Here is a 42,291-nt window from a genome sequence, read left to right as displayed (position 1 = left end):
CCGAGCTTGGCGATGATCGCGTCCGTCTCACCACCGATGATCACGTCGACGCCGCGGTCTACTGCGTCGTGGAGCCGGTCGTACAACGCCTCCGTCAGAAGTTCCTCCTCGACGACCAGCAGGACGATCTCCGATTCGGCGTCCGCCAGCAGATTGTGTGTCCGGGCCTCGATGCCATCATGGCCGGACAGCGTCCATACCTCCTGCATTCGGTCACTGTCGTCATTCTCCGGCTGAAGATCGAGCGCTTCGAGGTGTGACTGAAGGGTGTCGATCCGCGCGTCGTACTGCTGACGCAAGATCGCGGTTGCCTCCTCGATGCTGACCGCGCGAAACTGCTGGGGGTTCGAGTGCTGCACTTCGACCAGCCCTTTTGACTCCAGCACTCGGACAGCGTCGTACACCCGGGTCCGAGGTACCTCTGAGATCGCGCTGATTTCCTTGGCGGTCCCCGTCGAGAGTTGGGTCAATGCCAGGAAACTCCGCGCCTCGTACTCCTTCAGCCCGAGGTCCTGTAACAGACTCACCGCCTCGGCTTTACGTTGCTGAGATGTCATTAGGTGGTCCTGTCATGTCCGACTGGTTGAGCGGGCTAATTCACGCTCGGTCGGGATTTGGGTGACTGACTCTCCACACTTCGAGCAGGCAGCCATCTCCTCGCTGATGTACGTCGTCTCACAGGCAGGGCACGAATACAGAGCCGACGTGGCCTTATTCTCGGAATCGTGACGAGAGGCCAGTGACTCGGCCTGTGTGCGCCCACCGAGTCGGGAGAGCAACGTGCGGAGACGCCGGCTCATTGGGTTATGGCTACACCGCGGCCAGTTCGTTTTCGTGGTCTGCCACCAACTGAAGTAACGGCGCGTTCTCGTCGAAGTTGGGTCCCCGCCGAATCGTGTGGGTGTCCGCATCCCACTCGATATAGCCTGCCTCGGTGAGTTTGGGTAGGTGTACATGATACAGGGCCGTGCGTATCTCGGAGAGGGTGGCGTCGTCGACGGTGTCCGGGTCGCTGTCGGTGTGCCAAGCGGCAACCCGAGTGGCGAGGCGGTCGAATGAGACTGGAGTCTCCTGCTCGTCGAGGTAGTACAGGACGTACCGGCGAACGGAATCTGCCAATATGCTGAACGTATTGGTTACCGCCTCGGTTGATTCGTCCATACCGTGGCAAGGACGTGCTAACGGATAAGGTCTGTCACCCAGATAATTGTTACATTTGTAAAATCCAACCTAAGCCGATTATCGGTGGATATATTGAAACCCGAGTATGGATCGAGGGCCTATAGAAGCAGGATAGATTTGAAAATTTCAAGCGGTTCCCCGACTATCCTTGATCGGTGACTGACCCGTCGTCGGTGTCGTTGTCCTGATCCGCGTCGGGGCCGGTCCGTGGATAGAAGTGGTCCCATGACTGGACCTGTGTCTCGGAGATAATTTCGGAGCTGTTGATCGTCATGCCCAAGCCCACCAGTTCGTTGCGGATCTCTTCGATCTCCCTAACCGTGCCGGCGACGACCTCGATGTGGACATTCCGTTCGCCCCCAAGCAAATCGCGGGTGGTCACCACACCACGAACGTCGAGGATCTGTTCGGCCATCGATTCCAGCTCATTCGGATTGACCGTGCAAACGAACATGACGTGGAGGGGGTAGCCCGCTTCCTCGTAGTTGATCTCGGGGTGGTAGCCTCGGATCACGCCCGTACCTTCGAGTTTGTCGAGGCGATTCCGGACCGTCGTGGAGGTCACATCCACCTTCTCGGCGATCTCCGTATCGGTCTGGCGGGCGTTGAGCTGGAGTTGGTGCAGGATGCTCCGGTCCACGTCGTCGAGTGGGTTGTCGTCCATACGGTGTCCTTGGACGGCGCGACTGAAAGTCCGCACGGGCCCTTCAGATTGAAGCAGTCTGTCCGCTAACTCCGCAGGTCTATTGACCGGCTGATTCAACAGAGGATGTCCACAACAGACAAAGCCAGCTTGCTGTATCCACTCTCTGTATGCAGCAGCCTCAAGCTGCCAGAAAAACGATAGTCTGCTGAGTTGGTGCTGCATACACAGCGCGAATGTTGCACGGGCTGAGGAAGGATCAACGCGGAAGGTCGAACGCTCAGTATAGATAATAGACGTTACGCCAGTTCAGAAGAATAGAGAGTCTGTCTTGTAACCCAGATAATCACACCAAGGATAAGTCACTGTAGCCTGTAGTGAAACCATGAACTATTCTGTAGAACCTGAGTATCCGTTTCTATCCCCTCAAGCAACTATCGAATGTACCGACTGTCAAAGTGAGGATGGGAAAGTGACTAAAGTAACTTATGAGAGTGGGAAGATCGATTGGGCATTCGTTTGCGAGGACTGTATCAGAGAGTACGTTATGAATTCGAATATTGCTGAAATCGACCGTGTACGGCTATTGTGAGATTTGTCTGTAAGCGTTCGTATGTAGCGATTGGTCTCTTTCTGAAACGGCGAAATAAATGGGCTGGCCGTACTGCATACACCCTCTGTGCGGATTGACGGAGTCCTTCGTCCCCTCCACATTGTTCCATGGAAGAGTTTTACAATCAGTACGACATCGTTCGAGTCATGGCGACTGAGGCGACCTTTACTGTGCCATCCGATCAGTTCCCCCTCGGCACCGTCTTCACCCAACTTCCGGACGTGACGGTCGAACTGGAGCGACTGATCCCGTCACAGGACGTGGTGATCCCCTACTTCTGGGTCCGAGGAACGGAAGTTGACGACATCGAGGCGGCGTTTGCTGCCCACCCGGGTGTGAGGGATATCCAACTCGTCGATTCCGTCGAGGACGAGTATCTCCTGCGCGTCGAGTGGTCGCTCGAGTACGACGACGTGCTGAGCGTGCTAACCGAAACCGGCGTTCCGCTCATCAAAGCAACCGGCACGAGCCGTCGGTGGACGTTCGACATTCGCGGGGACACGCGAAGCGATCTTGCAACCTTTCAATCTCGCTGCCGAGAGTTAGAGATCCCGGTCACACTGACGGAACTGCACGCCCTGACGCCGGTTGAGACCGGAACCGAGGCAGCACTCACTGACAAGCAACAAGACACACTGGTGTTCGCCCACGAGCGTGGGTACTTCGAATCCCCGCGCGAGGTGACGATGGAAGAACTCGGCGACGAACTCGGCATTTCCCAGCAGGCCATCGCGTCTCGACTCCGCCGGGGGATCAAACACACCCTCGGGAGTACCCTCCCCGAAACAGTGGAGTCGAAATGAGAAGGTGCTTAAAAACCCATTGGATACCCAAAAATAGCGCTGACGGAAGTACCCGTTGAAGGGATAATCATGCCCAATGGAGAGAGCACACGGACAATTGCCACATGTGTCGATTGCGGAGTTGCCTATGCAGCGGAGCAATGGCCTGACGGCACGGCACAACCGATTGGGGCGAGAAACGGGTGTCAATGCGGATCAACCGAGTTTCAGGCCGTCAAAAAGACGAGTACTACGGGTTTCCGTGACGACTGAGTTGACAAACGAGTGGGCTACTGAGCAGACCGAGGAAATACGCCACACTATCGTGGTGAACTTATTCTCTGTATTCAGCAGCCCCGAACTGACAGTGTCACGATAGCCTGCTAGGCTGGTGCTGCATACACAGCGCGAACCTTACACAGTTGAACGGTTTGTACACGGTGATAGCGGGGTACGCTATGTAACAGCCTTTGGGGGTACCACCAGTCTCGCTTTCTACGCTCCAGTTCTCGTGTAGGTTACGTCGAAATCTACCTCCCAGTCAACCCCGTCATCCGAGTATTCCCACGTACCCTCGATCACGTTGGCGTCGTCGTCGAAGTTGCTCGTGAAGCGTTGTGAAAACTCAGGTGCATCCCTCCACAGTCTCCAGACCTCATCGCTCAAACTCATCTTGTACATCCGGAAGACGTCGCGTGAATCGGCGTAGAGCATCCGAAACTGCTCGCTCGTATCGTCCAAACCGATGACCGAGACGGTAGAGCGCGGCGCGTTCTCGACCCACTCAGGAGGCAATGTCGAAAGATCGCTTACCTCCGAACGTTGTACGAGGAAAGCTCCGTCTTCTAGCCATTTGAATGTCACGTGTCCGCCCCTGTACGTTTGCCCATCCAGAGACACCTCAAGTTCCCATTCTCCGATGAGCCGGTTGAGTCGTTCGAGGTCCGGATTTCGACTCGGCGTTCGACCGTTCGCTTCTTCGTTCGACATGGTACTCGTAGTTCGCGAGCGATTTACCTAACTATTGTCCGCGATGGACGATTAGGGAAATTGATCTCACCAGTAGGGTATTCCGCAGTATTGCACTCATCTTCTGTATCCAGCGGGTACCTCCTATCAATGTCCACGGGCTTCAACAGAGCCACTCTAACCACAAAGCAGAGACAACGAAAGTATATCGTGAAACGAAGAATCTCAGCAAATCGCTTTGCTTTATCTATGCGAGACATGATAACTATCGAGTCCAATCTGGATTGAAGCATAGAATTTTAAGCATTGGTACTAGGATGGAAGCATATGGCTGATTCAAATCCAACAGACGAGGTGGGGGCAAGCGGCCGAAACCCTCCATCGGCAGGGCCAATTGAATTTTCGACGTATAATATTCCGACAGACCTCACCGCCTTCCAGACCCATCTCCTCTGTCTCATCCATCGATTCGGCCCCGTCGAAGGAGTAACCCTCCAGAACGCACTCGAAGACCTCTATCCGGAAGACATCAATCATGGACGGTTGTACCCGAGCCTCGACCGGATGGTCGACTCTGGACTGATCACCAAGCAGACGAAGGAAAAAGACAAGCGCCGGAAGGAGTACGCTCTCACTGGCCGAGGCGAATGGGTTGCAGAGGAGTATCACCAGTTCGTACGGGAGATGATTGCTCCTCCTGCAGAATAAGCAACCTAAATCCAATTTGTATGGAGACGCGATAGTCGAGGCATTATTTTCGAGCGCTATTCTTCATGCATAAGATCGGGAGTTTCTGGTCGCCAGCCGTGATGAACCTGTTCGCACTTCGGAGCCCCAACCCCGACGCCCTTCGTGAGACCGCCGATCCCGTGGGCCCGAAGAACGATGATCACATTCAGGCCGTCTGTGAGGAAGCCGAAATGGTCGTCACCGCCTGGAGTGCAAATGGCTCGCTCCAGGGGCGGGCCAGCGAGGTCGCCGGGCTCCTCGCGGGCGATTTCCACGCGCTCGATACGACGAAAGCCGACCATCCAGTGCATCCGTTGTACCAGCCGGCCGATGCTGATCTGATCCCGTGGAGTGCGGACGATCTCGAATCGTGAACCGCCCCAGTATCCACGCTGGTACTCGACTGCAAGTTCTCAATGGCGACCTCGACGCGTCGGCTCGAGCGCCGATCGTCGGCCACGGTTGGCCTTATGAAACAAGAACTGGCGGCGCGAATGTCGAACTCAATTCGATCCAGTTTGCGTAGGATGGTGACCGGTCAGTACAGATGATCTCGTTATTGGATCAGGAATTTAGAATCGACACAAACGGTATTTGTGAGGTCGTGGTTACAATTACATGGATGAGTGATAGGCGAATTGGTGAAGAGATAGTCGCTATGTGTGCTAACTGTGAAGCCGTCTATCCAGCTATCCGGTTCCCCGAGGGGGAAATAAAACGCGTCGGGAGTTATCCTCACTGTCGATGCGGAAGCCAATCGTTTGTCGAACTCGAGAACAGACAGTAAGCAGTATTGTGATGGAATTATTTTGAAAGCGGGAGGCTCACCAGAGTCATAACGGATTCATATTTACACCGTTCTCTGATGGGGGTGTAGATGACCGACACTGAAGCACACGACCGGTACTACCCAGAGGATGATCAAGCCCTGAGTGACGCAATTCTTCAGGTTATCGATGTGCAGAAAGACGAGAGCCTCACGGAGGCCGAGTTCAGACTGTACGATGATATTGACCCAGACGCGCTCAATAATCGCTTTCAGGAGGACGCTCACGGGGAGACGAAAGTCGAGTTTTACACTGGTGGTTTCAAGGTAACACTGTGGGGAGATGCCGTGATCGACATTCATGTTACACCCCAACAAGGCGAGGGGCAAGCCGCAAACGCCTGATCAATTCGTGCGTGAACTGAGACATTGGTTTCATTGATTTCGTTCGAGAAGATGTGGACCTCGAATGGTCAGATGATCAGCACAGATAAAGAAGTCATCTCGCCAATGGTTGTCTACCCGACACTGGCTTCAGAGCGTGTTCTGGACCAGCTCCGGCTACTTATTCGACTGGTCGGTCCGTGACGCGAATCTCGACCCCATCATCCCCCCAGAGTTCGACCTCGATCCCGTCTGTCTCGAACGTCACGGTTGTTCTCGGCTGTGCATCGTGGCGAAAGAGGGAATTGAGGGCGTCAGGGTTTATGTCCTCGTAGAGGACGAAATCTGTTCGCAGGAGGGCTTTCCCTTTACAGTCCTCGATGGCATCGAGTATCGTCTCGGTCAACGAGCGGTCTTGATCAGGCGTGTACGATTCTCGCACCATAGTTGTTTGCTCAGGCTTGTCTTGCATCATGTGCTACTCACACCGCCACAATATTCCGGAGCCATATTCGATGAGGGACTCCTCTGCGTGTTCGAGTTGCGAGTGACCGTAATATCGGATCGTTCTAGTCCGCGCGTCGTAGTCAACGAGTCCAACGTCGTTCAGTTTGGGAAGTGCAATGTGGTGAAGTCGTATCGTAATCCGCGTCTCGTCTGCGTGGTCACGTCGGGCGAGTGCGGTTACAACGTCATCAACAGAGGCGTGATCTTCGGACGCGTTTCTGAAGTATGCAACAACGGACCGACAGTGCTGATTGGCGAGCGCGGACAGAAGAGCGTTTTTTCCTTGGTTCATTGGTAGCGGGTTGATTTTCGGAACACCGGTATATCCGACTCTGAAGAGACCGCTCCACGTGAGACTTCATTTTGTCTATACAACTTCTATTTATGGATTTGAGTTCAGGCCTCCAGCACAGTGAGAGTATTGCCGAGGATTCTACGCGTCCCTCACCGGAGTCGAGTGGCAATTGCCTGCTATGAGATGCCTAGTTCTTCCATTGCCACCTCACTTTGCGAGTTGAAGTCTCACCGGTCGTACGCGATAACCAACGCCTCCTGTTGCTCGCCAGTGAGTGTCGCCTCAGTCGCAGTCTCGACCGGCGTCAGAGCGTGAAACGCCCTGAGCGTGATCGGAATATCCTGTTCACGACAGCAATGTTGGAACTCGGCAATCTCGATTCGTTCGTCACCATGGATATCGACCGTCCACTCCGTATCCGTCCTCTCGCTACGATCAACAGGACTTTTGTCTCGCTCAGCGTATTGAACATGGATGTTTTTACAGCCAGCGCGACATCGTTCGAATCATGGCGACTGAGGCGACCTTCACCGTTCCATCCGATCAGTTCCCCCTCGGCACCGTCTTCACCCAACTCCCGGACGTGACGATCGAACTGGAGCGACTGATTCCTTCACAGGACGTGGTGATTCCCTACTTCTGGGTTCGCGGAACGGAAGTTGACGACATTGAAGCGGCGTTTACCGGTCATCTAGGCGTGAGGGACATCCAACTCGTCGATTCCGTCGAGAACGAGTATCTCCTGCGCGTCGAGTGGTCGCTCGAGTACGACGACGTGCTGAGCGTGCTAACCGAAACCGGCGTTCCGCTCATCGAAGCGACCGTCGCCGCCCCTGCCGCCTACAACGCCTACGCCAACAACAAGGCTGACACGCCCGAACACACGCACAGCCGAGCAAAAATCGTTAGCACCGATGAGTACCACCGTTTCGCTCCGGCTTGTGATCGGTGTAAAGGTGCTACTCGGAATCCCGCGGGTTTCGAGCTCCACCGATCCACGTCTCCCGAACATCATCCAGCGACTCGCCAATTTTCTGTCCTCGATACCCGAAGATGTCATCGTACCCCTCCGCGGACAGCATGATTGGCCAGAACACCTCGTCAGCGGTCAGTTCCCGTCCGTCCACGCTCGCGTAGACGGCCCCTCTGGGAACGCGTTCGAAGTTTTCGACATGTACCTCGTAGGAGGACCCATCAGGCTTCGGAACGGGCTCACTCATGTGGAAGTGTTCCGAATCCACATTGGGTGGGTCGCCGGGAAGCGCGTCCACTCGCTTGAGGAACGAACGGGCCTGATGTTCGGCTGCTTCAGCTATCTCATCAGTGTTTGTTGCGGCGAGTTCGATTTCGACGGTGAACCCACACGCCGTGATCGTCTCTTCGTTTATCCCCCAGTGATCGACGATACGCGGCACGGGTAGTTGCGAGGCCAATGTAAACTCACGCTCCTGAGCACTGTGTATCAGTGCGAACGGCGTCGGTTCCGCAGCAGTGCCGTGTAATGAAAGCGTCGTCCGTCCCTCGACAAACTCGCAGAGTCGGGCTGCGATCCGTTCTTCTCGGTCGCCGTCCGGATCGCCGGGAAAGACTCGGTTGAGGTCTGAATCGAGGTAGCGTTCGCCGGCCTCGATCGCCTCTGGGTTGGCAAGGACGAACGCAACGCCTCGTTGCAAGTCGAGGTCGGCCTCGCGCAGGCGGTTCACCGCACGGATACCGCTCCGCTCGTCGCCATGAACGCCGGCAACGACGACCACCTCGGGCTCTCCTGGTCCCCGAACAGTTACATCGAGCGGACCAAAGTCTCCTTCCATGTTCCTGCGGAAATTATCCCGAACACGGGTTTGGCTCATCTGCTGGCATATACCGGCCCGAACGGTTTCAATTGAGTTCGCACCGTAGGTTAGCCGCTTTCAGTCGAATGTCTAATCAGCATCTATACGAACTCAATTCACGTCACCAGCACGAAACAAACAGTGTTGTCGTGCTAAACTCCTCCTCTGAATCTCACCCAACCTCTGACAGCAGTTCGATAGTTCGTTACGACTCTACGAGATAAGGCGCAAATATCGCATGGAAGGGTTCTCCGAATCTCTCCAATATACGACGCTTCCTCCAACAGCGGGAAATTTATCCGCTGGTTTGTAATGAACTGAAGTAATGGCCGACTCACAGTTGACGGGCGTACTTCAAGAGACCCTTGCTCTCTTCGAAGTGGGAGGAGCGCCCAGGACGACGGCCGAGGTAGCCGACCAAATCAACCTCGACCGCCGGAGGGCCTACGACCGCCTCGAACGCCTCGTTGATCACGGCCGACTCGAAACCAAGAAAGTCGGCGACAATGGACGCGTCTGGTGGCAACCAGCCACCGAGCTCGAGGGGCTTATCACCGACGTCACCGACCGCAGGGAACGCGAACGCGAACTCGAACGCCGCGCCAATCAGCAACAGGTCGTGGCCGATCTCGGGCAATTTGCACTTGAAAACGACGACCTGGATAAACTCATGGACCGAGCGTCACGCCAGGTGGCAAACGTCCTCGACAATGAGTACTGCAAGGTGCTCGACCTCGACCCGGACGCTGAGGAACTCTTGCTCCGCCAGGGTGTCGGTTGGCGAGACGGGATCGTCGGCGAGGCGACCGTCTCCTCGGTCGAAGCGGACTCCCAGGCTGCGTACACGCTGGCGAATAATCACCCGATCATTGTCGAAGACCTTGAGACGGAATCACGCTTTGGCGGTCCCGAGTTGTTGACGAGCCACGACGTCAAGAGCGGTCTTAGCACCATCATCGGACCGTTCGACGACCCGTGGGGCATCCTCGGCACCCACGACATCGAACAGCGGGAGTACTCCGAAGAGGATGTGATCTTTGTCCAGAGTGTTGCGAACATTCTCGCGGACGCAATCGAACTGCATCAGTACCAGCAGGAACTCGAACAGTTAGTTGCCGACCTCGAGGAGTCCAACGAGCGGTTAGAACAGTTCGCGTACGCAGCCTCTCACGATCTCCAGGAACCACTCCGGATGGTATCGAGTTACCTGCAATTGCTCGAGCATCGCTATGGTGATACGTTCGACGAAGACGCCGAGGAGTTCCTCGCATTCGCCGTCAATGGAGCCGACCGGATGCGGAGGATGATCGACGGACTGCTTCAGTACTCACGGATCGAGACTGAGGGCGAGCCGCTCGAACCGACCGATCTCGATTCGATTCTTGACGAGGTCCTCAAAGACCTGCAATTACGGATCGAAGAAAGTGACGCTGATGTGACGTCCGATTCGCTCCCGCAAGTCGAGGGTGACGCTAACCAGCTCCGCCAAGTGTTCCAGAATCTGCTGGACAACGCAATCGAATACAGCGGCGATGATCCCCCATGCGTTCACATCTCGGCTGAGAGTACGAGAGACGAGTGGCTCATCTCGGTGCACGACGAAGGCATCGGTATTGATCCCGGCGACACGAATCGCGTCTTCGAGGTCTTCAATCGACTTCATAGCCACGAGGAGTACGATGGAACTGGCGTCGGACTGGCGGTGTGTGAGCGGATCATCGAACGGCATGGCGGTGAGATCTGGGTTGACTCGGACCCTGGCGAGAGTACGACGTTCTCGTTCACGCTCCCCGACGCGTAGTACGGATTCGGCAGCTCGTCCAGTATCTGCTGAATTCAGAGCACGAACGTCGCACGAAGTGAGAACCAATCTATGTGGGGGTGGTCGATCGGTACAGGTGATATGGTGACCACCGAATGAGAAAAAGATCCATCCGACCATCCCGACGGGTGCAGGCACCATCGTTTTCCGCATATGGGGGATACGAGCGGCGAGGTAAATCATGAGTAATACACCGACCGACACCGGAACGGACTCCGACGCTGGGTCAGCCCGGAACAGAGAGACGCTGAACACGGACGTGATGCAGTGGTTGAGCGCCCTTGTCGCCCTGATCGGGTTATACCTCGTCGCCTCGCCGTTTATCTTTGAGTCGACAGACGCAGCGACGTGGAACGATACGCTCGTCGGAACAGGTATCTTTCTGCTTGCCGGGTACAACTTCTACCGACTGTCGAAGGATCGATTGGCAAGTGTCGCCGTTGCATCGCTGACTATCTTGCTCGGCCTTTGGACAGCGATCGTACCATACGTCATGGAGATGGGGAGCAACGAACTTGCAATCGGGACCACACTCTCCGGCCTGGCTGTCGCTGCCCTTTCGGCCTACAACGCATACGCGAACGGGAAAGCCGACGCACCAGACCACGTCCGCACTCGCGCCTAATTCACCTCTTGTTGGCTCTTTTCGAGTTCCTGGCGCGCATCGTAGCCTGAGTACGATCCGGACCAGACAGTTCTCCTTCTGACAGGGAGAGCTGAGTGTTCCATACGCATGTATTCATAGCCCTTCTAATCGAGGTCTGGTTCGAATTAAAGAATTTCGAACCCAATCGTGACTGATCCAAATCGGTACTCGGCATCGTACTCACCTCCTGGGAATAGTGTCTACCAAATAGGGACATTTCCTTCTAAAGAACTTTCGGGGTATGCAGGAACGGGCTTGAATATGCATGGTCGAGTGGTACTCCTATGTCTCGAGAGACAGGTGGTGAGAACCGTGTGGTCGCTATCTGTACTGAGTGCGGAACAGCCCACGCAGCAGTAGTCTGTGCAAACAATAGAATTCGACCGATCGGTACAGACGACTGTCCCTGCGGCAGCCAGAATTTTAAAATAATGGATTGATCAGTACCGCCCATACAGTGAGCACTATAGCTTAGACTTAGAGCGTGTTGCCATTCACGCGAAGCCACCCACGCCTGTCTTTCCAATCAAGAATTGAGAATTATTCGTGCTCATTCTCGGAGGTCGTAATCTTTTGCGTTCGGCAAGAGATGATATTTTAGGCCGTACAGTGGACATTGAGGATAGTTTGTGTGGCTGTATCAACGAGCGCAGTCAGTTAGTCAATCTTAGTCGATCCTCGACCCGCCGAAACGCCAGATCACGAAGGCGCTCGAAACTCACGAACGCGAATTTCGTGGCGAACCAGTCAATTCATTAGGCAAAACTACGAACGCTCAGACGGTTTTGTCCGAACAAGACACACTGCCGTCAGTGGCACCATCGACCTCCCGTATCGATTCGCTTGACTCGGGAATCCTCGTCCTTCAGGGCAGAGAGGATGTCAAACCGTAGATCTGATTCCATCGCTGGAATCCAAGACTCATCAATTGTTGATCCGATTGATGAACGACTACGAGTCAGACCGGTAGAGAACAAAACACCAATTAGACGGCGGCGCGAAGCCAAACGGACCTAAACGAGCAAGTCCATACCCATTTAGTCCACCGCTGGATCATCGATATCTCTTTCGTGGACCCATACCGTCGAAATTCGGGCCCCCTCGATGCTCGTTACCTCAACGACGTGACCGGCGACCTCGACGCGGTCGCCAGGTTCTGGTGCGCGGTTGAGTTGTTCGAGTACCAGTCCACCGATCGTTTCGACCGCCTCGCTTTCGAAGTTCCCAGCGAGGGCCTCATTCACTTTCGACAATTGGACTCCGCCGTCAATGTCGTACCCCTCATCGTCGCGCCGCCGTATCGACGGTTCGCGCTTATCGAGATCAAACCCGTCTCGAAGGTCTCCAACGAGGGCCTCAACGACGTCTTCAACCGTTGCAATCCCCTCGAATGCTCCCCACTCGTCGATGACTGCGGCCATCTGCTGTCGATCCTCCCTGAACTGTAACAGGAGATCGCTAATTGCCATCGTCTCCGGGACGATGCGAATCTCGCGGACGAGGTCACCAACTCTCTCGGCATCCCCATCGGTCACCTCTGCTCGCAGCACGTCCTTGACATCGACGAATCCAACTACTTGATTACCGTCGTTGGCCTCGAGAACCGGATAGCGCGTGTGTCCGGCCTCTAAGACGATCGAATGCAGTTCGGATAGTGTGGCATCCGCCGGAACGCTCACCACGTCCGGTCGTGGGACCATGACCTCCCGCACCACGATATCGTCAAGGTCGAAGACGCGCTCGATCATCGTCACTTCTGCCACGTCAATGCCCCCTCCCTCACCGGATTGTGTTAGTACCCGAAGGAGCTCCCGCTCACCGAGTGTCTCATCCGTTTCGGATGCGGGCGGCACACCGAGCGACCGCGTGAACGCGTTGGCCGCCCCGTTGAAGACGACAATGCCCGGATAGAGTAGGTAATAGAAGGCCTTCATTGGTGGGGCGAGGAACAGCGAGAGTCGCTCGGTCTGGGCGATTGCGAGCGTCTTCGGTGCGAGTTCACCGAAGACGACGTGGAGAAACGTGATGATACTAAAGCCGATTGCGAACGCGACGACATGGATGAGAGTCGCCGGGAGAATCGATTCCAGGATGGGCTCGATGAGCGCCGCCACTGCGGGTTCGCCGACCCATCCCAATCCGAGCGAGGCAATGGTGATGCCGAGTTGTGTCGTGGCGAGGTAGTTGTCGAGATTCGTCATCACCTCCTGGAGCGTCCCCGAGCCGGGCCGCCCCTCCTCGACGAGTTGGTCGACCGATGTCCCCCGAATTCGAACGAAGGCGAACTCTGCAGCGACAAAAAAGCCGTTTAAGACCACGAGAATCAGCGCTAAGACGAGTTGTGCCGCCGAGAGCGCAACGTCTACCATCGATACTCCCAGAAAGTACTGCCGTTCGATTGTGGTGTGCCCATAGCTATACATCTCGCCCCAATGACTAAAATCCTCTAAGTGGTTCGCGGGTGACCGCTGGTATCAACGTATTTATCGGTCTGTCTCTTTCCAGTCGTCCGGGTCCCCTTCGCGGAATTCACCCTTGGCATGGCGCTCGCGGGGCCAGAAGGTGACGCCCAGCAGTACGACGTAGAACACGCCCACAACGGCAACCACAGCAATCCCGGGGATACGGGCGATTCCAGCGGTTGTCAGCCAGTCCTGGCGCGGCGCGAACGCTGTAATCCTGATGACCCACGCGACCAATAAGACACTGAGTAGAGCAAGATACACACGCCGGAGCCGGTTTGCGAGTGCTTCGTAGAACGAGACTTTCAGCGTCGGCCTGCGATAGTCCTTGCTCAGTTCCGCTCGCCAGTCTGGCTTTCAGTGCCCTGGGACGGATCGAGGGCGTTTGCGAACAGGTTCTCCTGGATGACTCGAGTGCGAGAGCGAAAGACGTCGTAGTCCCGGTACCGCCGGGCTTCGATGCCCAGAAAGACGGTGACGACAACGATACCGATCAGCACGATATAGTGTGGGTTATCGGTACTCGAAAACGCCCACGTCAAGATTGCTGCCATCAGCGTTACCGCCCACGTCGTCGTCTCGTCGAGGCGCTGGCGCCACGTCCCCACTCGGTCGATCTCTCCGCGGTAGGCGTGGGCCATCACCGAACCGAGTCCCGTGCTGTCGTCAACCATTTCGCGGCCGACCTCCCGTTGGTCTGGTGCTGTTGGGTCGAACTCGTCTCTACTCGAATCGGTCATAGAGGAGAGACACCTCCTCGTTCCATAAGCAGTTATGGTGACTGCGTAATCTGAGTGTCATGTACTAGAGGACATCGAAAAGTACGCAGTTGCATGTAACGGTTGGTTTCGGCCTGAACGTGTGGACTAAACGAGAGTGCCGTGCTGAACTCATTCTCTGTATCTCGCACGACGGTCCTGACTGTATTCTGGTAAGACGTTTAGACAATGCTGAATACACAGCGCGAATATCGCATGAGATTTGACTCAATTTGTGATGGTCATGGTCGCTCAATACAGGGAGAAGACTTATCGCTTCAGTTGAGTGATTGGAAATAATGACTGGGTTGACAGTAGCGACTCTTGTTGCAAAGTATTCAGAAGGGGGAACGCTTGGTAGTCTATTTATCGCATATGGTCTAAGAGAGTTTCTGCGGGCGACTGGTGGTGGATTCTATTGTTGCCGTCACGGATTCTATCAAAGTCAAGGGATTATCCTTACATTCATCGGGTGGGTAATACTTTTCATTACAATCATCAACTTATATGGGTCATTGAACGAGCAGTAAGCAGTCACATGTACTGGTTGGTTTCGGCCTGAACGTGTGGAATAAACGAAAGTACCGTGCTGAACTCATCCTCTGTATCTTGCACACCACTTCTGACAACAGTTCGGTAGTTCGGTGAGTCTCTGCGAGATACAAGGCACGAATGTGGCACATACTGAGAGCTGATCTGTGATGGGGAGTCATCGGTCAGTACAGGAAAAGCGTGTATCACTCGGGTCCAAAGATGATCCGGTATACCCCGATCGAGCACGTCGAGAGGGTGCTCCGATCCGTCACCGAAGAACTGGAATAGAAACTCAAAACGGCGGGGGTCTTTTTGTTCTCTCCGAGACAATTGTTACCATGGTGAGTTTTGAGGAGGAGCAGGCCGAAGCCGAGGCGCTCGACCGGTTGCAAGACCTTGGATTGTCCAAGTACGAATCTCAAACGCTGATCAATCTCATACGGCTCGGGACAGGAACCACACAGGACATTACCCGCGTCAACGGGGTGCCACGCACTCGCGTGTACGAAGCGGCTGATCGGCTCCACGAACTGGGCTTCATCGATATCCAGCACACGACGCCACGGAAATTCACCGTGATCTCAGAGGAGACGATCATTCGCATGCTCAATAGTAGACGTGAAAACACGATTACCGAACTCGCGGAGTGTCTAAAGGAAATCGGCCCTGCCCAGCCACAACGCGAACAGTTCGGCGTCTGGACGGTCACTGGGTGGGAGGCGGTGTCATCCCGCGTTGAGGAGTTCATCGCCGACGCCGACGAGCAAATTGTCTACATGACTATCGATGAATTGCTCACCGACCAACAGCTCGACAGGCTTCAGGCTGCTGCTGAGCGTGGTGTCGAGATCTACTTGGCGGGGATTTCCGAAGAAGTGCAGGAACGTATCCAGGAATCGGTACCGGAAGCCGAACTGTTTGAAACCCTCTGGGAGTGGGAGGAGACGCCCGCTGGAAGCCTGCTGATCACGGACGAAGAGACGGCGCTCGTAAGCGCGCTCGTGAACGATACCTCCACTACCGAAGAGATCGAGGAGACGGCGATCTGGGGTGCCGGCGATCGAAACAGTCTCGTTGTCGTTCTACGGGCGATTTTCACCTGGCGACTCAAAAGTAACCAGCCGTCGTAAGGTCATCCGAGTGTTCACTCGGAAAATCACACTGCACTTTTGCTTCTTGACTCCGTGTGAAGAGTATGGTTGCAGAGCGAGAAGGTGTCGATAGATAGGAGGAATCGATATAAACATTACATCTCATCTGAGCCCTCTAAGAAAGTCGGGGAGTGTCTCGGCGAGTTCAATTACTTGCTCATCGGAGTTACGGACCGTGAATCTGACGATGATCATGCCCTCCTCATCCGTGTGCGGAACACTCTCGAGGGTTTTGGTCCCCTTCCAAATCCCGGAGACTTCGACCAGTCCATGCCCTGTGTGAGCATAGGTTTCTCCCCACTCAATTTCCCGACTAGAAACGGCTACCTCATCGGATTCGGCTAGAGAATTAGTACTATCCACCGCTGCCTTTTGATTTGTCCCGTCCATGGATTGTCCGCTTTCGGTCAGTCGAGTAGGATATCGTGAATTACTCATTACTGGGCGCTACTTCGAATCCACATTTAAACCCCCAGAGCGATAGCACAGAATTGCACCGTCTCACGCTACGTTTCGCCCAATGAGACGGTTTTAGGGAGGTGGCAGAATCAATCCGAAAAATCCGAACCAATAGTAGCGGATGTCATAGAACGCTTCATTACTGATTCTTCCATCTTAACCGATAGTGCGACTGGTGGGACACGATTTGAGCTTACAGATGTTACCGACATTGCTCGCGATTGAATAGTTGGACTGCGAATACCGACTGTTCGAGCGTATCCGGTGCGTGAGAGTGGCCACCTCGAGGGGGATGAGGTGGCTAACTGTCAACTGAATCGGGCTTAAGTCCAAACGGTCTGTCTCCTCGCCTGTCAAGAGGATCAGACCAGATTTAAGATCAATATTACGTACAAAGAGTGTTGACCTGTCATATTCAAGGCCGGTGTGAAAAAGCGGCGCTCTACAAACCAGTGCCCACAGGCACAGATACGGAGATCACTGAGCAACAGCCGATCTAAAAGGTATTCGCTCTTATAAAGTACATTGTTAGTGGAGAGCCGGTTGGTTTTCTTGACCACAGTGACCGCGAGCTGGTCGAGGTCAGTACGACGCGTTCACCGTTGAGCAAGCGGATCTACTCTTCCAAAACACGTGTTACTGTCGCGCTCACCACCCTCCGTCACAAGAGCGTACTACTAATATGTGGTCCTCGAATTCGAGGTACCGCTTAACATGACCTCAGACATGTACTCTGTGATCAGCCTAGATGAAGCTGAAGAACACACGACCCATGGTTCGATTCCAGTTGTGAAGGCCCTCGGGTATGAACTGCGCGCTCGTAATGATCCACGTCCGCGCGAATCGCGCTTCAACTATTTCTACTACGACGAAGGACAGGCTATTCCACGACATAGACAGCGTGAGCAGGAGGAACTGTTCTTCGTTGTTACAGGTCGGTGTCGAATTGAAATTGATGGAGACGAATTCGAGGTTGAAGCGAACGACTTCGTCGTTATCGACCCCGGCCCATGGCGACAGATTACTGCTCTTGAGCCATCAGAAATTTTTGCTGTCGGCGCACCGAATGTCCGTGATGATGCCGTCTTTGAGGGTAAGAATCCATTCGACTGATTTCATCACCCAACGGAGAATCAGAGGGAGTACATGGAGATTTTGTTTTGCGCTCTTGCGAAGTCGATTGTTGGTCGGGTAGAGCTGTCGCTGTGAACACCTGCGAGAGCTACGCGTCGCTGGCGCAACGGTGGCTCTCGCCGTACCGAGGTGTCTCATAGAATAAGCTCACGCCGTATCTTAGAGCGTTCGAGCTTCGGCGTCGAACCCTTCGCAAATCCGGACGAGAAGCACTCAATGAAATTGTTCGAATCGTCCACTGACTCACCAATAACGTACTTCACAAGGGCAAAGGTATTTTATCTCAGCCCCGACACGTACTCTGGTTCTGGATTAGTGGGGTGTCGCCGGCGCTTCGTGGATCTGTCCGATCTGCTCCCTGCAATTCACTAGCTGGTGCAAGCTAGGCGACTTCTCATGGGAACAGATCAATTGGATATGTGCATGTGCCAAACAAGCGTATTTCCCTTGCAATATCAGGTTATTTGAATAATCATCTGGATTCAGTCAATCGTTTAGATACACTCAAGGGCCAGGTATAGGATTCGGCAGACAGCGGACACCTAGGGTAGGTGGCCGGATGAAAGTGTGATTCGCTGCTACCCTGCGTAACGTATTGATCTGAATCCTCAAGTGCGATGAGGTCAGACCACCTCTCACTCCACCGGTTACGCCGAAGACCGTTAGCCCGTCGTCTTATAGGGTGGTTCGAGACTTCGTGACGTGATGGGCCGAGGTCGAGGCTATCGTGCGGATTCTACGAGAATTCCATGATTTTATCACCTAGTATTGCTAACCAGATGTTGAATGGGAGAACCGCCCTCTGACCAGTCACAGCCGTCAAACAGTTCCACACTGTCCTCCGAATCCCGTCTTCCGAGTGACGCACTTCTCAACACTGTCCCGTACGGGATTTGCCAACTCGACCGTGACGGCTATCTCGTGGCAGTGAATGACGCAATAACCAACCTCACCGAGTATAATCGGGACGATCTACTCGGACAGCACGTTTCGACGTTTCTCGACGCCGAAGAGGTTGTCCACGCCGAAGCCGCCATTCGTGACCAGATACTCAATGGCAACCAAGAACTCGTTCACCTCTCCCTCCCACTCTCTACGATGACTGACGACACGATTCCCTGTGAGGTCTGTCTCACTACCATCACAGAGGACGGTATGTTCCGTGGGACTGTCGGGGTCGTTCGCGAGGTTGAGGATGCCGACGCTGCCACGGAGATTCAAGACGCGGGGAAACGGCGCCACGCGTTCGATGCGCTCGCCGAGGCGTCCGCCGACGGCATCATCCTACTCGACGATGACAGCGTCATCCGGTATGTCAATCCCGCCGTCGAGCGTATCCTCGGTTATACTCCCAAGGAACTTGTGGATGGGTCGAAGATGACGATTATTCCGCCTCGACTCCGCGAGGTCCACGCCGAAGCCCTCCAACGCTACCTCGAAACCGGCGAGAAACATATCGATTGGACGTACGTCGAACTCTCCGGCCAACACAAGGATGGCCACGAGGTGCCGCTCGCCATCTCGATCAACGAGTTCACCCTCGGCGATGACCACTACTTCGTGGGGACGTTTCGCGACATCTCAAAACGCAAGGAAGTCGAGAAGGAACTCGAACAGCAGAACCAACGGCTTGAACGGTTTGCCAGCATGCTTGCCCACGAACTCCGGAATCCGTTACAGGTCGCCCAAATCTACCTCGATTTCATCGACGGCGAAGACAATAAGGCGACCATCGACCAGATTGCGAATGCTCTCAAACGGATTGACGAAATCATCGAGGTGTTGTTGATGCTCGCCCGAGGGCGTGACGACATTAGCGATCGAGAGGTGGTTGACCTGAGCGAGGCTGTCGCGGAAGCTTGGGGGAATACAGACACGGGGACGGCAGAGGTTAAAGGCACAACCAACCAGCTTTTGCAGGTGAATCGAACCCACCTCCAGCAATTACTTGAGAATTTGTTTCGGAACGCTATCGAGCACACCAAAGGGGAAGTCACGGTGCGCGTTGGAGGACTTGATGACGGGTTCTACGTCGAAGACACAGGACCGGGGATCCCTGAAGATGAACGTGAAAGGGTGGTGGAAGCAGGTTACACAACCGATGACGAAGGGATTGGATTGGGGCTGACGATCGTGTCGCAATTGGCGGACGCCTACGGATGGGAATATACGATTACGGATAGCGAGGAGGGAGGCGCGCGCTTCGAGTTCACAGGCGTTGAAACCCTCAATGACGAACGAGAAGGTGTCCGGTAGCGAAGATGACGGCGAAATGTTTAGTTCGCATCTGTATATATCGGATCGACTGATTCGGAGCCACGATCGAACAAAGAAACTGTAGTACCAACTACTGGTAGATCATCTATATGTACTGGCGCCGCTATTCCATCTTCTCGTGTTCTGAGTGCTGGTCGTAGATGTCGGTCGTTTCATACGCCTTCCCTTGTTGTTATAACTCTTTGAACATTCGTCCGGTTAGACTCCTCCGGTTGACACCCGCGCATACGGCACTCAGAAATGGTATCCACACGGCGATGTGTATCCACAGAGTCCAAACACGCCCATTTCAGTCGGGCCAGAAGAGAGAAGAGTCGTTGTCCGCTGGGGAAGAGGCTCAAGGGGAGCGACATTGCGAGAGGAAAACGTGAAAACGACTCCCTGATACCGAATTCGATACAGGCTTATCTCGCCCAGTGAGACAGTATGCGAGAAACCGAGTTAGTCGCCGAAGTCAGCGTAAACGCGAACCACCCCATCACCGAAGACGACGATTTCGAATCCGGCGTATTGAAATTGAACCTGATCGAGTGCTGAGGATGATTGCGACGTAAACAGGGCGTTCAGCGCGTCGGGGTCGATTGCTGTCTGGAGTGGCGGCAAGTCGATCGGATCCGTGCCAGTGGCCTCTGCAACCGCAGAGACGACAGCATAGACTGGTGTGTTTGTACTGTCCTCTCCCCACGTTGTACTGGTTGAGACTCTCAGATTTGATGAAGACTCGCTCATGGTTACGTGTGTGCCATCAGTTGACACACCCCCTCGTATACCAGTTTGTTATAAAAGGTTTGCCAAAGGAGGTTGAGTTGTACACAATCAATTGTTCGTACCCTTGGTAGAGACCCAGACAGTGTAGCCATTCAACGGTTCGATAACCCAGTCGGGAGGTCACAGCCCGTACCCGGATAGCTGGGCCATCATAGCACTTACTCAGTCGCCGGCAGCGTAAATCGGAAAGTCGTCCCCTCGCCGGACTCGGAGTCGACCCAGATCTCGCCGCCGTGACGCTCGACGATCCGCTGGCACAGGGCGAGTCCGATCCCCGTCCCCGCGTGCTCGTCGCGACTGTGAAGACGCTGGAACACCTCGAAGATACGGTCGGTCTCCTCGGAGTCGATGCCGATGCCCTCGTCGCGAACGGAGATTATCCACTCTTGACCGGCCTCGTCGGCGTCGACATGGATTCGCGGGGGTTCGTCGCCGCTGTACTCGATCGCGTTGCTCAGGAGGTTCTGGAAGACTTGCTGGAGCTGGCGTTCGTCACCCCGCACACGAGGGAGAGAGGCAACTGTGAGTTCGGCATTACTCTCTTCGAGTTTTACGTGCAGGTTGTCGGTTGCATCCTCAAGGACATCTTCCAGTGCAACCGGCTTGAGCGGCTCACCTTGCGTGTCGATCCGCGAGTACTCGAGAAGGCCGTCGATCATCTCGCGCATCCGCTCGGCCCCGTCAACAGCGAACGCGAGAAATTCTTCACCATCTTCGTCAAATGCGTCTTCATACCGTCGCTCGAGCAACGAGAGATAACTCGAGATCATTCGAAGCGGTTCCTGGAGGTCGTGGGAGGCGGCATAGGCGAACTGCTCGAGGCGTTCGTTCGATTCTTCGAGTTGTCGACGGTACTCCGTACGTTCGGTGATGTCATGGATCAGCAACATCCCCGCGTAAATGTCGTCGTTGCCGTCTCGAACAGGAAGCGTGTGCGCCAGCAGGTGGCGGTCGTGGTACTCCACTTCGAACGTTCGTGAGCCGCCATCGAAGGCGGCGCGGAAATGGGGTTTGATCTCTTCGACTAGGTCGTCGGGATAGCGCTCGTAGATCGAGGCCCCAACTACCTCGTCCGGTGGAATCTCCAGTTCGCTCAGCAACTCGCCGCCGGCGACGGTGTAGGTAAGGTCCTCGTCGTAGAGACCGACCGCCCCGTTCGGGAAGTTCTTGACAAGCGTCCGGTAGCGGCGCTCGCTCTCCGCAAGGGCTCGCTCACGCTCCTTGCGCTCGGTGATATCTCGGACCACGCCGACGCGGTTCTCCCCCTCGTCCGCAGCGAACGACGCGAACGTCACTTCGACGGGAACGCGGTTGCCATCCGCTGTCTCGACGGTCGTTTCCAGCGTTGGATTAGCCGTCTCATCGGTGGCAATCTCCGCGCGCATTTCAGCGGCCTCCTCGATAGCCGCCTCATTGATAACGCGAGTGGCGTGGGCGCCGCGTAGCTCCTCGCGAGTATAGCCGGTTAACGAGGCGAACGCATCGTTGACCATCGTATACTGCAGGTTGTCGTCAGCTACGTAGATGCCGTCGTTGATCGTTTCGACGACGCGTTCGTACTTGGCGAGCTCCCGGGTTCGTTCCTTTCGCTCCGTGACGTCGCGGCCGATCCCAGCCAGTACCGGCGTTCCATCGGGGTCCTCGAGTCTGGTTGCGACGAACTCGTACGGAATCCGGTCACCCGCTTTGGTCAGGATCTCTGCCTCGACGCGAGCGCGCCCGATTTCGAACACCTCGGCGACCGCGGTCGCGATCGAGTCGCGATCTTCCTTGCTAAAAAACTCAACAGGGTGCATCGACCCGACCTCTTCGGCCGAATAGCCGGTCACTTCGGTCAGAGCCTCGTTCCAGCGCTGGAACGTACCAGATTCGTCGATGACGTAGAATACGTCGTCAACAGCGGCGAGGATGCCGTCAGTGTACTCCTTGTATCGCCCGAGCCGTCGTTCGCGCTCACGTAGTCGGCGTTCCGTCTCGGTGCGATCGATCGCCGCGGCGAGGACGTTTGCGATGTTCGTGACGAAAGCAACGGCACTGTCGGTGAACTCGCGGTGGCTCGTCGTGTGGACGCCAAAGACACCCCACGGATCGTCGACAGTCCCGATAATGACGCTGATTCCGCTCACGACGTCGTGCTCGGTCAGCAACTCGGGGCCGGAAAAACGCTCTTCCGTGCGGAGGTCGTCGACGATGACCGGCGCTTCGGAAAGCAAGGTATAGCCCGCCTGTGAATCCAGATTGGTGGTGGCGGTCGCTGAACCTACGAGGCCATCGTGCCAGCCGACACCCTGCCTGAGCAGGACTGCATCGCCGTCGGGGTACAGCTCGAGTACTTTCGCATACTCGGCGTCGAGGGTCTCGGCGACGGCGACCGCGGTGTCGTGCATCAACTGGTCGAGGTCGTTCGCCCGGAGGGCCTGTTGTCCGAGTTCAGCAACGACTTCCTGTTGGCGGACCTGTGGGTCGGATCCCATATCGGTATCGGAAGTCGAATCCATTTTGAGTGTGTTACTCAGGTGTCAGGGGTAAAGCCTTCTATATTGCTCTGCGAATTATTCATTAAATTATTATGATACTACATCACCTTTTTGGATGGCCTCTGGCCATTTTCGTGATGGGAGCCACCGTGTATCTTCTTGGGAAACTGTACGAGTAAGCCGATGACTCGAGGGTTCCGGTACGTAGATCGGTGACAGAGGACGGCCACCTGGGGGAGTGGCCGGGTTATGATGGTGCGACTCGTCCGCTTCGATGCCTAACGGTCTGTATCCTCTGGCATGGGAGGGTATCAGACCGGGCTGACCTCCACCGATGAGTGACAAGGCTGTTGGCCCGTCATATTCATGCACCGCTCACTCACGGTGTCCGGCCCCCGATTTCAGTACGGAGAAGCAGTTTTACTCACGGAGCTGACGCTCACTGCACGTTGAGCACTCGAAGATGGAAGTCTGGTCGCCGTTACGCGCTGGTTTGAATTTTCTGAAATACGTTATCGCCGAGCCATAGGCGCGACACTGATTCCGGAAGTGTTCTGAGTGGTGGAACTGGGTCATTGGAACCGATCTTCACTTCTGGGCTGGGATACCGTCATCTCGAGTTTTGATCGAGGTCGAGTCCATGTATCGACCGACGAATAAACGTTGATAGTCGCAGAATTGGACGACACATGCGTCATCCGCCTTCCGCAGTTGCCAGGCCCCTACAGCAAGTGCCGTTAAAGGGCAAGGTAACCTTGTGGCGCAAAGAACGCGCACCACGTTCAAGAGTTGATTGATCGATTGAAAACCGACGTTTCGTACCCACATCCTTCCTGTTGATGGCAGTGGAACCATGATAACACAGACTGGTGAGTTTGGGAAGGACGGGCCGACGCGGCCAATACGGTTACGTTCACTGAGACCAATTCTCTGACAGCGCGGGGGAGGGGGTTAGTCGTTGCCAACGTCGCCCTCATAGCCAACCAGCTACCACATCATTATTTCCTCCGCGCTATTCCTGTCCATTTGAACTCCACGACCGGTCTATGAGTGGGGCTGAGCAATACGAGTTAGTGCTGATACGAAAAGGAAAGGGTAGGATTCCCTTCCGGTGGCAGGTGGGTGCTTAGCCCCGAAGAATCGTCATTGAACCTTCAGGGGCGTTTTCTCATACCGTACGGAAGTTGATAGTGACACACAATCACACCCAATATTGCCGAAGAAATGGACGTTTGTTCGAGACCAACGAAACGATCAAGATCATCCTTCACACGACTGATCGGCCCGTTGCAAGGCTGCGGTCGTTGTTCCTCAATACAGATATCACAAAGAAGGGCCGAATACACACCACCAAATCAGGTACACGAGAAAACGGCGGAGAATTTCACGTGGGAGTAAGCCCTGCCACTCGGTCGACGAAGATGGGCATCGATGATGCTCCCAAAGTATCCATCTGACGGAGTCTGCTGAATCGCCAAACAGCGCCGACCACGCCACAACTGACGTCACGGAACGACGTCCGCGGGGCATAACTAATCCAAAACGACCCTACCGCTATGGATCTGGTCACGCCCTTCACACCGCCATAATTTGGGCCGGTATAGTCTCCTACCGTTGCCCGTTACCTCCACTTTCGTTCCAAGGTGGATTGATTCTATCCAGGATTGGATATGCACTGACGTAATGCACTGGCGACGTGGTGGATGCGGGCTGAAAGGCTTGATGAGGATAATCTGAGGGGTTAGAGCAAGCTGTCGCTATTAAACGGGTAAGAAAGTATTGATCGTTTGCAGTATAGGAATCTAACCAGGATTCTTTTTGTGAATAATTGATGGTATTCCACACCCCCCACTTTTCACGAGTGTTTTTGATCCGATTGTGAAAACAGACAATCACCCGGACCCCCCACATTTCATGAGTGTTTGTAAGAGTATGTTTATCGGCCAAATTGGCCGAAGCAGATCGTCATGAAGATCAGGGAAATAGTACCCCCACCCCCCACTTTTCACGAGTGTTTGGGACAGAGAGGAAAGCGAGAAACAATGCCTGACGTTCCGCTAGATAGATAATGGCGTGAATAGAACGACTCTAGCTCCATTGCGGATGTTGTTATGATTGAAGTGACTTATAGTTTCCCAGCTAGTAATCTCCGCCAGAACTCTCCCACTTACTTCTTCAAAACTCTCGTGAAATATGGGGGGAGGGGGTTCTGTTCTAATACCTACTGAGGAATCTTATGAAACCCATGAAACTCGTGAACTAGTGGTTTTATGATCCATTGGTTGAATATGACTTGCAATGGGGTTGGAACCGTTCACCAAAGACTCGACGATCTTTCGTGACGAGAACGTCCTCCGGGATAGTCACACTCCAAAGACACTGATCGAACGGGACGAGGAGCTGACGGCCTATCAATCCGCCCTTCGTCCTGTGGTAAATGGTGCACAGCCAAAGAACCTCTTTCTGTACGGCCAGACAGGTGTCGGAAAGACACTGGCTACCAAATTGGTCCTTGAACGACTCTCTACTGACCTCGAGCCGATGGCCGACGTCGACCTTCATACGGTTTTCCTCAACTGTAAATCGCTCTCCTCGAGTTATCAGGTGGCAGCCAACCTCGTCAACGAGTTTCGCGAGCCTGACAACCAGATCAAGACTACGGGCTACCCATCTGGAATGATCAACCAAATGCTCTGGGATCATTTGAACGAACTCGAGGTCTCCCACTGTCTCATCGTCCTTGACGAGGTTGATTCGATTGGGAACGACGACGACATTCTCTACCAGGTTCCCCGATCGAACGATAACGGTCTTGTCGATGGCACTCAAGTCGGAGTGATCGGCATCTCCAACGATTTTACGTTCCGGGATAACCTCTCCGCTCGAGTCAAAGACTCACTCTGCGATGAGGAGATCCTGTTCTCGCCGTATGACGCAAACCAACTTCGACGGATTCTCGAACAGCGTGCTGAACAGGCGTTCCACGACGATGTCCTCGATGACAATGTGATCCCGCTGGCGGCAGCCTTCGCTGGCCAGAGTAGCGGATCTGCACGGCAAGCGCTTCGTCGGTTGTACAAAGCGGGTGACATTGCTCGAGATCAGGGGGCAACTCTCGTCACTGAAGGCCACATTCGTCTCGCTGACCGAGCGGTTGAACGCGATAAAGTATGGGAGGAATTACTTCGCGTGCCTACGCATTCGAAGCTCACACTGTATGCGTTGTTGATGCTCGAAGCTGAGGGCGAACTCCCAGCTAAACGGTCGGCAATATACGAGCGATATCGTATTGCTGCTAACCGCATTGATATCGATCCGCGGACGGATCGAACGGTACATGACCGGCTATCCCAGCTCACACTCAAGGGATTCCTTGATGTTGAAGAGAAAAACAAAGGCCCAAAGGGCGGCTCTTACTACCAGTATCAATTCTCGATACGGCCTGAACTTGTTACTGAGGCGCTCTCTGAGGACTCTCGAGTCGGCGAGTTATTCGATTGACTTCCAAGTTGAAGCGTTTCTTAACTCCTGTTTTGACTTCAATAATTACGGCTGAAATCTCGCCGCTATTCAATCGCATTTGGCCGACACCCCCCCACATTTCACGAGTGTTGTATGGCTACAACTAATGAATATGATCCTGTTTAAGTATGAGCTGGGGACATTGATTGACCGATTGATGAGTGCGCGTGCTATTGCGATATCCGGTGTTTAGCAAGCGGTAATTGAGGTTGTGAAAAGCATCTCTGAAGGCTTGTAACGCGTTTTTCTAACACTATACAGCGGCAATGCGGGATGCTGTTTATCAACGGTCGAGGCGGATACCCCGACCCTTGAGGTTGGGAGTGTTGACGATGTATGACCCACCTGAAAAAGCAGCTCAAACGATAGGACATCCTGTTGTAGAAAAACAAGCACTTCTACCGCGAGGTTCTCGAGATGGCGTTCGGCGAGCACCGAGACGAAGAAAAAATATGCGAACTCGTGAGCAAGACACCGATCAGTGAATCATTGATTCACTGAGTCTGGAATATTGAAGGGAGAGTGGATGTGATACGATCATAGATACCATAGCGCGGATACTATGCCCCTTAGGGCGTGGAGGAAGCGCGTCATTCTAAAAGGGGATCCCGGTTCTACTATAGCGTGGCGTGGGAACTGTCCTTCCCCGCGTTCTGCACTCACTTCCGCATCGTGAAATAGTGTGGGCTCGCGCTGGATTTCGGGGAAGTTGATGGAAATACGCGCTCCGGTACCCGCTAGCCTTCGACGCTGAGCGGGTAGTCCACAGTGAAACTGCGTCCTTTGCGCCGTGTTCGTCTCAAAAGGCGCTATCAGCGTGCTCCCAGTCCTCGTAGTACTCGCGCTGGTGTTCGGTGAGATCGTCGATTTCGACGTCGAGCGTCTCAAGTTTGCGGTTGGCGACGGCCCGGTCGAGGCGGTCGGGCATCGCGTACAGTCCTGGTGCCAGGTCTCTCCCCTCGCTCGATAACATATCGCGGGCCGCTTCAAACATCATCGCAAACGTCGTGTCCATCACCTCGGCAGGGTGTCCGTTGCTGTGTGGGCCGGTGAGGTTGACGAGACGGCCGTCTGCGAGGACGTTGATCCGGCGACCGTCGGGGAGGTGATAGCGGGTGACTCCGTCGCGCGGTTCGGTGACCCGGTCGGCCGCGGCCTCGATGTCCGCGACGACGATCTCGACGTCGAAGTGGCCGGCGTTCGCGAGAATCACGCCGTCGGGCAGCGCGTCGAGATGATCCCCGCGAACGACGTCGCGGTTCCCGGTGGAGGTGATTACGTAGTCGGCCTCACGGGCAGCCTCAGCCATTGGGGCGAGCCGGTGGCCATCCATGTGAGCTTCGAGCGCCTTGCGCGGGTCGACCTCGGTTACGATCGTCTGGGCGCCCATTCCTCTGGCTTTTCGGGCGATGCCACGCCCGCAGTAGCCGTAGCCGGCGATAACGACAGTCTTCCCTGAGAGCATCGTGTTCGTCGTGATCATCACGTTCGAGAGCGAGGATTCCCCGGTGCCATGGACATTGTCGAAATAGTGTTTCATCGGCGTGTCGTTGACGCCGTAGACGGGAAACGAGAGCATGTCGTCGGCCTCCATCGCCTCGAGACGGGTGATACCGGCGGTCGTCTGCTCGCCACCGCCGAGCACCGTTTCCGCTATGTCGGGGTGGTCGGCGTGGACCTTCGCGATCAGCTCACAGCCGTCGTCGAGGATGAAATCCGGCTCACGCTCGAGCAGTTCGTGTTGACCGGCGGCCCACTCCTCGTCGCTCATTCCGGCCTCGACGAACGTTTCGATGCCGTCCTGGTCACGGAGGGCGTCGACTACCGCCGCCTTCGTGCTGTGGGGCTCGCTTCCGGTTACGAGTACCGTTGCACCGGCGTCCCGAAGCGTCTCGACCAGCACGCCCGTCTTTTGCTCGAGGTGGGAGGCCAGCGCGACGCTGTAGCCGGCCAACGGCTGCGTCTCGCTGTACTCGGCGGCCAGCGATCGGAGAATCGGAGTGTAATCGCGCGTCCATGCAAGCGGGTCGGTGTCGTCCGTCATACCCCACTCACGGTACCGCCGACGCATAAACGCTGGCACCCCGCCCATCGGTTACCCGTTTTTCGTTCGATTTCCGACCGACTAATAAACTATTCCGTCGTGGAGAAGACAACCCGAGTTGTGGACAGGGAACGTTCGCTGAACAAGCGAGCAGCTGCAAACCGTACATATCCCAACGCGGTACAGGAAGCTCCGCCGTCACGGCGGGGAGGTGTGTCACATAGTCCCGTAGCCCTGTAGGCGCAGGGCAATCGCGCCGACCGCGAGCGCGATGCCGAACCCAGCTATCGCCCAATCGGCTGCCGTGAACGGCTGTTTGTTGTAGAACGAGCGCTCGCCACGCGTGTCGAATCCACGGGCCTCGAGGGCCATCGCCTGAGTCTGGACGTTACGAATCGCGGTCATGAACACTGGAATCATAAGCGGGATGTAACTCCGCAGCAGGGTGACGGGGTTGCGTCCGCCGGGTTCGTGGCCGCGGGCGGCCTGGGCCTGCCGGACCGTGTTGGCCGACCCCAGAAACGTCGGAAACAGCCGCAGGGCGGTGCCGACGGCGAAACAGAACGCGTAGGGCAGGCCAAGCGAGCGCATCCCGGCGACGATCTCTTCGTTGGAGGTGGTCGTGACGAACAGTAACCCGCCAACGATGAACGCGGCGATCCGCTCGGAGCGCCCGAGTGCGAACAGCACCTCCCGTTCGGTGAGGGTGCCCAGGGGCGTCTCGAGAAGGGTCGCCCCGCCTCCATGGGTGAACGCTGGCCAGACGGCAAAGCCGATCAGGAAGAGTGCGACGACGATGAACGACAGTCGCTTGAAGTTCGGCCAGCCACCGACGGCCACGAGTGCGAGAAACGTTGCCGCAAGCGGGACGAACACCCAGCGCGGGTCGCCGAAGACGTACGCCGCCACAAACACGCCCGTGATTAGTGCGAGCTTCGAGCGGGCGTTCAACCGGTGGAGGAACGTCTCCCGGTCGACATACAGTGACGGCGAAGCGCTCACGACTCCTCACCCCCGAGACCCTCGCCAAGCGGTGGTTCGGACCGGCTGTCCACCCGCGATTCGCCTGTCCCCTCGCCTCCGAGGCCATCGACGACTTCGGCGACCGAGAGGGCGGGGAGGGCGTCCGACTGTCCACTCTGGCGAGCCAGTCGGTTCGAAAGGGCGACCGGCTGGGGCGGCTCGAGTTCCCAGCGGCCGAGCAGCGACTCGTCGGCGAACAGTTCTCGCGTCGTGCCGTCGAACACCTTCTCTCCGTCGGCCATCACGACCGTCCGGGGCGCGTAGCGCGCAACGGTGTGCATACTGTGGGTAACCATCACGACGGTGAGACCCTGCTCGCGGTTGAGCCGGGCAACGAGATCCATGAATCTCGCGCGTTGAGTCGCATCGAGGCCGGTTGTCGGCTCGTCGAAGACGATCACCTCGGGATCGGTCGCCAGAATCGACGCCAGGGCGACCCGCTGGCGCTGGCCCTTCGAGAGGGTGAACGGATCTGCTTCCTCAAGGCCGTCGAGTTCGACCGTCGCGAGCGCCTCGGAGACGGCAGCCTCGAGTTCCTCGCCAGCCATTCCGAAGTTCTCGGGGCCGAAGGCGACCTCGTCGGCGACGGTGTCAGCAAATATCTGGTGATCCGGATTCTGGAAGACGTAGCCGATCGACCGTCCGATCTCGCTCATCGAGCGGTCACCGACCTCCTGGCCCCGCCAACGCGCGCTCCCAACATCGGGAGTGAGCAACCCGTTGAGGTGCTTCGCAAGCGTCGTCTTCCCGCTACCGTTGTGGCCGACGATCGCGACGACCTCTCTGTCGTGAATCGTGAGGTCGACGTCGTCGACCGCGCGAATCGTCTCCCGGTCGGTCTCGTACTCGTGGACGACCCCCTCGAGATCGAAGACAACGTCGCCGGGATCAGCTCCGGTGCCGGCAGGAGCGCCGACCGGAGCGTCTCCCTTCCTTGCGGGGGGCGTCCACTCGAGGTCGCTGTCGGCGACCGCGGGGACTGCCTCGTCGACGAACAGCGGGCGATCTTCACGGGGCCAGCCGAGGCGGTCGAATACATCGACAACCGGCGGGACGGCGACGCGAGAGGTTCGCAGCGCCTCGGAGTCGGTGAACACCTCCCGGGCGGGCCCCTGCCGGAACACCCGGCCGGCCCGCAACAGAACAACGTGATCAGCCAGTAGCGCCTCCTCAATCTCGTGGGTGACCATGACAATCGTCTCCGGCCCCTCCCACCCGCCCGGCCCACTCCTCCCGTCGTGAGCGGCGAGAGAGCGGATCACCTCCAGGGTGTCGCGGCTTCCGGCCGGATCGAGGTCGCTCGTCGGCTCGTCAAGCAGGAGCAACTCGGGCTGGTTGGCGACGACGCCCCCGAAGACGAGACGCTGTTTCTGCCCGCCGGAGAGCGCGTCCGGCGGCCGTCGGCGATCGAGATCCCCGAGACCAACGGTCTCGAGGGCGTGGACGGTCCGCGGGCCGATTTCTTCGGGTGGGACCGCGAGGTTCTCGGGGCCGAAGGCGAGTTCGCTGTCGACGCTCGTCCCGAACAGCTGGGCCTCGTAGTCCTGAAGGACCATGCCGACGTCGGCGGCCATCTCGGGGACACGTGCGGCGGTCGCGTCCCGGCCAAGCACTTCGACGTTGCCGGCGAAAGAGCCGGTGATGAAGTTGGGGATGATCGCGTTGAACGTCCGCAAAAGTGTCGATTTCCCTCCGCCGCTGGCGCCCATGACGACAGTGAACGTCCCCGCGGCCACCTCGAGGTCGAGCCCCCGCAGGACCGCACCGTCCCGCTCGTCGGGGTCGTAGGCCGCGTCGTCGGTGAACGACTCGGCGGACGGAAGGTCGAACTCCCGATCGTAGGCGAAGACCACCTCCTGGAGCGTGGCCGCCGTCGCGTCAGAGTCGGTGTCCATAATATCAGCTACAGGGTGGGTCAGTGACTAAAGTGACCCGGGTTAGCCGAGCAGCTTCGAGAGCCGTTCGCCCGAGATTGCCGTCAGACCGAGCATGATCAGGAACGCGACCGCACCGAGGGCGATCTGGAGGGTCGCCCCGCCTTCGCCGAAGGTTTCGGCCTGATCGGCAGCGAACGGAACGTCCTGAACGCCCAGCGAGACGGCAATCCCGACGGCCACCCAGGCGATCGCGACCAACAGGAGACCGACAGCGGCGGTCTGAGCGCGCGTTGCCCCCGTCTTCGGCAGATCGTCGGCGTGGAGGAGATCTGGGTACAACAGTCCCATCGACTTGATCCGCGGGTAGGTCAGGTACAAAAGCGGCGGCCCGAGGATAAGTGCGGCGATCGTGTTGTTCAGGAGGATGATCGTCCCGAGCACCGAGAAGGGGAACAGCCCCAGCAGCTCGAGCCCCCAGGCAATGACTGCCGCACACGCGGCGGAGGCGGCGACGGCGATCAGGGCGAACTCGACGAACTGGCGGACGGGGCGCTCGCGAAAGTCGGGTTCGACGTCGCTCGAGAGCGGACCGAGGTTCCCCCAGAGCTTGTAGCCCAGCAGGCCGAAGAAGAAGTTCCCGACGAACCCGAACGCGCTGCCGGGGCCGAACTGGCCTGCGAAGATGTCGTTGATCAAATTACCGATGGCCGATCCCCACGCAGCCGCTGGGCCGAACATAAGCCCGAAGATTACCGGAATCACGTTTCCTGGCCGGACGGCTGTTATGCCGGGGATGATGACGAACCCGGCGAAAGGAATTAACAGTGCAACGTACACCGCCGCGACGACCGCGACGAGCATGATCATCCGCGTATCCCGCCACATCGTGACAAGCTCTCGCATTGGATTACATGCCGCACACCCACTACTTAACAGTAGCTGATTTGAAATGGTAACGACCACGATGGGTATTGAAGATCTCAATGTGAGGCGTTCGTGGACTGGAAATGCAGACCCCTCAAGATCCATGTCTTTGCGTGGTCGACCGAGAAGGACTACGCGCCTGTGTTGACTGCGGGCGATTGTGTCGAAGTCGTTATCCCAGCGTAGAACCCACGTGAATCATCATGCATGATTGATATTCACTCTTCTGAGATCCAGGATTGACGCCTAATCGGTGAGAGGGGCCATGAGTCGACGGAGATCCGACCCAAAACTATCCTATCCTCCGAAACTGCCGTACCCCGTCGCGGATACAATGATATCGCATTATGTAGTTTATGCACCAGCGTAGATCTTCGCCTGATATGGCGTGGGTTTAGCAGACTCTGCCAGTCAGCCGAACCCACAGATTAATAAGAAATTCAACTGAAACGGTAAACACACTGAAAATGCCACGCTTAGAATTTCACTATCGGGCCGCGAGAAGGCTTCTAGCCGATTTCTTCTCCAGTACGGTCACGGACAGTCGACACTTGCAGAGAACGCTCCAATGAGCCAATTAGACGTCGATCAGGAGGGGGAGACAGACGTGATGCGGATGCCATCGTTCAACGATATCCGATGGACGTCGTGTTCGCTCGAGGACTTCACAGACCTGTACTGGGACGAGATCGCCCCATGCCTCGAGACAGAGGGAATCGATCCAACGGACGAAAAGCCCACCCATCAATGGTTTCGGGATCACAACGCACGGGCATTCCTCGCAGCTCTCCGGCGCCACCACGACCGCTCCTTCGGGGAGTTCTGGAAGGAAGACCTCGGGCTTGGGAACGACGATGAGGGTTACTCGTGGGCAACTACAGACGAAGCAACAATCGACGCTCTCGAACAGTTCCTCGAGCGCCGAAAGTCCCGGTACAGTCTGGCGACGTCGTCCGCCGACGCGCTCCGAACGCGGCTGAACCTCTACGTCCGTGCCTACAGGAAAGCGAACGGCACAGACGACCTCCTTACACCGATTCAACGTGATCGAGAGACACCTGCCTACGAAGCCGTTGACGCGTGTTATGCAGCATTCGACTGGTTGAACGAAGGAGCAGAACACGAATACAGCGGCCAGACCCTCCAGCGTGTGCGGCGGGTCGTCGACGCCTGGTATCAGCATCTCGTTGGGCGGCGGATCGCCTCGATAAATCCGGCGAGCGGCCTCTACGATGAATTCAAATGGGAAGCTGAAGATTCCTCGACCCCAGCTCTTTCAGCAGACCATATTCGGAATCTGATGCAGGCGGCAACGTCGACGCGAGGGCAGCTGTTGCTAGTAGCATTAGCGGGCTGGGGACTTCGAGCAAGCGAGGTCGCCGCACTCCATATCTCGCAGTTCCATCGTACCGTCCCCACAGACGACGTTCCCTTCATCGCGTTCGAGAACCGCAAGAACGGACCTGGTGAAGTGTCTCTACTCTTCGGGATGGACACGCTCGACTCCCGAATCGATGAGTTAGCGGACGATGAGACGTGGACAGGGTACCTGTTTCCATCCTCACAGGGGAAAACACCACACGTAACGCGGGATACGATCCGGAACTGGTTCCAAACTCTTGCATCGAAGGCGGGCCTTCCCGATCGAATCGGGGGTCAACGGCCGAGTCCGCAGCTCTGTCGTCGTTTTTGGTACGATACCTATACAACAGTCCTCGAGGGCGTTCTCGAGGGTGTCGACGAAATTGCTTCAGAGCAAGGTAGTAGCGATCCTCGGGTGGTTATGCAAAATTATCTTTCAGACTCGCGGTCTCGTCGAGTGCGCAGAGAGTTCATGCAGGAACAGTTGAAGGCAGCCTTCAGCGGGAGATAATCGCTTTCGATACTCTCGACCAAAAAAGTCTCTGATGGAATGTTGAGTCAGGGAGTCCATGAATCGATGAATCAGTGATTCAGTGATTCCTCGAATCCATGAATAGTGGAAGGCGAATAAATCGATCGAGGACCCTCGGGAGGAGTGAATGCTATAGCAAACCCCTACTGGCCCATTAGTCCATGAAGCTATGACTCAGTGAATCAATGATTCTATGATATCTTGAATAACAGAATCATAGACTGTTTGATTCCAGAATAGCTGCAGCGCTATGGCGGCTTTTCACTGAGTCCATGAATCAATGATTCAGTGATTAAGGGATTACATGATGTCTTGAATAACTGAATCACAGAGTTTCTGACTCCAGGAATTCAATAGTCTTACGCCAAACTCATTGATTCCATGAATCAGTGAAGCTGTGAATCGAAAAGGCGTGGAGCGATAGATCGAGAGCTCGTAACCCCCAAGAATGTAGATCGCAACATAAATGAATACGTGATGTAATGAGTTTAGGAAGCCGTGAATCAGAGAATCAATGAGTCAATGAGATGCGTTCAGTCATCGAATTTACGCCATATAGTGCCTGTATGCACGATATTCGGCAGAAGAGGTAGAGGAGAAACGTAGCGAAATGTCTGACGTGGATTTATGAGTCATTGATTCAGTGATCCAATCATGTCCGAATTACCTCGCGGATGGGGCGTTACGCCATCAACTGGCATCCCGACAATTGCCTTCGGGAATCAGAAAGGTGGAACCGGAAAAACAACGGCGACAATTAACAGCGCAGCGGCGCTGGGCACTCGTGGCCACGATGTCCTTGCAATCGATATGGACCCACAAGCCGACATGACGAAGGGACTTGGGTTGGGTCCGGGCGACGAAAACGACCCATCGAGTCCGAAGAACGCCCTTCCAAACACACTTGTCACCGATGACGCGAACCTCCTGGACGTTCTCGTCGATAATCCGCGTACACACGACACAAACCTCTCAGAGATCGTGATCGAAGCCGACGAGTACGATCACCTGAACTTCGATATCGTTCCGAGTCACAAGGACATGGGTCTTGCTCGAGATTGGATGGACGATGCGAACGCCCGTCTCTCGTTGAAACTCGCCCTCGAGGGACTGGTTGAGGACGGGTACGACTACGATTTCATCCTCATCGATTGCCCTCCTGACCTCTCGGTCTTGACGGACGCAGCGTTCATCGCAGCACAGAACGTCTTCCTGGCTGCACAAACCCAGGCAACGTCACGAGATGCTCTGGACGACCTGTGGGATCAACTGGAATCGATAGAGGACAACCAGCAAATAGGGATCGCAATCGTCGGACTTCTGGCGAATATGTACCGGGACGACGGGCAATCTCAGAAATTCCTGGATGAATTCGACGAGTCGTTCGCATCAATGGCCCCGATTTTCAAACTCCCGATGCGAGTGGCAATCCAGCGTGCCTGGGATAATGGACAAGATATTTTTGAATGGGAGGACGCGAATGACCAACAGGTAGAGCGCGACCTCTTCATAGAGGTTGCAGAGACCATGGAACGTGCATTCGACAAAACGCAGGTGGAGGTGTAAATATGCCTCGAGGAATGGATGAGCGATTCGAGGATCCTTCAGATGAAGCAGATGATGATACTGAGGAAGAGACCACGAAGGCATCGGAATCAGAAGGACAAGGACGCGAAGCATATTCGGCATCCGAACAATATGCGAAACAGCAGAGGACCGCTTCCACGGCAAACACAGACTCCGCAGCCAGAGGGATAGAAGAAACAGACGACGAACCGCTGAACATCCGCAAGGATTGGGATTCAGCCACGATCTACGTTGAACCTGAGCAAAGTGAGGACATCGAGATCACGTTCACCCGCCTGAAAAAGCAGCTCAAGCGTGAGGACGTCACCCTGGAGAAGAACAAGCACTTCTACCGCGGTGTCTTCGAAGTGGCATTTGGCGAGCATCAAGACGAAACGAAGGAAAAAATACGCGAACTTGCCAAGCAAGACGTCGATCAGTGAATCAAGGATTCACAGAATATCGAATGTTATGAGGATACCGTGTATCTCCGCTGGCGGCTGTCCGTTGTGACTGGTACGGTCGTTGTGTGCTATAGTAGTGCATAAACTGCTCATTATGAAAGCGATCAACTTAATCTTTAAGGTGTGAAATCACCTTTTGATCAGGTTTCGCTTGACGCAGTCAAGCTGACCGATCAATGCTAATCGGGGGAGGTCGGTCAAATGACCGTAATCGTCTACAAGAAACATCGTATTGGAGGGATCATATTTCTCGGTTAAGTGATGCAGAAAAGCGGCAACTGGATCAGTAACCCAGCATCCAAATACTGCGACATTGAGAATTAGCTTTGACTTTAGATTTATTGGGCTCTGGTGAATCGCTAGAATGCGGCGACCTTCAGTGAGTGATTAATCGATCAAGGTGTCACGCTGGAACAAATTTAACTGTGACGTCAAAGGATTTCGGCAGTGACGAGGCGGGTGGACGCTCTCACAACGCGCCACCGAAACTTAGACCTGATGCTGTATGACGATTCACCAGAGCCATTTATTGTAGTATACATCAAGGCAGCCATTGTTTATCTTGATAATAGTGATAAAATTCATTCTAGTCCACCGATAGCGATCGGATCGTGGTCATCTCTCGCAAACCCTTGATTCCACTTGAACTGGGAGTACGCAACCTCGTTAGCGCCCATCATTTGTTTCGGTTGATACGGCTCTTCGAGGTACTCAAGATCGGTCGAGGAGAGAGAAATGTTGAGGGCTTCGACGGCATCCTCCAGATGTTCGATTCTAGACACTCCTACTACTGGTGCTGTGACACAATCTTTGTGCAGCACCCACGAGAGCGCGATTTGAGCCATCGAAACCTCCCTGTCTTCGGCGAGTTCTTGAACGCGGGCGTTGATCTCCTTACCGCCATTTGACTGATATATCTCCATGCGTTTCTTGAACAACTCTTCGCCACGTGAGCGAGCCGTCGAGATCGCCTCCTTGTGGGGTCGGGTGAGATAACCTCTGGCCAACGAACTGTACGGCATGACCGCGATATCCTCATTCGCACACAGTGGGAGCTTGTCTCGTTCCTCCTCGCGATATACGACGTTATAATGATTCTGCATCGTCTGTGGCTGATGAACATCGAGCAGCCTGCTCTTGTATAGCATCTCTGCAAACTCGTATGTCCAAGATGTTCCCACGCCGAAATGTTTGATTGTACCGCGTTCTACCTCCCGGTTGAGCGCCTGCAGCGTCTGTTCGTATGGGACGTTGTGATCAAGGTAGTTAAGTTGGAATAGGTCGATAGAGTCCATATCAAGCCGATCAAGGCATGCCGTTACTTCGTGTTGAATTGCTTTGCGGGAGTAGCTGCCGGCTACGTTCGGACCCTCGCCAGTTGAGATCATTGGGTTAATTTTTGTGGCGACGACTGCTTCATCACGATCAAGGTATTCAGCCACCCCTTTTCCTAGGACCTCTTCGCTTTCACCACCTGCGTAGATGTTAGCGGTGTCGAAGAAATTAAAGCCCAATTCAACAGCACGCTCAATAAATGACAAACTTTCTTCACGTCCCTTCATCCATTCGACATCCCCGCTCGTGCTTAATCCGTAACATCCGAGGCAAAGCTTACTAACTTCTAATCCGGTGCTTCCAAGGGTGGTGTACTCCATACGTGAACATACCGGGTGGTAGTAATATATTTTTATGCCCTCCTGATCAAGTGACGAATCATGTCAATCTTCGATATATCAGCCTCGAATTGGCAATCGATTGCCGGAAGAACTTGCTTAGACAATCAGTTCTTTGGGTGTGTTCACGAGCCGCTCTGGCTCCCCGTCCGTCACTAGGAATGTATCGCCGAACATTAGCCCGACATCGTCGCGCCAACTGGGGTCATAGATATCGATGTTCGTCCCGAACACCATCCCTTCGCGTAGCCGAATGTCTTCTAATCCCTTGCCAGCGATGGGGTGATTGACGCCTTCTGGATAAGCGTGTGTGGGCTCTTGGGGGTACACCGTCGACGGGAATTCTGGTGACGCTAATCCGTGACCGTGGAAGCCAAGCTCAACGAACGACATCCCAGCCTCTTCTGCAGGGGCTCGGATGTTCTCCCACACATCCTCAAGACGGGTACCCGGACGGAAGCTCTTCATCGCGTTTTCTTGGCATTGGAGACAGACCTCGTGGATATCTTCCAATTCTTTCGGGGGATTTCCAAGTACGACGGATTTCTCTGCTGCAGCTAAGTACCCGCCATAGTTGGCGTGATATTCTGTGATAATGAGATCACCGTCTGCTAACGTACGTGTTGACGGCGAGATAGGCTGGCCTTTGCCGTGCAGGAGGTGTTTTGTCTCGTTGCCGGTTGGTGACCCGGAGTCGAACAGGTTGAAGATGTATGCCTCGCCACCTTCGGCGATCTGAGTTCGGATCATGTCGGCGTAGACTTCACATTCCTGTTGGCCGGGTTCGGCAGTCAGAACCGGTTCGGCCATCTTTCGGGCCATCTGGCCGGCTTCCCGCAACATCTCGATCTCTTCGTCGCTTTTGATCAGGCGGGCCCGTTCGACTAAGTCGGTTTCGTCGGTGATTTCGGCCTTCGGAAGGGCATCCATTAGCGTCGTCAGATCGCTGTATGAAACGTTGAATTGCGAGAGCGTAGCTTTGTAGCCCACGATACCAAGTCGGTTTTCTTGGAGATTCCGCTGTTTGATTTCATCAACAACTTGGTTGATCCCTTGGTACAACCGGGAATCATCAACCCAGTCTTGGTAGAGGTTCCAGACATTCTGAGGCATATGCATGTGGGGGATTTCACTGAAGACTACCGGTTCTCCGTCAAATGGGAAAATACCAACTGCGTCGATTTGGCCAGGAATATGTGTGAGATAGCGGAGATTTGCCCGTCCGTAGCCCCATGCGCGATCGTTGCCCCAAATTATTAGACAATCAACGCCACGTTGGGCCATCCGCTCTCGGATGTCCGCCCAGCGCCGATCGCGTTCCTCGACCGACAACTGTGGAATGTACTCGGATCGATCCTTGGTCTCTCGGTCTGCAGACTGTGACATACAATCAATAACATGACCCCTAGTTCTAAAACTGTTCCTATGAGCAGGCAGTACCTATTACCCAGTTTGAGAAGTAAACAGGTTATAGAGTTTGAAGTAAATTTGACCCCAGTATCGCCCTCCCGTTCCAGCCGTATCCGTTCGTATCGCGACGATAGTCGAACAATTAACAGGCTTCATCTCAGTTCTCATCTCGTAGTGTGTTAATCTCATCCGTTCATACGAACTGTTCCGCTCGTCGGCGAACTTAAGCAACTGCCGTTATTGTCAATGTCTTATGCTTTGTCCAGTTCATAGGTGCTCCTTCGCAATATTCAGCGCATCATCGAGTTCGACAGGGCCGCGCTCCGAGAGTAGGTCGAGGTACTCCGTGACAACGTTGTCGGTCGGTTCGATGTCACAGTACGCCAACAGCCGACGTGCAGCGGTTCGGCCCGTTCCGTCGCCGAACAGCAGGATACGATTGCCGCCAAACAATTCAGGATCGAACGGTTCAAACGTACTAGGGTCATCCAGCATAGTTGCAGTGTGGAGACCCGATTCGTGCGCGAATACATCGCTGCCCAGGATCGATTTTTCCGCGGATACAGATTCCTCAAGAGCGTCAAGTACGTCACGGCATTCAGGGATGAGCTTTGACGAGTCGAGCGCGAAGTTGACCTCCGCGGATGTTCTTCCCGCGACGACGAACTCCTCCAGTGCTGTGTTTCCCGCTCGTTCGCCGATCGAAGCAACGCTCACGTCGATTTTCGTGGCGCCGGCCTTCGCGGCGACGAGAGCGTTGGCGGTTGCGACGCCCATGTCGTCGTGAAAGTGCACGCCAAGCCGTGAAAACTCAATATCTCCGCGGAGATCCCGAAGAACCGAGTGGATCGCTGTCGGCGTTCGCGCGCCTACCGTATCTGCGAGTGTGATGTACGACACATTGGGGAACCGATCGAAAGCGACACGTACAACGTCTGGGTCCGCCCGGAATGCGTCTACAAGAGTGAGATGGACTTCGAGCCCTTGATCCTGCGCGACTGAAACGGCTTCTTCCGTCATCTCCCAAGCCCGGCCCCGAGGCTTCCCGAGCATATGTTTCAGAAGCTTTTTTGAGGCCGGAATGATTATATCGACGGCATCTGTCTCGGCCGCGCTCGCTGCCTCGACGTCACCGGGCTTGGCCCGGGCTAACCCGACCACATCGGCGCTCACGTCCTCTCCGAGTTCCGTGATCGCTTGTTTGTCGGTCTTGCCAGCTATCGGGAATCCTGCCTGGATGTAGTCGACCCCGAGACGATCAAGCGCGCGCCCTGCACGCACCTTTTGGGCGACCGAATATGACTTGCCTGGCCGCTGATTTCCCTCTCGCAGCGTAACATCGCTTACAAGTACCTCGGCCGTCTCAATTGCTTCCATACGCTAGATCACTCCCTCTTTGTGGAGTTCCTCGTACGTCTCCTCGTCGAGTTCGAGTTTGTCGAGGTATACTTCTTCGTTATGTCGACCGTGACGAGGGCCTGCGTGGCGCACGGCGCCAGATGCTTGTGAGAACTTAGGAATTGCCGCAGGCGTCAGGACAGTCCCCAGCTCGCTGTCTTCCATCTCAACAATGTCCTTTCGCGCCTCGTAGTGTTCGTCCTCGAAGATGTCCCCGATGTCGTAGACTGGGCCGGCGATCGCGTCGTAGGATTCCAGACGCTCCAGGGCGTCGTCAGTACTGCGAGCTTGCGTCCAGGATTCGATGATCTCGTCAAGTACATTCACATTCTCGACACGCTTTTCGTTTGTGTCGAACCGATCATCGTCGATCAACTCAGGCCGATTGATTGCATGCATCACGTTCTCAAAGATCGGCTGCGAGGACGCCGACAGCGTCAGGTGGCCATCTGTCGTTTCATATACTCCTCGTGGTGCGGCGTTCGCATGTCGATTCCCCATTCGCTCGGAAACCATCCCGAGCCGGTCGTACGCTTCGACCTCACTTATGAAGAGGCGAAACAGCGGTTCATATAGGCTGATGTCGACCACCTCTCCCAGTTGCTCGTCATCCGAAAGTAGCTGGTTCAGTAGGGCGAACGTGGCGCCATGGATCGCGAACTGGGCTGCCATCAGGTCCGCAAGGCTGATCGGCGGGAGGAGTGGTTCACGGTCTGGGAATCCGTTTACGTGTGCCCACCCGGAGATTCCTTCGGCGATCGTCCCAAACCCCGGTTTCTCAGATCGAGGCCCCGTCTGACCGTATCCTGAGAGACGGACGAGGACGAGTTCTGGGTTGACTTTGTGGAGCATTTCCGGTCCGAGATCCCACTTCTCAAGCGTCCCTGGACGGAAGTTCTCGAACACGAGATCAGCGTCTTCGACAAGTTTGAGTGCGAGCGCCCGCCCTTCCTTTGAGGCGAGATCAAGCGTGATACACCGCTTGTTCCGGCCGATGGACTTCCACCACAGCGACACGCCATCGTCGAACGGCGGCCATTCGCGGAGCGGATCTGGTCGACTCGGATGTTCGACGGAGATCACGTCTGCACCGAAGTCGGCAAGTTGCATAGTCGCAAACCCTCCGCTTATCATTACTGAAAAATCGATCACGCGAAGTCCGTCGAGGGGTTGGTTAACGGTCCCCATTTAATATCTACTACTGGTGATCACTATTTAGTTACTGGGGTAATCAGACGTTCCCCATTGATCAACTGCGCAGCGGCAGAAAGCGATAAAGAATGCGAGTTTGATATTGCGAATCAAT

The 42,291-nt window shown here is 55.4% G+C and carries 31 protein-coding genes and 5 pseudogenes; 15 read left to right on the top strand and 21 right to left on the bottom strand.

What is annotated here, in order from left to right:
- The 3 genes from ACFQO4_RS19060 to ACFQO4_RS19050 all read right to left on the bottom strand — a co-directional run.
- Positions 1-557: TrmB family transcriptional regulator (locus ACFQO4_RS19060; protein WP_500262429.1), on the bottom strand; the 557-nt coding region annotated here is incomplete at its 3' end.
- Between the two features lie 253 nt (positions 558-810).
- The gene (locus tag ACFQO4_RS19055; protein WP_500262428.1) at positions 811-1,161 is read right to left on the bottom strand and encodes a DUF7344 domain-containing protein; all 351 of its coding nucleotides are present in this window, start codon (positions 1,159-1,161) and stop codon (positions 811-813) included.
- 163 nt (positions 1,162-1,324) lie between these two features.
- Positions 1,325-1,846, bottom strand: a complete 522-nt coding sequence (locus tag ACFQO4_RS19050) for an Lrp/AsnC family transcriptional regulator (protein ID WP_500262427.1) — start codon at positions 1,844-1,846, stop codon at positions 1,325-1,327.
- A gap of 738 nt (positions 1,847-2,584) precedes the next feature.
- Here ACFQO4_RS19050 and ACFQO4_RS19045 point away from each other — a divergent pair.
- Positions 2,585-3,241, top strand: coding sequence for a helix-turn-helix domain-containing protein (locus tag ACFQO4_RS19045; RefSeq protein WP_254161311.1), 657 nt, complete (start codon positions 2,585-2,587; stop codon positions 3,239-3,241).
- 474 nt (positions 3,242-3,715) lie between these two features.
- On the opposite strand, the gene ACFQO4_RS19040 is transcribed toward ACFQO4_RS19045, so the two are convergent.
- Positions 3,716-4,210, bottom strand: coding sequence for a hypothetical protein (locus ACFQO4_RS19040; protein ID WP_500262426.1), 495 nt, complete (start codon positions 4,208-4,210; stop codon positions 3,716-3,718).
- Between the two features lie 306 nt (positions 4,211-4,516).
- Between ACFQO4_RS19040 and ACFQO4_RS19035 the strand changes: the two genes are divergently transcribed.
- From ACFQO4_RS19035 to ACFQO4_RS19025, 3 genes are all read left to right on the top strand, one after another.
- Positions 4,517-4,897: a PadR family transcriptional regulator gene (locus ACFQO4_RS19035; protein ID WP_500262425.1), complete on the top strand. Its 381-nt coding sequence runs from the start codon at positions 4,517-4,519 to the stop codon at positions 4,895-4,897.
- Between the two features lie 65 nt (positions 4,898-4,962).
- The gene (locus ACFQO4_RS19030; protein WP_500262424.1) at positions 4,963-5,292 is read left to right on the top strand and encodes a DUF1643 domain-containing protein; all 330 of its coding nucleotides are present in this window, start codon (positions 4,963-4,965) and stop codon (positions 5,290-5,292) included.
- Between the two features lie 503 nt (positions 5,293-5,795).
- Entirely contained in the window at positions 5,796-6,089 is a 294-nt protein-coding gene (locus ACFQO4_RS19025; RefSeq protein ID WP_500262423.1) for a HalOD1 output domain-containing protein, read from the top strand.
- 160 nt (positions 6,090-6,249) lie between these two features.
- Here ACFQO4_RS19025 and ACFQO4_RS19020 read toward each other — a convergent pair whose 3' ends face one another.
- Entirely contained in the window at positions 6,250-6,513 is a 264-nt protein-coding gene (locus ACFQO4_RS19020; RefSeq protein WP_254161326.1) for a HalOD1 output domain-containing protein, read from the bottom strand.
- 33 nt (positions 6,514-6,546) lie between these two features.
- Entirely contained in the window at positions 6,547-6,867 is a 321-nt protein-coding gene (locus ACFQO4_RS19015) for a DUF7344 domain-containing protein (RefSeq protein WP_425499278.1), read from the bottom strand.
- Between the two features lie 511 nt (positions 6,868-7,378).
- Between ACFQO4_RS19015 and ACFQO4_RS19010 the strand changes: the two are divergent.
- A pseudogene (locus tag ACFQO4_RS19010) lies at positions 7,379-7,693 on the top strand (bacterio-opsin activator domain-containing protein); the annotation flags it as partial.
- A gap of 136 nt (positions 7,694-7,829) precedes the next feature.
- Here the strand turns inward: ACFQO4_RS19010 and ACFQO4_RS19005 are convergent.
- A complete protein-coding gene (locus ACFQO4_RS19005) occupies positions 7,830-8,624 on the bottom strand; it encodes a M14 family metallopeptidase (protein ID WP_500262422.1) in 795 nt (264 codons plus the stop codon).
- 634 nt (positions 8,625-9,258) lie between these two features.
- On the opposite strand from ACFQO4_RS19005, the pseudogene ACFQO4_RS19000 reads away from it, so the two are divergent.
- A pseudogene (locus tag ACFQO4_RS19000) lies at positions 9,259-10,503 on the top strand (sensor histidine kinase); the annotation flags it as partial.
- Between the two features lie 202 nt (positions 10,504-10,705).
- Positions 10,706-11,149 carry an SPW repeat domain-containing protein gene (locus tag ACFQO4_RS18995; protein WP_500262421.1) on the top strand — a complete coding sequence of 148 codons (444 nt, stop codon included), beginning with the start codon at positions 10,706-10,708 and terminating at the stop codon, positions 11,147-11,149.
- Between the two features lie 1,058 nt (positions 11,150-12,207).
- Here ACFQO4_RS18995 and ACFQO4_RS18990 read toward each other — a convergent pair.
- Both ACFQO4_RS18990 and ACFQO4_RS18985 read right to left on the bottom strand, forming a co-directional pair.
- Complete coding sequence (locus tag ACFQO4_RS18990; protein ID WP_500262420.1) at positions 12,208-13,539, bottom strand: hemolysin family protein; 1,332 nt, start codon at positions 13,537-13,539, stop codon at positions 12,208-12,210.
- A 114-nt stretch (positions 13,540-13,653) separates the two neighbouring features.
- Positions 13,654-14,372, bottom strand: a pseudogene (locus ACFQO4_RS18985) (DUF2270 domain-containing protein).
- A gap of 719 nt (positions 14,373-15,091) precedes the next feature.
- On the opposite strand from ACFQO4_RS18985, the gene ACFQO4_RS18980 reads away from it, so the two are divergent.
- Positions 15,092-16,054, top strand: coding sequence for a TrmB family transcriptional regulator (locus ACFQO4_RS18980; protein WP_500262419.1), 963 nt, complete (start codon positions 15,092-15,094; stop codon positions 16,052-16,054).
- A 123-nt stretch (positions 16,055-16,177) separates the two neighbouring features.
- On the opposite strand, the gene ACFQO4_RS18975 is transcribed toward ACFQO4_RS18980, so the two are convergent.
- On the bottom strand, positions 16,178-16,465 hold the full coding sequence (locus tag ACFQO4_RS18975; RefSeq protein WP_500262418.1) for a hypothetical protein: 288 nt from the start codon (positions 16,463-16,465) through the stop codon (positions 16,178-16,180).
- A 783-nt stretch (positions 16,466-17,248) separates the two neighbouring features.
- Between ACFQO4_RS18975 and ACFQO4_RS18970 the strand changes: the two genes are divergently transcribed.
- The 3 genes and pseudogenes from ACFQO4_RS18970 (at position 17,249) to ACFQO4_RS18960 (ending at position 19,924) form a co-directional block, all read left to right on the top strand.
- On the top strand, positions 17,249-17,647 hold the full coding sequence (locus ACFQO4_RS18970; protein ID WP_500262417.1) for a cupin domain-containing protein: 399 nt from the start codon (positions 17,249-17,251) through the stop codon (positions 17,645-17,647).
- A gap of 86 nt (positions 17,648-17,733) precedes the next feature.
- A pseudogene (locus tag ACFQO4_RS18965) lies at positions 17,734-17,910 on the top strand (IS1595 family transposase); the annotation flags it as partial.
- Positions 17,911-18,454: 544 nt separating this feature from the next.
- The gene (locus ACFQO4_RS18960; protein ID WP_500262416.1) at positions 18,455-19,924 is read left to right on the top strand and encodes a PAS domain S-box protein; all 1,470 of its coding nucleotides are present in this window, start codon (positions 18,455-18,457) and stop codon (positions 19,922-19,924) included.
- A gap of 462 nt (positions 19,925-20,386) precedes the next feature.
- Here the strand turns inward: ACFQO4_RS18960 and ddfA are convergent, their stop codons facing one another.
- Together ddfA and ACFQO4_RS18950 are read right to left on the bottom strand one after the other, a co-directional pair.
- The gene (gene ddfA / locus ACFQO4_RS18955) at positions 20,387-20,701 is read right to left on the bottom strand and encodes a DdfA family disk-determining factor (RefSeq protein WP_500262415.1); all 315 of its coding nucleotides are present in this window, start codon (positions 20,699-20,701) and stop codon (positions 20,387-20,389) included.
- A 170-nt stretch (positions 20,702-20,871) separates the two neighbouring features.
- The gene (locus ACFQO4_RS18950) at positions 20,872-23,187 is read right to left on the bottom strand and encodes a PAS domain S-box protein (protein WP_500262414.1); all 2,316 of its coding nucleotides are present in this window, start codon (positions 23,185-23,187) and stop codon (positions 20,872-20,874) included.
- A gap of 2,301 nt (positions 23,188-25,488) precedes the next feature.
- Between ACFQO4_RS18950 and ACFQO4_RS18945 the strand changes: the two genes are divergently transcribed.
- On the top strand, positions 25,489-26,691 hold the full coding sequence (locus tag ACFQO4_RS18945) for a Cdc6/Cdc18 family protein (protein WP_500262413.1): 1,203 nt from the start codon (positions 25,489-25,491) through the stop codon (positions 26,689-26,691).
- Between the two features lie 820 nt (positions 26,692-27,511).
- Here the strand turns inward: ACFQO4_RS18945 and ACFQO4_RS18940 are convergent.
- The 4 genes from ACFQO4_RS18940 to ACFQO4_RS18925 form a co-directional block, all read right to left on the bottom strand.
- A complete protein-coding gene (locus ACFQO4_RS18940) occupies positions 27,512-28,756 on the bottom strand; it encodes an adenosylhomocysteinase (protein WP_500262412.1) in 1,245 nt (414 codons plus the stop codon).
- A 216-nt stretch (positions 28,757-28,972) separates the two neighbouring features.
- A complete protein-coding gene (locus tag ACFQO4_RS18935) occupies positions 28,973-29,758 on the bottom strand; it encodes an energy-coupling factor transporter transmembrane component T family protein (protein ID WP_500262411.1) in 786 nt (261 codons plus the stop codon).
- Positions 29,755-31,674 carry an ABC transporter ATP-binding protein gene (locus ACFQO4_RS18930; protein ID WP_500262410.1) on the bottom strand — a complete coding sequence of 640 codons (1,920 nt, stop codon included), beginning with the start codon at positions 31,672-31,674 and terminating at the stop codon, positions 29,755-29,757. The genes ACFQO4_RS18935 and ACFQO4_RS18930 overlap by 4 nt, the downstream gene beginning before the upstream one ends.
- Positions 31,675-31,716: 42 nt before the next feature.
- Positions 31,717-32,559, bottom strand: a complete 843-nt coding sequence (locus ACFQO4_RS18925; RefSeq protein ID WP_500262409.1) for a QueT transporter family protein — start codon at positions 32,557-32,559, stop codon at positions 31,717-31,719.
- A gap of 589 nt (positions 32,560-33,148) precedes the next feature.
- On the opposite strand from ACFQO4_RS18925, the gene ACFQO4_RS18920 reads away from it, so the two are divergent.
- The 3 genes from ACFQO4_RS18920 (at position 33,149) to ACFQO4_RS18910 (ending at position 36,483) form a co-directional block, all read left to right on the top strand.
- On the top strand, positions 33,149-34,453 hold the full coding sequence (locus tag ACFQO4_RS18920; RefSeq protein WP_500262408.1) for a tyrosine-type recombinase/integrase: 1,305 nt from the start codon (positions 33,149-33,151) through the stop codon (positions 34,451-34,453).
- Between the two features lie 675 nt (positions 34,454-35,128).
- Positions 35,129-36,040 carry a ParA family protein gene (locus ACFQO4_RS18915; protein WP_500262407.1) on the top strand — a complete coding sequence of 304 codons (912 nt, stop codon included), beginning with the start codon at positions 35,129-35,131 and terminating at the stop codon, positions 36,038-36,040.
- Between the two features lie 14 nt (positions 36,041-36,054).
- Positions 36,055-36,483, top strand: a complete 429-nt coding sequence (locus tag ACFQO4_RS18910; RefSeq protein WP_500262434.1) for a DUF8160 family protein — start codon at positions 36,055-36,057, stop codon at positions 36,481-36,483.
- A gap of 9 nt (positions 36,484-36,492) precedes the next feature.
- On the opposite strand, the pseudogene ACFQO4_RS18905 reads toward ACFQO4_RS18910, so the two are convergent.
- The 5 genes and pseudogenes from ACFQO4_RS18905 to ACFQO4_RS18885 form a co-directional block, all read right to left on the bottom strand.
- A pseudogene (locus ACFQO4_RS18905) lies at positions 36,493-36,846 on the bottom strand (transposase domain-containing protein); the annotation flags it as partial.
- Between the two features lie 239 nt (positions 36,847-37,085).
- Positions 37,086-38,159, bottom strand: a complete 1,074-nt coding sequence (locus tag ACFQO4_RS18900) for an aldo/keto reductase (protein ID WP_500262406.1) — start codon at positions 38,157-38,159, stop codon at positions 37,086-37,088.
- 117 nt (positions 38,160-38,276) lie between these two features.
- The gene (locus ACFQO4_RS18895) at positions 38,277-39,563 is read right to left on the bottom strand and encodes a M24 family metallopeptidase (RefSeq protein ID WP_500262405.1); all 1,287 of its coding nucleotides are present in this window, start codon (positions 39,561-39,563) and stop codon (positions 38,277-38,279) included.
- 291 nt (positions 39,564-39,854) lie between these two features.
- Positions 39,855-40,964 (bottom strand): LeuA family protein, encoded by a 1,110-nt coding sequence (locus ACFQO4_RS18890; protein WP_500262404.1) that lies wholly within the window; start codon positions 40,962-40,964, stop codon positions 39,855-39,857.
- A gap of 3 nt (positions 40,965-40,967) precedes the next feature.
- Positions 40,968-42,173, bottom strand: coding sequence for a CaiB/BaiF CoA transferase family protein (locus ACFQO4_RS18885; RefSeq protein ID WP_500262403.1), 1,206 nt, complete (start codon positions 42,171-42,173; stop codon positions 40,968-40,970).
- Positions 42,174-42,291 lie beyond the last annotated feature (118 nt).

The sequence above is a fragment of the Saliphagus sp. GCM10025334 genome (assembly GCF_042663485.1).
GTDB lineage: Archaea > Halobacteriota > Halobacteria > Halobacteriales > Natrialbaceae > Natronosalvus.
The sequence above is the reverse complement of the archived record's forward strand: the minus strand, read 5'-3'. Positions and strand labels throughout refer to the sequence as shown.

Excerpts from the sequence above, each read along its gene's own strand:
- ACFQO4_RS19055 (WP_500262428.1), bottom strand. The coding sequence starts at position 1,161 with ATGGACGAATCAACCGAGGCGGTAACCAATACGTTCAGCATATTGGCA.
- ACFQO4_RS19050 (WP_500262427.1), bottom strand. The coding sequence starts at position 1,846 with ATGGACGACAACCCACTCGACGACGTGGACCGGAGCATCCTGCACCAA.
- ACFQO4_RS19045 (WP_254161311.1), top strand. The coding sequence starts at position 2,585 with ATGGCGACTGAGGCGACCTTTACTGTGCCATCCGATCAGTTCCCCCTC.
- ACFQO4_RS19040 (WP_500262426.1), bottom strand. The coding sequence starts at position 4,210 with ATGTCGAACGAAGAAGCGAACGGTCGAACGCCGAGTCGAAATCCGGAC.
- ACFQO4_RS19035 (WP_500262425.1), top strand. The coding sequence starts at position 4,517 with ATGGCTGATTCAAATCCAACAGACGAGGTGGGGGCAAGCGGCCGAAAC.
- ACFQO4_RS19030 (WP_500262424.1), top strand. The coding sequence starts at position 4,963 with ATGCATAAGATCGGGAGTTTCTGGTCGCCAGCCGTGATGAACCTGTTC.
- ACFQO4_RS19025 (WP_500262423.1), top strand. The coding sequence starts at position 5,796 with ATGACCGACACTGAAGCACACGACCGGTACTACCCAGAGGATGATCAA.
- ACFQO4_RS19020 (WP_254161326.1), bottom strand. The coding sequence starts at position 6,513 with ATGGTGCGAGAATCGTACACGCCTGATCAAGACCGCTCGTTGACCGAG.
- ACFQO4_RS19015 (WP_425499278.1), bottom strand. The coding sequence starts at position 6,867 with ATGAACCAAGGAAAAAACGCTCTTCTGTCCGCGCTCGCCAATCAGCAC.
- ACFQO4_RS18995 (WP_500262421.1), top strand. The coding sequence starts at position 10,706 with ATGAGTAATACACCGACCGACACCGGAACGGACTCCGACGCTGGGTCA.
- ACFQO4_RS18990 (WP_500262420.1), bottom strand. The coding sequence starts at position 13,539 with ATGGTAGACGTTGCGCTCTCGGCGGCACAACTCGTCTTAGCGCTGATT.
- ACFQO4_RS18980 (WP_500262419.1), top strand. The coding sequence starts at position 15,092 with ATGGGGAGTCATCGGTCAGTACAGGAAAAGCGTGTATCACTCGGGTCC.
- ACFQO4_RS18975 (WP_500262418.1), bottom strand. The coding sequence starts at position 16,465 with ATGGACGGGACAAATCAAAAGGCAGCGGTGGATAGTACTAATTCTCTA.
- ACFQO4_RS18970 (WP_500262417.1), top strand. The coding sequence starts at position 17,249 with ATGACCTCAGACATGTACTCTGTGATCAGCCTAGATGAAGCTGAAGAA.
- ACFQO4_RS18960 (WP_500262416.1), top strand. The coding sequence starts at position 18,455 with ATGGGAGAACCGCCCTCTGACCAGTCACAGCCGTCAAACAGTTCCACA.
- ACFQO4_RS18950 (WP_500262414.1), bottom strand. The coding sequence starts at position 23,187 with ATGGGATCCGACCCACAGGTCCGCCAACAGGAAGTCGTTGCTGAACTC.
- ACFQO4_RS18945 (WP_500262413.1), top strand. The coding sequence starts at position 25,489 with ATGGGGTTGGAACCGTTCACCAAAGACTCGACGATCTTTCGTGACGAG.
- ACFQO4_RS18940 (WP_500262412.1), bottom strand. The coding sequence starts at position 28,756 with ATGACGGACGACACCGACCCGCTTGCATGGACGCGCGATTACACTCCG.
- ACFQO4_RS18930 (WP_500262410.1), bottom strand. The coding sequence starts at position 31,674 with ATGGACACCGACTCTGACGCGACGGCGGCCACGCTCCAGGAGGTGGTC.
- ACFQO4_RS18925 (WP_500262409.1), bottom strand. The coding sequence starts at position 32,559 with ATGCGAGAGCTTGTCACGATGTGGCGGGATACGCGGATGATCATGCTC.
- ACFQO4_RS18920 (WP_500262408.1), top strand. The coding sequence starts at position 33,149 with ATGAGCCAATTAGACGTCGATCAGGAGGGGGAGACAGACGTGATGCGG.
- ACFQO4_RS18915 (WP_500262407.1), top strand. The coding sequence starts at position 35,129 with ATGTCCGAATTACCTCGCGGATGGGGCGTTACGCCATCAACTGGCATC.
- ACFQO4_RS18910 (WP_500262434.1), top strand. The coding sequence starts at position 36,055 with ATGGATGAGCGATTCGAGGATCCTTCAGATGAAGCAGATGATGATACT.
- ACFQO4_RS18900 (WP_500262406.1), bottom strand. The coding sequence starts at position 38,159 with ATGGAGTACACCACCCTTGGAAGCACCGGATTAGAAGTTAGTAAGCTT.
- ACFQO4_RS18895 (WP_500262405.1), bottom strand. The coding sequence starts at position 39,563 with ATGTCACAGTCTGCAGACCGAGAGACCAAGGATCGATCCGAGTACATT.
- ACFQO4_RS18890 (WP_500262404.1), bottom strand. The coding sequence starts at position 40,964 with ATGGAAGCAATTGAGACGGCCGAGGTACTTGTAAGCGATGTTACGCTG.
- ACFQO4_RS18885 (WP_500262403.1), bottom strand. The coding sequence starts at position 42,173 with ATGGGGACCGTTAACCAACCCCTCGACGGACTTCGCGTGATCGATTTT.